The following is a 57,671-nucleotide window of genomic DNA, read 5'->3' on the forward strand; positions in this document are numbered from 1 at the left end:
GCAGGGTGCGGTGTGCTACGGGATCGGTGACAGGGTGATACTGCGGGAGCGCGGAGGGTGCTGGAGTGCGGGGTGCGCTCGGATGCGGGAGATGCTCGGGCTGTGCGGCGGTGCTGAGCTGTCAGCAGGCGGGACAGATGGCGCTGGACATGCGGCCGTGGTCGACGTGCCGCCGACTCACCAAGGCAATTCCAGCTCGAGACATGACGGAAGCGTGGCACGGAGATCGGACGGCAGTCCACCACGATCCGTATTCTGGACAACAATGTCTCGAATAGTGAGAAGCAGGTGGAGTGGGGGGCCGGTCGGGCGGTCCGATCGGGGGTGGTCGGTGAGCCGGTCGGTCGTGGGGCGGTGAGCCGTTCGGCCGTGGACCGGGCGGTGGCCGGTCCACGGCCGACCCGTGGCCGGCCGATGGCGGGCCGGTGGCCGGTCGGCGGTCGGGCGGTCAGCCGTGGGCGCCGGGCCAGGGGCCGGGAGTGACGGTCTCCGGCTCCTCCTCCACCGTGGTGTCGAAGAGCGTGAACCCGCGCCGCAGATAGTTCTCCATGGCGTACGGCCCGTCCTTGGAGCAGGTGTGCAGCCAGACGCGCTTCGTGGGCTTCAGGCCCGGCCAGCGGTCCGCCAGGTCCCAGGCCCTGCTCACGGCGGACGAGAGCAGCTGCCCGCCGATCCCGCGCCCCCGGAACGCCGCGATCAGCCCGAAGTACACGATCTCGACCGAGCCCTCGTCCTGGGCCTCGATCTCCGCGTATCCGGCGGGCGTCCCCTTCACATACGCCACCCAGGTCTCGGCGCCCGGCCTGCCGAGCACCTCCTCCCACTCCGGGTACGTCATCCCGAGCCGGTCGGTCCACAGGACGTCCCCGCCGACGGCCGTGTACAGAAACCGGCTGAACTCGGGGGAGGGGATCTCCGCGCGCACGATCCTCACGTCGTCGCCGACGGGAGCGGAGGGCCGCAGCTCGGCGGGGGAGGTCTGCTCAAGGGACCACGTGGTGACACTGATGCTCATGCGGCCAGGGAATCACGCGCCCGCCCCCGGACAAAACCCCCTCCGCTCAGGGCCCGGCCCCGTGCGCCGCCCCGGCTCTGCGGGGCTCCGTCCCGGAGTGCGTGCCCTCGACCTCGGCGGCGGGGCAGCCGGTGCAGTCGACACGCGTGCCTCGGGTGCGGGCGCGTCGGATGCGGAGTCGCACCGGAGCCTCGGCCCGAGCCGCCTCCCGCCGACCGGTACGGGACCACGCGCCTCCGATCGGCGGCGGGGCCGGGTCTGCCGTGGAACCTGGCCGGTCAAGTTCGGCCTGTCCGGTGCTTCAGGGCCGGCCGGTCGAATTCGGCCCGTTCGGCGTTCGAGGACCGGGGGTTCGGTGGCGGAGGCCCTGGCGGGTGGCTGCCGCTTCGGGGGCGGTGCGTGGTGGGGCTGTCGTGGCCCCGTGCGGTCAAGTTCAGCCCGTCCGGCGTTTGAGGACCGGGGGTCCGGGGGCGGAGCCCCCGGCAGGTGCCCGCGCCCACGGCGGACGGGGCGCCGGCGGGATCACGGCTCGGGCCGCCCGCAGGGCCCCGCGGGACCGTACGAGGACTCAACCCCCGAACCCTTCCGGAGGAACCCCGCGTACCTCCACTTCCACCCCCTCCGCGAAGCGGTACGGCCGGCTCGCCAGCACATGCGCCAGATGGCGGCGCAGGCGGGATATCTCGGCGCGGACCGTCACCGTGCGCGTCGGGTCGCCGAAGAGTTCCTGCGCCAGCTGCGCCGCGCTGCGGCCCTCCCGGTGCACCGCCAGCGCGTACAGCAGCTCGGCGTGCCGGGGGCTCAGCTCCTGGACCCAGTGGCCCGCCTCGCCGGAGACCGTCGCCGACGCCCGCCGCGGCCGGCTGAGGTCCAGCACGACCCGCGCCGCCGGGCCGGGCGCGCCCGGTTCGGTGACCCGGATCAGCCAGCCGCCCGGCACCGGCTCCACCGCGCACATGCCGAGCGACGGCAGCCAGTACCGCCCGCCCGTCAGCGACTTGGGCAGCTGCAGTCGTCCCGGTGGCGGCATCCCGATGACCGCCGCCGGCCATCCGTTCGCGTCGACGGCCAGTGCCCGCCCCCTCATTCGGCCCAGCAGCGGCGACGCCGCCCCGCGCAGCCGGTCCAGCGCGGCGAAGTGCTGGTTGCGCAGCTCCGCCTCCGCGAGCCGGGTGACCGCGGTGACCAGGGGGAGCGTCGTCGGATGAACCGTGGCGAGCGGGCCGCTGAGATTGACCACCCCGAGCAGCCGGCCGTCCCGCGGATCCGTGAGGGGAGCGCCGGCGCACGTCCACGAGTGGTGCGCCGAGACGAAGTGCTCGGCGGAGTGCACCTGGACGGGCCGGCGGACCGCCAGCGTCGTGCCGATCGCGTTCGTCCCGGCCACCTCCTCGCGCCAGTCCGATCCCAGCACCACCCCCTGTGCGTCCCCCTTGCGCAGTACGGACGCCGTCCCCTCCCGCCACAGGACACGCCCCTCCGGATCCGTGACGATCATGATGTGCTGCGCGGCGTCCGCGATGGACACCAGTCCGTCCCGCAGGAGGGGCATCACCTCGCGCAGCGGGGTCGAACCCCGGCGCCGCTCGATCTCCTCCCGCGGCAGGAATCCGCCCTGCCGCCCCCGGTCGGGATCGAGCCCGCTGCGGAGCAGCCGCTGCCAGGACTCCCCGATGTCCGCCCGCGGTCCGACAGGCGAAAGACGCCCGCTGAGGGTGGCTTGCCGCACTCCTCTCAGAATTCTGCCGGCCTCTGCCGAGTCCATCGCGGCGAGTCGGGCCAGGTCGATCGGAGTGGTGGGCACGCGGAGGTCCTCCTGGACGGCGATACGGCGCAATGGCTGCAACCCTCTGCAACCCTCGCGAATGGGCGTGCGTGTGTACGAAGGTGTACAGCGCGAGGGGTGGTGCCGTGTCGGCGCAGCACCACCCCGACCATGATCATCTCTGTTGTGGGGTCATCGCAATACACGTGTAACGAAGCTCGCCGAAGAGGCCGGCCCAGCCGGTCAACGGCCGCTCACACCACGGCTCTTGCCCTTTCCACCACCGCCCCCAGCGCCAGCGTGCGCGGCAGCGTGCCGAAGGCCGCACCCCACTCCCCGCCCAGCCGCGAGGCACAGAACGCGTCGGCCACCTCCGGCGGCGCCCAACGCACGAGCAAAGATCCCTGCAACACCAGTGCCATCCGCTCCACCAGCCGTCGCGCCCCCGCCTCGACGCCTTCCAGATCGGCGAGTTCGGTCAGCAGGTCCTTGATGGCCCCGTCCAGCCGGTGGTCCGCGCCCCGAGCCCGGCCCACCTCCCGCAGAAACGCGTCCAGCGCCCCCGGCTCCCGCTGGAGCGCCCGCAGCACGTCGAGCGCCTGCACATTGCCCGAGCCCTCCCAGATCGAGTTGAGCGGCGCCTCCCGCAGCAGCCGGGGCATCCCCGACTCCTCCACATAGCCGTTCCCGCCCAGGCATTCGAGCGCCTCGGCCACCATCGGCGTACACCGTTTGGTCACCCAGTACTTGGCGGCGGGCACCGCGAGCCGCAGCAGCGCCCGCTCCTCCTCCGTATCGGCGTCGTACGCGGCCGCCAGCCGTAGCCCGAGGACCGTCGCGGCCTCCGACTCCAGTGCCAGATCGGCCAGTACGTTCCGCATCAGCGGCTTGTCGATCAGCGGCCCGCCGAACGCGGAGCGGTACGCGCAGTGGTGGACCGCCTGCGCCACCGCCTGCCGCATCTGCGCGGCCGATCCGATCACACAGTCCAGCCGGGTCGCAGCGACCATCTCGATGATGGTCCGCACCCCCCGCCCCTCCTCGCCGACCCGGCGCGCCCAGGTCCCGTCGAACTCGACCTCGGCCGACGCGTTCGACCTGTTGCCCAGCTTGTCCTTGAGCCGCTGGAGACGGAACACGTTCCGGGACCCGTCCTCCAGCACACGCGGCACCAGGAAGCAGGTCAGTCCGCCGCCCTGCCCCTCTCCGGACCGGGTGGCGTCCCCGGCGGCCTGCGCCAGCACCAGGAAGCCGTCGGACATCGGCGCGGAGCAGAACCACTTGTGCCCGGTGAGGACGTACTCACCGTCCTCGCCGCTGATGGGTGTCGCCCTTGTCGTATTCGCCCGGATGTCGCTGCCGCCCTGCTTCTCCGTCATGCCCATTCCGAAGAGCGCCCCCGGCTTCAGCGGGGCCGGCAGCAGGTCACGCTCGTAGACCGAGGAGGTCAGCCGGGGCTCCCACTCGGCCGCCAGCGCCGGATCCGTCCGCAGGGCGGGCACGGCGGCGTGCGTCATCGACAGCGGACAGCCGTGTCCGGCCTCCGCCTGCGTCCACACCAGGAACCCGGCCGCGCGCCGCACATGCCCGGCCGGCCGGTCCCAGGCGTTCGTCAGGCCCGCGGTGACCGCGTGCCCGAGCAGCCGGTGCCAGGCCGGATGGAACTCGACCTCGTCGATCCGGTTCCCGTATCGATCGTGTGTGCGAAGCTTCGGGGGGTTCTCGTTGGCGAGCCTCCCCCATTCCTGTGCCTGGGCCGAACCGGCGGTCCGTCCCAGCCGTGTCAGCTCCTCCTGTACGCCGTCGAGGAGCGCGGCCGGGACATGCCGTTCCACCGCCTCCGTAAGGGCCCGGTCCGAGGTGTAGACGTCATACCCCACCAGGGGCGGAGCCTGGTTGGTCACTTTGTGGGTGCTGGCTGCCATGCCGATACGGTAAGGAGGTGCAGGCAGCAAACGAAACACCCGAGCCGCCACCGGGCCGGCTCCACCGGGCCAGGGTCCTTTACCGCAACGTCTCCAAGCGGAGGATGACCTGGCTGCTGCTGAAGGACACCGTCAATTCGTGCATCGAGTACCGCATTCTCGGCCTCGCCGCCGAGGCGGCGTTCTTCACCCTGCTGTCGCTGCCGCCGCTGATGCTCGGCCTCATCGGCCTCCTCGGCTACATCGACGACTGGACCAACACCACCACGGTCGCCTCGATCGAGACGAACATCCTCAACGCCGTCGGCACCGTGCTGTCCGACCGGGGCGTCAACGACATCGCCAGACCCCTCCTCGCGGACGTCACCCACGGCGGACGGCCCGATCTGATCTCCATCGGCTTCGCGATCGCCCTCTGGTCGGGGTCGCGGGCGGTCAACGTCTTCATCGACACGATCACCGTCATGTACGGCCTCGACGGCCAGCGCGGCATCGTCGCGACCCGGCTGCTGGCGTTCCTCCTCTATCTGGTCGCGCTGCTGATCGGCGCGGTCGTCCTGCCGCTGGCGGTGGTCGGACCCGACCGGGTGGTGGCGCTGGTCCCCTGGGGCACGGAAGTCGTCACCATCCTGTACTGGCCGCTCGTCATCCTGCTCTCCATCGCCTTCCTGACCACGCTCTACCACGTGTCGGTCCCCGTACGCTCCCCGTGGGTCGAGGACGTCCCCGGCGCGCTGGTGGCCTTCGTCATGTGGGTCCTCGGCAGTTTCCTGCTCCGGATCTACCTCACCAGCACGGTCGAGGGCCCCACGATCTACGGCTCCCTCGCCGCGCCCATCGCGGTCCTGCTGTGGATCGGCATCTCCGCGTTCGCCGTGCTCGTCGGCGCGGCGGTGAACGCGGCGATCGACCGCGTCTGGCCGTCCGTCGCCACCTCGGCGGCCCGCGCCGCCAATGAACGCCTCCGCGCCGAGCAGGCGGCGGAGATCCTCGCGCGGGCGAGGGCCGCCCACCTCTACTGCTACGAGGACCCTGATGACGACGACGCCGACGACGAATCCGACGGGGGCGAGCCCGGCGCCATGCCCTCCGAGTTCCCCGAGCGCTGGTCGCGCTTCCTTCCCCCGGACGATGTGAAGTCCCGCTTGCACGGGCACCGCGACAACCACAGATCGGCGGGCGGCGGCAGCGCGAACGCGTCCCACAGGCCACGCTCGAAGGACGACTGAGGGGCCCAGGGCCCGTGCCGGGACGGCCGGGTCGCCGAGGCTGCCGACCGGCCGCCCGGTCCTCGGGGCCGTGAGGCCGCCGACGGGCCCTGCGGCCACCGGCCCCCGAGGCCGTCGGCCGACCTCACCGCCCGCCCGCCGTCAGCCTCATGTACACGGCGGTTAGCCTCACCTATATGTACGAGGAACGGGCCTCCCTGCTCGCAGGGGCCGTCGTCTGGACCCGGACGCCCACGGGGGCGGGGGACGCGCGTCCCGTCCTGCCCGACGGCTGCATGGATCTGATGTGGATGGCGGGTCGGCTCGTCGTCGCGGGCCCGGACACCTGCGCCTACCGTCCCGGCGCGTCCGGCCCGACCTCCGTCGTCGGGGTGCGGTTCGCGCCCGGCTCCGCGCCCGCCGTCCTCGGCGTACCGGCGTACGAACTGCGCGACCGACGGGTCGATCTCGCGGACCTGTGGGGCGCGGGCGAGGCGCGGAGGCTCGTCGGCCTGATCGACGAGTCCCCCGATCCCGCCGCCGCGCTGGAGTCGGTCGCGCTGCGCCGGGCGAAGGACGTGCGGCCGGATCCGCAGCTGGGCGAGGTGGTACGCCGACTGGAGGCGGGCGGCACCGTGGGCGCGGCGGCGGACGCGGTGGGGCTCGGGCCGCGGCAGCTTCACCGCCGCTCGCTGGACGCGTTCGGATACGGGCCGAAGACGCTCGCGCGGGTGCTGCGGCTCCAGCGGGCCCTGGCGCTGGTCTGGGCCGGGGCGCCTTACGCGGACGCCGCCCTCACGGCGGGCTGCGCCGACCAGGCCCATCTGGCGAGGGAGATGCGCGATCTGGCCGGTATGACCCTGAGCGACTACCGCGCGTCGGCGAAGAGGGAGACCCCGCTGCCGTCGGGGTCCAGGACGACCGCGTAACGCTGCCCCCACACCGCGTCCCAGGGCTTGAGGTGGCCTCGGTACCCGGCCGCGACGAGTTCCGCGTAGACCGCGTCGACCTCGGCGGGGGAGTCGCAGAGGAAGGCGAGCCCGAGCCGGTCGCCGCCCTTTGGCCTCGTCCAGCCGGGGTCGAAGGAGCGGACCACGTCCTCGGTGTCCCAGAGCAGGCGCGCTCCGCCGGGCAGCGCCGTCTCGACATGCGGGGCGCTGCCGGCGTCGGCCGGGATGTCCAGGCCGAGGCGGCGGTAGAAGGCGAGAGAGGCCGCCATGTCGGCGGTGACGATGCTGATCGCGTCGAGTCGTGGAGTCATGGCCTCAACGTAGACCGGGGCCGTCCCGACGGTCTTGAACGAATCGGACTTCGAACGTCCGGCGAACCCCGCCGGGCCACCGGGCCCGGCGGGTACCGTGGATGACGACGCGTCAGCCCGTGGCCGCCGTCGAGGTCAGCCGGTGGCCGCCGCGGCGGGCGACGGCGGCCCGGCGGACCGGGCCACCCCCGTCGGAGCGAGCAGCCGCTCGGCCAGATGCCCGAAGACCAGCCCGAAGACCGTCCACAACGTCACCTGGATGGCCAGCGTCGCGAGCCGGAACTCCCAGACCACCGAGGCGGGGAACCCCTTGGGGACTTCGTCGAACGACGGCAGGAAGGCGAAGGCCACGCCGACCGCCACGACGAAGCCCGCCCCGGCCGCGACCGTCGCGTTCCAGTTGCCGAGCCTCGGCGCCAGCCGCTTCCCGGCGATCACCGCGGCCACGGCCAGCAGCACCGTCAGCACGATCATCAGGAAGTACAGCGCCGTCCGCTTCCCGATGGTGTCGGGGTCGCCGACGGCCGGAGGGTTCGGCGGGTACTTCAGATACGGCACGACGTACACGGTCAGCAGCGCCCCGAGGGCGACCAGCGCCGCCGTGGCACGCGGGCCGAACCGGCCGATACGGCCGAGCGCGACGCAGTACGCGAGCGCCGCGATCCCGCCGATCGCGACACCGAAGATCAGGACACCGGTGGCGAGACCGGCCGTCGACTGCATGGCCCGGCTGACGAGTTCCTCGCCCGCCTCGCCGCCGTGCGCATGGCTGCCCGCCTCCTCGAAGGCGATGGCCGCGTCCACCGGACCCTCGCCGAGGAAGTACGCGACAGCCAGCGCGAACACACCGGCGACCAGGCCGGCGAGCATGCCCCGGACGAGCAGGGCTCTAACGGATATGGAGTTCATGGAGATCGCTTCCCCTGTGCTTGGGCCGGTGTGCTGGGGCCGGGTGGTGATCAGTGGCAGGGGAAGCCGAGGAGATGACGCCCGTCGTGGACCCATTCGTGAACCGTCTCACCGGAGACGAGGGCGACCGCGCCCTGCTCCGCGCCGACGAAGTAGAGGAGGACCAGCATCAGGATGCCGAAGAAGGCGGCCCAGGGGGCGATCGCCTTCAGTGAGATAGGGGTGAGCGCCGGTGCGGCGGCGGTGGTGGCGGGCACGGCCGACTGAGCCATGGCAGAACCTCCTGAGGGAACAACGCGTCCCGATCGTGGTGCCGAAGACGAAGGTGCCGGGTCTGACTTCCCGTGGAGGTACGGGTACACAGTGGCGCGACCGTGCCGGATTCTCACCGGACTTCCGTCACACCGTCGTCATGTCCACGCGACCGTACCGCGTGCGCGTGCGGCCCGCTATGGCGCGTACACACCCCGTACGCACCGCGACGTGCCGGTATGCGGGGAAGGAGCGGTGTGAACTCCTCGGATGTGATTGGGTCTTGGGGCGTTTCCACGGGAGGGAGTCGACGATGACGGTACGGGTGATGTTGATCTCACCCGCGACGACGGCCGCGCTGCGGGAGGCCCGCTTCGAGGGCGAGGTCTCCCTCGACGACCCCGGCCGCGCCGCCGCGCGGGCCGCGGCGGGCACCCTGCCGCGCGGAGGCCGGCCGCTGACCGGCCCCTCGCTGCGCTGCCGTGAGACGGCCGCCGCCCTGGGGCTGGCGGAGGCCGAGCCCGTGGCCGCGCTCGCGGACTGGGACGTGGGCCGCTGGCGGGGACGCCGGCTCGCCGAGGTCACCGGGGCCGAGCCGGACGCGGTGACCGCCTGGCTCTCCGACCCGTCGGCCGCGCCCCACGGCGGGGAATCGCTCATCGGCCTGTCCGCGCGCGTGGCCGACTGGCTGGAATCGCTCCAGGCGGGCCGGGTCCTGGCCGTCGTGGAACCAGCGGTGATCCGAGCGGCCCTGCTCCACGCCCTCGCCCTGCCCCCGGAGACGTTCTGGCGGCTGGACGTTCCCCCGCTGGCGCTCACGGAACTCACCGGACGCTCCCAGCGCTGGAACCTGCGCTGCGGAAGTCCGCTGGCCGGGGAGGAGCGGGAGTGAGCCCCGCCGCCGCGCGGGCGCGGCCTCGACCGCCGCCCCCACTTCGCCGCGAGAGCGGCAGCGTCTACCGTGGAACGCGCCCGGCGACCGCGCGGATCGCGTTCAGTGATACGCGTCACGCCGTGCCGACCGATGGCCGCCGTACCGCGTAAGGCCAGCTGGAACCTGACCTTGCGAGGAATCGATGCCGAACCGGACAGAGAGCGGTCTCCGCCGACCGGTCGGTATCACGATCCCCCGCCCCCGTCTTCTCCGACCGGCAGGCAGATCCTTGGAGCCGCACTCGGCCGTCGGACGGGTCATGGGAATCGTCCTCGCCGTGTACGGCGTGAGCACGGTCCTCCACCTCTGGGTACTCTCCGCGATGATCCCGCCGGGCGGCCCCGGCGTAGGAGAACGGTTGCTCGCCTGGGACGGCGATCTGTTCGCGTCCATAGTCACGGACGGCTACCCCGAGGGCTTCAGCCGGGAGCCGGACGGCGAACTCCGCGGGAACAACCTCGCCTTCTTCCCCCTCTACCCCCTGCTCACCAGGGGCCTGCACCAACTGACGGGCCTCGACGCCGGTACGGCCGCCATCGTCATCGCCCACCTCTCGCTGCTGGCCGCGCTCCTCGCCCTCCACCTGCTCCTCACCCGGCTCTACGACTTCCGCACCGCGACCATCGCGATCGTTCTTCTCGCCGGGGCGCAGCCCATGGCCCTCACCTTCCTCATGGGATACAGCGAGTCGCTCTTCCTCGCCCTCGCGGCGGGCGCGCTGCTCGCCGCGCACCGGGGGGCCTGGCTCACCGCCGGTTCGGCGGCCTTCCTCGCCGGGCTCACCCGGCCCGCCGCGTTCGCCCTCGCGGTGGCCCTCGCGCTCGCCGCGGCGCTTGCGATGCGGAGCGAGCGCCGCCTCTCCGCCCGCCCGATCCTCGCGGTCGCCCTCGCCTGCGCCGGGACCCCCGCCTATCTGCTGTGGGTCGCGAACCGCGCCGGGCAGCTCAACGCGTGGTTCCTCATCCAGGAGGCGGGCTGGGGCACCCACTGGGACAACGGCGCGTCGTTTCTCGTCTTCCTGCGGGAGACGCTGGCGCGCGGCGACGGCTGGGTGCCGGTGAGCACGGCGGTGCTGCTCGTCGGCGCGATCTGCGCGACCGTCGTCGCCTGGCGACGCGACGCGTGGCCCCCGTTGCTCGTCTACGGAACCGTCATGCTGATCCTGACCCTCGCGCAGAGCAACTACTACCACTCCAAACTGCGGCTCCTGGTGCCGGCGGTGGTGTTCCTGCTGCCGTTCGCCTCCGCCCTCAGCCGGGCCCGAACGCGCACGCTCGTGGCCGTGCTGCTCGCGGCGACGCTCTTCGGCTGCTGGTACGGCGCGCATATGCTGACGAGTTGGCGGTACGCGATCTAGCGCCGTGACGGGGCGCGCCGTACCGCGCGCGCCGTGACGGGGCGTGCCGTACCGCGCCGGTGATGCCCCGGCCGCCGTACGCGGGGATCGCACCCGTACGCGACGCGCCCGTACGCAGCGAAGAGGGCGTCCGCCGGGGCGGACGCCCTCTTACCGTCGCGGCCCGGCCCGTCGCGGCGGACCTCCGCGGTAACAGCATCAGCGGACCCCGCGGACCGGCAGGATCGACAGGGCCGCGAGGGCGAGGACCACCATCGAGGACATGAACAGGGCGGGGTATCCGCCCAAGTGCGTCACCACCAGGGAGGCGAAGTAGGGGGAAGCGGCCAGCGCGACGTAGCCGGAGAGGAGGAAGAGGCCCATGTCCTTGCCGGTGTCCTCCGCGCGGGGGAGCACCACGGTCATCAGCACGCCGTCGGAGGCGAAGTACGAGCCGAAGCCGAAGCCCAGCATCATGACGAAGACGACCATCGCCGGCCAGGTGGGCCAGATGAGCGGTACCGCAAGCCCCACGCACATCACCACCGTCGAGCCGATCACATAGGGCTTGCGTCGGCCGGTGCGGTCCGTGAGCCATCCCGTCAGGGGCCCGGCCAGCAGTGTGGGAGCGGCGATGAGGAGGGCGAGGATCGCGACCGCCCCGGCGACGTCGCCCTGGTACCCGATGTAGTCCTCCACGAGATAGAAGAGGAAGTACAGGGGGCCGCCGTACCCGAGGTGGAACAGGGCCCGCGCGACGAATACCCAAGCGAAGTCCGGATGCCGGCGCGGACTGACCCAGTGCAGGTCTCGGAGGTCGCGCAGGGTGAGGGGGACACGCTCCACGTCCAGCGTGGACTTTTCCCGCGCGACGAACACGAACAGCAGCGAGGCAGCGGCGGCGACGGCGCCGAACAGCAGATAGCCGGTGAGCACGGAGAGGGTGAACTGGCTGGCGAGTGCGATGCCGATGGTGTTGCCCGTCAGCCAGGCGACACCCTGGTAGGCGGAGGCCCTGCCCCGCTTCCCGAGCGGGATACGGTCCGCGATGTAGGGGGTGAGTACGGCCTGGAGCACCCCGAGCACGACATTGGTCGCGCTCCAGACGATGAGCAGCATCGGCACCGAGTTGGCCGCTCCGGATCCCGCCATGCCGAGCAGACCGATCAGCGCCGTCGCGACGATCCAGGGGGCCCGCTTGCCGAACCGTGAGCGGGTTCGGTCGGAGAGCGCCCCGCCGATCGGCGAGACGAGGGCGCCGGCCAGCGCGGAGACGGCGCTGATCAGGCCGAAGACCTGAACTTTGTCGTCCGGTGCCAGCTCGGCGACCTGGACGGCGATCAGCACCCCGCCCGGGGCGCCGAAGCACGCGGAGAGGGTGAACATGGCCAGTGCGTAACTCGGCAGGGCTCCGCGGCCCGGTCTGGGCGGGGCGAGTTGTTCTGTGGTCAGCGTCATGGTGGTGTACGGCTCTCTCTGGGGACGCGGCTGATCCGCGGCGGTCAAGGGGTGAGGAGGCGCTGGGTGTCCTTGACGATCCGGCCGTCCTTGACGACCAGCACCACGCGTGCGGGGTCCTCGAAGAGGCCGGGATCGGTCAGGGGATCGCCGTCGACGGCGATGAGGTCTGCCGTCATGCCCGGCTGGACGGTGCCCAGATGGCTGTCCAGACCGAGGATGCGGGCATTGACGGAGGTGGCGGAGGTGATGGCCGCCATGGGCCCGATGAGTTCCGCTTTGAGGGCCAGTTCCCGGCCGTGGCGCCAGGAGCCGCCGCCGAACAGGTCGGATCCGGAGCCGATCGGCACCCCGGCCGCCGCCGCCGTGCGCAGGGCGCGGCCCATCGCGGCCTCCAAGCCGTCGGCGCGGGTGACGGTGTCCTGGTCCAGGCCGATGTCGTCGGCGGTCTCGCCGATGCGCCGGGCCGCGGTCAGCGTCGGTACCAGCGCGGCGCCGTGGCGGGCCATCAGGGCTACGGTCTCCTCGTCGAGGTGGCTCCCGTGCTCCACACAGCGCGCCCCCGCCAGCACCGCCACGCGGACGCCCTCGCTGTTGTGGGCGTGCACGGTGACGTACGTGCCGCGGGCGTCCGCCTCCCGTACGGCGGCCCGGATCTCGTCGTCGGTGAACTGGGTGTCGGTCAGGGCGTCCGAATGGGAGACGACGCCTCCGGTGACGCACATCTTGAGGAAGTCCGCGCCCCTGCGGAACGCCGTTCTTGCCGCCCGCCTGACCTCGTCGGGGCCGTCGCAGATCAGGCTGAGCTGTCCGAGGCCCGGTACGGCCCAGTCGCCACCGCCGCCGAACGTCGAGCCGAAGTGGCCGTGGCCGCCGGTCTGGGCCAGGATCGGCCCGGCCACCAGCACGCGCGGCCCCGGCACCAGGCCGGACGCGATGGCGCGCACCAGGCCCCCGTCGACGCCACCGCAGTCGCGCAGGGTGGTGAATCCCGAGTGGAGCGCCCTTTCGGCGGCGTGGAACGTACCGGCGGCGACCTCGGCGGCCGAGACCTGGCCCTCGGCGACCCCGCCGAGGGAGTGTCCCGCGCCGAGGAGATGCACATGGGCGTCGATGAGCCCCGGAAGGAGGGTCAGGCCGGTCAGGTCCAGGGTCCGTCCGGAGGGCGCGCGGTCCTGGATACGGGTCCCGTCGATGACGACGTGCGCGCCCGCGACCGGGTCGCGCCCGGTTCCGTCGATGAGGGTGGCTCCGGCGAGTGTCAGCACGAGCGCTCCTTGAGGTGGCGGTCCATCCACTCCGCGAGGGCGTCGTCCTGGGCTTCGCGAATGGCGGGAGGCCCGGAAATGGACCCGTCGTGGCTGGCGCCGGGGAGGACGAGCATCTCGGCCGGGCATCCGGCCGTGGTCAGCGCGGTGTAGTACTGGCGGGCCTGTTCGGGCGGGCAGCGGTGATCCTGATCGGCGACGATGAGCAGGGTGGGTGTGGTGCTGCGGTGGGCGTGGGTCAGGGGCGAGCACTCGGCGAGGCGCTCTGGGGAGGACCCCATCGTGGCGGTGACCAGGGGTACGCCCAGGTCCGATGTCCCGTACAGGCTGTGCAGGTTGGTGGCCGGGTTCTCCGCGACGGCGGCCCGGAAGCGGTCGGTGTGGGAGGTGATCCAGCAGGTCATGTAGCCGCCGTAGGACAGACCGCAGACGCCGAGCCGGTCGGGGTCGGCGAGGCCCTCGTCGACGGCGTGGTCCACCGCGGCCATGAAGTCGGGGAAGTCGCTCTCGCCCCAGGCGCCGACGGTGGTGTCGGTGAACTCGGGGCCGTATCCCCGTGAGCCGCGCGGGTTGATCATCAGCACGCCGTAGCCGTGGTCCGCGAGGCGGTGGGCGTCGGCGTTGTACACCTCGCCGTAGGCGGCGTGCGGGCCGCCGTGGATCATCAGAACGGTCGGGTACGGCGCGGTGGCCCCGGCGGCACTCAGGAACCAGCCTTCGATCGCGGTGCCGTCGGCGGAGTTGAAGGCGAGCTGTTCCACCGTGTGCGTCGGCTCGCCGGCCAGGAAGGTGACACGTGTCTCCTCGCCGGTGTCGACGTCCGTCACATACAGATCCGGCCGGTTGGCGGCGGTGGCGCCGGTGTGGAGCAGGCGTCCGGCGCGCAGGGCGATCGGATGGGCCGTGCGCGCTCCAGTGACCAGGGGTGTGGAGCGAGGGGGGCCGTCGAGGGCGAAGCGGTGGATCTCCAGGGTGCCACCGCGGTGCACGGACGCCACGGCGTGTGTCGCGTCCCCGAGCACCACAGGGGTCTCCCCCAGCGGGCTCGGCGTGTCGGTGTGGAAGAAGCCGTACAGGTCGAGGCCGAGGCCCTCGGTCAGCGAGCGGGTCCCCTCGGGGCCGGTGATCCACAGGTCGCCGCCCGACGCCGGGTGCAGCAGGGCCATGGAGCCGTGGAGGACACGGCCGTCCGCCAGCGGTCGGGCCAGGGCCACATCCGGCACCAGGGGGCCGCGGTCGATGATCCGGCCGTCCACGGTCACGGTGCGCACCTGGTCCGAGGGAGCCGGTGAGCCGGGCGGGAAGCTCGCCACATAGGTGATGCCGCCGGGGCCCCAGGCAGGGGCCCGGTTGAGCAGGTCGTCGTCGGTGAGCCGCTGGACCTCTCCCGTCTCCACGTCGACGGTGAAGATGTCGGTGAGGGCGTCGTCGACGAGGCCGATGCCGTCCGCCCAGGGGACGGCGCGGGTGATGCGGTAGGGCGCGGCCGGGTCGCGGGGCGGGTTCGACAGGGCGGTCCAGGCGAGCCGTCGGCCGTCCGGACTCCACACCGGCCCCTGGACCACGGCTGTCTCGGCGACCCTGACGATCTCGCCGGAGTCGGGGTCCAGCAGATGGAGTTGGGGCGTTCCGGCGCGGTCGGACACGAACGCGAGCCGCCGTCCGTCGGGCGACCAGGCGGGATCGGTGTCGCGTGAACCGTGCTTCACCGCCCGGAATCCGGGCTCGCCGACGGCGCTCAGCCGCAGTTCCACCCGGTCGGCGGGGCCTTCCGCCCACTGCGCGGCCCAGGCCACCAGGCGTCCGTCCGGGGAGAGATCGGCGCTGTGCGCGAAGATCTGAGATTCGGGCAAAGGAGCGCCCCTTTCATGTTCCACTGGTACAGAGCGGAGCGTGTACCATCGGTACATGAGCCGTCAAGACTCCCGCAACGATTTGCTCACCAAGGCTGTCGCTCATGTAGGGGAGCGCGGAATGGGGGATATGTCCCTCCGCGGCCTCGCCGAGGCGATCGGGACCAGCCATCGGATGCTCATCTACCACTTCGGGTCTCGCGAACGGCTGCTCGCCGAAGTGCTTCAGCGGCTCCGCGCCGAGGAGCAGCGGGTGTACTTCGCCGATGCGCCCCACACCACCCGCGCGCAGCTGCTGCGGTCGCTGTGGGAGCTGTACTCCTCACCGGCCTCTCGGGGCCGGACCGGGAACTTCTTCTACGTGCTCGGCCTGGCCGCCCAAGAGCCCGATGCCTACCGGGAGTTCCTCGACTCCCTCGCCGACTGGACCCGCATCCTGAGTGAACAGGGCCTACGCGAAGGGCTGGACGAGAAGCGGGCGGCCAACGAGGCGCATCTGCTCGCCTGGTCGCTCCGGGGCCTCATGCTGGACCTCACGACCTCGGGGGACCGGCAGCGGGTCGAGGAAGCCTTCGGTACGTTGCTGGCCTCGCTGGACCTGTGCTGAGCTGACGGAACGCCCCGCGCGGGGCCGGCGCGGAGTGGCCGGGCGGATCGTCGGCGGGGGCGGCCGTGCGTGCTGACGGGGCCCGAGCGCAACGGCATGGATCGGCGGATACGATCGCCGGATGACCACCGGAACCGTACGGAGCCTGAGCCGCGGACTCGATGTGCTGCTCGCGGTGGCCGCCGCCGGATCGCCCGTGACCTCGACGGGGATCGCCGACCGGCTCGGACGCGGCCGGGTCCAGGTGTCCCGGACCCTGCAGAGCCTGGGGGCGGCCGGTCTGCTCAGCAGGGATCCCGGCACGCTCGCCTACGAGCCGAGCTGGCGCCTCCGCAGCCAGGCGACCCGCGCGGTCCGGGCGCGGCTGTTCACCGAGGGGCCGCCGATTCTGCGCGCCGCGGCGGAGGCGACCGGGGCGAGCGCGTTCCTGGCCGAGGTGCGGGGGGACGGCGCGGTGGCCGTCCTGGAGGATGTGCCGTCGGGGCTCTCCTGGGTGGGCCGTTCGTACCCGCTGTACTGCGACGACGCGGGTCAGGCGCTGCTGTGGGACTGTAGCCGGGAGGAGCTGGAGATCGTCTTCGCCGACACCGAGTTCATCGCCTACGGGCCCGCCGCCCCGACCGGCGTGGCCGAGTTCGAGGCCCGGCTGCTGGCGTCCAGGGCGCGCGGATACGCGGTCGTGGACGGGGAGTCGGAGCCGGGGGTGTTCGCCGTGGCCGCGCCGGTCCGGGACTTCTCCGGTGAGATCGTCTGCGCTCTGCACACCGAGGGGCCGTCGGAGCGGCTCGCCCCGCTGGCCGAGCGGCACGGTCGGGTCATCAAGGACCTGGCCGACCGGCTCTCCGGCCTTCTCGGCCGGCGGCCCTGACCTCCGGCGGCCCGGCCTTCAGAGCCCCCGCCTTCAGCGCCCGGCCTCCACGGCCCCGGCCTCCAGCGCCCTGGCCGCCTCTGCTACCGACGCCGCGATCCCGGCTGTGCGGTCGGCCAGGCGGAACCGTGGAACGGCGAGGTTGAGCGCGGCCACGATCGCCCCGGACGGGTCGCGGACGGGTGCCGAGAAGTCCACCACGTCATGCTCGAACTCGCGGTCGGCGACGACCACTCCGGCGAGCCGGTCGGCGCTGTTGTAGGCCGCCAGCGCGGGAATCCCGCGGGCGGCCCTCGGGCCGCCGCCGATGAACTCCACCCCTTCGAGCAGTTCGGCGAGCTGCTGCTCGGTGTGGTCGAGCAGCAGCGCCCGGCCCGGCCCGGTGCACCAGATCGGCGTCCGCGCTCCGGGGGTCGCCGCCACATAGGACGACCAGTGGCTGAGCTGGGCCTCGACCGTGAGCGCCGTGCCCTCCGAACGCACCGACAGCCAGGCGGGTTCGTGCCAGCGTGCCACCAGCCCCCGCAGGAGCGGCCGCGCGCGCACCAGGAGGCGACCGTCGCCGGCCGCCGCCGCGAGCGCGAAGTAACCGGGCCCGACGCGCCAGCCGGGAACCCGCTCGGCCCGCTCGATGAGACCCAGTGCCGCGAGGTCCTTGAGCATGCGGGAGACCGTGGCCTGGTCGAGGCCGATCTGAGCGGCGAGCTGAGCGTTGCCGGGGTAGCCGGCCGAGCCCAGTTCCGCGTCCAGGATCGCGCCGAGGAGAGCCAGGCCCCTGTCGAAGGTCGTCGTCACCACGACAGCCTAGCGCGATCATATTGAACATGAATGCTTGACGATTTTGAACGCATCGATCCATCATGGCCGCATCCACCACATGGCTGTACCCACCACCTGAAGGAGGCCGCATGGCGGCGGTCGCCCCAACCGCACTCCGCCGAGGGCTGCGGGGCCTTCACGCGCCGGATCCTCCCGGCCCGGCCGTGCCGCCGCGCCCCTGTGCGCCCCGGCCCGGCGGTGCTCGCCCCGGTCGTCCCGAACGCCCCGGTGCCGTACACGCCGGTGCCGTACCTGCCGATCCCGTACACGCCGGTCACGCCGGTCACACCGGTCCCGGTCATGTCCGCGCCCAACACGCTCGTCCCCGCCGTGAGCCGCCTGTCCGGGCCTGCGGCCCGCGCTTTCGCCGATCCAGGGCCACCACATCCGTACCGTCCGACCGAGGAGTCACCGCACATGCTTCCTGACCACGCCGAGATCGTCGTCCTGGGAGGTGGTACGGCGGGATGCGCCGTCGCCGGACGGCTCGCCCGACGCCATCGGGTGCTCGTCCTGGAAGCGGGACCCGACTACGGGCCCGACCGCTCCTCGTGGCCGGCCGACCTCCTGGATGCCACCACCCTGCCCACCTCCCACGACTGGGGGTACCGCGGTGACCGCCACACCTTCGACCGCTGCCGGGTGATCGGGGGCTGCTCCACCCACAACGGCTGCACACAGAGCAGTGGTTGGGGCGGCGACTACGACGCCTGGGCCGCCGCCGGCTCGCCCGGATGGGACGCCGCCTCCCTGCGGCCGCTCTTCGACAGAGCGAGTGCCGCACTGCGGCTGAGGACCTACCGCGAAGACGAAGTACAGCCCTTCCAGCGGACGTTCCTCGCCGCCGGCACACGGCTCGGTCTGCCCGTACGCCACGACTTCGACCAGCTCGACGGCGAACTCGGCATCGGCTGCGCACCGGTCAACATCACCCCCGACGGAGTGCGCGTCAACACGGCCTTCGCCTATCTCGATCCGGTACGCGAACTGGGCAACCTGACGGTGGCGGGCGGAGTGAAGGCCGACAAGGTGGTGCTCGAAGGCGGCCGGGCGATCGCGGTGGACGTGCTCACCGCCGACGGCCGGCGGCACCGTATCGGAGCCGACCTCATCGTGCTCAGCGCAGGAGCCTACGGAAGCCCCGAAGTGCTGCTGCGCTCCGGAATCGGCCCGGCGGACCACCTCACCGAGATCGGCGTCGCCGTACGGCACCGACTGCCCGGCGTGGGGGAGAACCTCCACGACCATCCGTCCGTACAGCTGGAGTTCGCCGGAACCGCCGAACTCGCCGCCGATCTGGCCGAGTTCTCCCGTGACCGGCTGCTCCCCGACGAGCAAGCCCTGGCCAAGATCCGCTCGCCCTACGCCGGGGACGCACCGTACGACCTGCACGTCTACCCGTGGACCGAGCGTGACGCCACGCTGGAACACGGCTGGCGCTGCGTCGTGCCGGTCGGACTGCTCAACCCCCGTTCGCGGGGCACGGTGCGACTGACGTCGGCCGCGCCGGACGCACTCGCCGACGTCGACCACGCCTATCTCGCCCACCCGGACGACGTCGCGGCCCTCCGCCACGGCCTGGACTGGGTACGGGAGCTGGACCTGTCCCCCTACCTGGGCACCCCGCTGCTCACCCCGGACGGCGACGCCGACGACTGGATCAGGGCGAACCACCGGCACTACTGGCATCCGGCCGGCAGCTGCCGGATGGGCCCCGCCGACGACCCGTACGCGGTCGTCGACCACACCGGCAAGGTGCACGGCCTGGAGGGCCTCCACATCGCCGACGCCTCCGTCTTCCCCCAGGTGCCCCGCGGCACCCCCGCGCTGCCGACCACGGTCGTCGGCGAGCGTGTGGCCGCCTTCATCGAGGAGACCCTGTGACCCACATCGACATCACGGACCCGCGCACCGGCGAGGTGTACGACCGCGTCCCGATCGCCTCCGCCGAGGAGGTCGACGCGGCCGTACGGACGGCCGCCGCGTCCTTCGAGACCTGGCGGGCCGTCACACCGGCCGAACGCCACGCGCACCTCCTCGCCCTGGCCGACGCCATCGCCTCGCGGGCGGGGGAACTGGCCGCCGTCGAAAGCCGCAACACCGGCAAGGACCTCTCCGAAGTGCTGGAGGAGGAGATCCCCGCCGCCGTGGACGAACTGCGCTTCATGGCCGGGGCCGCGCGGAGCGCGCACGGTCCGCTGAGCGGGGAGTACGTGCCCGGCCACACCTCGGCGGTCGTACGGGAGCCGGTGGGGGTCTGCGCCCTGATCGCACCGTGGAACCACCCCCTGACCTGCGCGGTCGACAAGCTCGCCCCCGCGCTCGCGGCCGGGAACACCGTCGTCCTCAAGCCCGCCGAGACCACCCCCATGAGCGCCCTCGTCCTGGGCGAGATCTGCGCCGAGGTGCTGCCGCCGGGCGTCGTCACCGTCGTGTGCGGCGACCGGGACACCGGCCGCGCTCTCGCCTCCCACCCGCTCCCCGCTCTCGTCTCCCTCACCGGGAGCAGCCGCGCGGGCGCGGAGATCACGGCCACCGCCGGGATCAAGCGGCTCCATCTGGAACTGGGCGGCGACGCGCCCGCGATCGTCCTCGCGGACGCCGACCTGGCCGAGGCGGCGGACGGCATCGTGGAAGCCGCCTTCTACAACGCGGGCCAGGACTGCACCGCTGCCTGCCGGGTTCTGGTGGCCGCCGAGGCGCACGACGAGCTGGTCGGGCTGCTCGCCGAAAGGGCCGCCGGGACGGAGGTCGTCCCGCTGAACAGCCGCGCCCACCTCGACCGGGTCAGTGCCTACCTCACCGGCCTGCCCGGCCACGCGAAGGTCGTCACCGGAGGCGCGGCCCTGCCGGGCCCCGGCTTCTTCTTCGCGCCGACCGTGGTGACCGGGGTGCGCCAGGACGACGCGATCGTGCGGGAGGAGGTCTTCGGCCCGGTCCTCACCGTCCAGCCCTTCGCCGACGAGGACGACGCGATCCGGCTGGCGAACGACGTCCCCTACGGCCTGGCGGCGTCGGTGTGGAGCCGCGACCAGGCGGCCGGGACCCGACTGGCCCGGCGCATCGACGCGGGCACGGTGTGGATCAACTGCCACGGGGTGTACGCCACGGAGATGCCGCACGGCGGATTCAAGCAGTCCGGGTACGGCAAGGACCTGTCCACCTACGCGCTGGACTCCTACACCCGCGTCAAACACCTGATGAGCAGGACCGCGTGAGCGCGGTGTGACGGGGGCGACGGGGGCGGTTCGGTGGGGCGGAGTGCGCGGGGTCCGCTCTCCGCCGGGCCGCCGCCCCGAGGTCCGGGCGGCTGGACCCTCGGCCGTCCACGGTTCCGCCCGCGATCGGCCGAACGAGGCGGCGCGAGGCGAGGCCCCCGACCCGTCCGCAGCGACCGCCCGGCGCTCGTCGGGGCGATCGGCGGCGTATGCGCAAACAGTCAACCGCTGTGCAGGGACGGTCAACGACAATTCCGGCCGATGCGGGCACCGTGGACCTCCTGGCGCCGGACCGAGGAGTGGCCCGGCCGGTATCGGCGAGGAGCAGACCATGGGAATGCGCATCAAGGCCGCCCGTTCGCTGGGCGTCGTCGGCGGGCTCACGGCCGCCGTCCTCCTGACGACACAGGGCACGGCCCACGCGGCGACCTTCACCTCGTACACGGATCCCAGCGGCCGGGGGAAGGCCGTGTGGAATCTGTCGACGACGAATCTGACGGCGTGGGACACCCAGACCGACGGCCGTCGCGTCGTCGCCTGGGCCTGGGACGTGACCAGCGGCCGGGACTACCTCGGAGTCGTCCAGGACGCGAACGGCGACAACGCCGATCCCGGAACGTCGATCAGCCTGGGTCCGATGACCTCCAGCAGGGTTCTGGAGTTCAGGGTCTGCACGCGCAACGGCACCAACGCGGCGACGGACGACCACTGCAAGACGACCTACTTCGACCCCACTCCGTAGAAGCCGCGGAGCGGCGACGGGCGGGGGAGTACGAGAGCCGCGCGGACCGGGGGGCGCTGCGGTCGGCACCCCGGCGGGGGCCCGGCCCGGTGGCGGCGGCTCTCGCCGTGCCGAGGGCCTACGCCGTAGCGAGGGTGGGCCCCCGCCCCCGCGCCGCCGTGGACGCGTGGGCCGGGGCTCCCTCCGGATTACAGGTACAGATCACCGCCGTCAGCCGACGAGGCGGATCAGGGCGGTGCGGTCGGGGAAGATGCCGACGACGTCGGTGCGACGCCTGATGGGACTTGGCCTCCAGCGTGTCCAGGACGTGCGCCATCTGGGCCTGGACGGCGTCGGCGTCGGGCTGTTCGAAGACGGTCCGCAACAGCGTGGCCACCCACGGCTGGGCCGACTTCGGGACCACCCGTGGGACCCGGACGCAGCCGCAGGACCGGACCCTTTGCTGCTCTCCGGCTCACGCGAAGCGCGCACACTACCCACGATCCGCCAATTCGTTCGAATGATGAGGTGTGCTCCGAGCCGCTTGTCAGGATTGATTCTCCGCCAACTTGTATACAGCGAATTACCGCAACCCGGTCAAATTTGCTACCTCTACGCCTTGGCCTCGCGCAAGATTGGATCCGGCCAGGATGTGCACGGTTTCTATTTTTGATCGTCCCATTCTGTGACGTCAATTATATTCTTCCCCGTGGCGAGGTCATCGGTGTCCAGTTCACTCAGCGGAAGGATGTCCGATCTCCAGAAGAAGGACTTCCCGGAGTCGTGTGCCCCGAATGCCTGTTCCTCATTGAGCCAGATTTCTGCACCGATGGAACAAGGGGCGATCCTGATAAAGGCCGCCATCTGGATCTCATCATGGATGTCGAGTTCCACTTCTGCTTCGCCGACGGCGTTGCCCAGTGGAGCAGGGAGGGTCGCGAGAGCTTCGAGCGCTGCTTTTTTCCACGGGTAATCCGAGATCAGGTACACGTAGACCGTGAACTCAGAACCGCTCAGGCGTTCCAGCAGCCTTGAAATTACTAGCTCGCGGAGTTCCAAAGAGGCGGAACTCTTAAGCGCTAGGTACCTCACGCGACACCTCCTTGCTTCATGGATCCATCGGACCGAAGTGACTATCTTCGTCTGTTCAGTGTGGGCCAGAATTCCCTTATGGCCTTCCATCCTCTCCTTTTCGCCCAACCGGCCCCTTGCCGAGCGAAGCTTTTGGCGCCTCGCCAGACGCTGTAGTGTCCACCACCCGGCCCGTTGTAATGCCAGCCATTGCGTTTATCCCATTCAATTCTTCGAGAGTGCCTCTGCCAGTGGATTCCCGGTAGACCACCCGACATCACAAGATGCCGCTTCCCTTTAGCGAATGGGCCCCACCGTGTGGGACTGTATCCCACATATCGGCCATACTTCTCGAGTCCGCGTTTGACCTTACAGGTTACGCAGTATCCTGAGATGCGCCTCTTGAGGCTTTTCCATTTTTTCTTGAACCATCCCCATTGACCGTCAAGATCGTAACAGTTGACAGGATCGGCAGTGCAGTATTCGTATGCGTTGGCATTGCCGCCGTGAATCGGGTCGATGGAGAGAAAGCGACCTGTCTGCGGGTTGTATAGGCGGACTCCCATAAGGGTGAGACCAGTGAGGGTTTCAGTGGAGCGTTGTTTGGCGCCGAGCCAGTTGTAGCGCGTGGCTGCTTGGCTGGCACGTGGGTTTCCGTACTCGTCGGCGTGGAGGGCGACGGGGGGTTGGGCGGGATCAAGAGGTAGTTGGAGGGCGACATCACCATGGATGTTGGTGAGTTGGAGGACGATGTCGCCGGCCGTGTTGGTGGTGGCGGCGAGGTCGCCTGACAGCGAGTCGATGTTACGGGTCAGATCACCACTAGTGGTGTTCTCGGTGACCCAGCGGGGGTTGTCGCTGTCACTGTCGTAGTGGTTGACCTTGGAAGCGGTCTGAGTCCAGGTGGAGCCGCTGCCGGTCTCAGTCGTCCAGGAGCGGAAGCGCAGATTGGCGTCGAGCTGCCAGGTCTGGCGCTTGCCGTTCGCGGTCTGCTGGTGGACGAGGTCGTTGGTGAAGTAGCCGATCGTGCCGTTGCCCGGCAGGGCAGTGGTGCGGCCGAAAGCGTCGTAGGTATGGCCAGTGGTGGTGAGTCGGTCGGCGCTGTCGTACGTGGAGGTGGTGGTTACTCCTCCCGTGGTGGGGCAGTTAGCACCGGAACTTCCGGCCGCGCTGGTGAGGGAGGTGCGGTTGGTGCGTGCATCGAAGGCGTACGTCCGGCGGGTGCAGATCGTATCGGTGGTGTCCTCGACGGCTGTAAGGCGGCCGGTGGCGTCGTAGCGGTAGGTCTGGTCGGACCAGCCCGCGTGACTGCTTACCTGACCGTGGGCGGACTCGGTGACAGAGTCCGTGTACACGATCGTGTTGTCGCTGTCACGGGTGTAGGTCCGGTTCAGAGTGCTGCCGGTGGTGTCGTTGGTTTCCTTGAGGGTGTAGCCGCCGGGCAGCTTCTCTGCGACGACGGAGCCGTCTGCGTCGTAGGTGGCTTCGAAGTCACCTGCTATGGAGTCGGTGGTTTTCGTCGCCAGTCCGCGTGGCTCAGTGGTGTGGTTGTAGGTGTAGGTCACCGTGGACGGAGAGTTGTCGCTGGTCCTGACCGGGCGGTCGAGCAGGTCGTACTCGGTCGTAGTGACACCACTGTCAGCGTCGCTGTAGGAGGTCTTGCGACCGAGCTTGTCGTACGCGTGGGTTATGGTGCCGCCTGTGGCCGAGAGGGTCCTGACCACTCGTCCTGTTACTGTGCTGTACTCGGTGGTGGACGTTGGCACGGCTTGGCCTATGCCCCCGGTAGTGGTCACCGTGGACTGCCGCCCTGCGGTGTCATACGTGGTTGTGGTGGTACGGGTGACGCTATTGGCGGCTTCTGTGACGGTGGCAGGGTTTCCCCACCAGTCGTACTCCGTTGTAGACGTCGGTAGTTGCGCAGGGTTGGATCCTCCGCCCGTAATCGCACCGCCGGGTCCTGTGGAACACACTTGGTCGGCCCATTCCGGGCGCCCGTTGCAGGTTCCTGTGCCGGTCGCAGACCAGTAGGAGGTCACCCTGGTCGCGGCGTCCGTACCGGAGGCACCTGGCAACAGCTGCTTGATTGTCCGGCCTTGGGCGTCGTACTCGGTGGATTCCGTGATCGCTAGGCCGCCAGGATCCTTGACGGTCTGGGTCGGAAGTCCCTTACCCCAGTCATACACGGTCTGCGTCACCCGGGCCTCACCGTGGACACCCGGGTGTTCACGGACCTGTACGCCGGTTGTGATCTTGGTGATCTGGTCCTTCACCTTGGCGGTGCCATCGGTGGGACGCCCTGTGTCGTACTCATTGACCGTCCACGAACGAGCCGCAACCGACGTGCCTGAGGCGACCAGGACGGTCGAGGCGGCAGTGAGGTCGGTGGTCAGGTCGACCCGACGCAGGGGACCAAATTCCTCCAGTTCGCGGGTACCGGTCTCGTTGTAGACGGAGTTGGTGGACAAAAGGTCCGCACGTTCCCTGGTGGAAAGAGAGGCGATACCCAGCTCTCTTTGAGTGGCAACGTCCGCTGTGCCGACTCCCAGGGCCAGAGCGCGGTTCGATGCGGTCAGTTCGCGGATGGCGTTGCCGAAGCGGTCGTACTCGGTGGTGGAAGTATGCCCGCCTGGAGACACCGAGTTCACCGAACGACCGGAAACCCCCATGTAGGTGAGGTCGGCGCGGGTGTAGGAGGACGAGGTCAGCGAGTCTCCGGAGTGCGACGCTGGAGTGGCGTCAGCCGGGAAAACGGCTGTGGAGTCGGTGGGCGCATCACTCTGGCCCCAATCCCTCACCGAGGTCGCACCCATCCCGTACGGGGCATTAGTGCCGGTCAGCGGCACGTCATAGACCACGGATGTTGATGCCGTGCCCTGCTCCACGTCCGCGGTGCCCTGCAGGAGACCAGGGCGAGATGCCTTGAGAAGCATGCCGGGACCTGCGGTAGTGGCGCTGCCTGCCTGCCCGTAGTTGAAAGTCCAGGGCAGTTCGCCGGGCGGGGTCAGTTCGACGACCCGGCCTGCGGAGTCATAGGCGTACTCGGTCTTCAGCTCGGGGGTGATCAGGGGATTCCATGTCTGACGCAGTCGGCCATTGGCGTCGTACCGGTACGTCTGCACGGCCTTCGAGGTCGCTGTCGCGGAACCGGGTTCGGTGGACCACAGCCGGATTTCCTTGACCTGTCCGGTGTAGTCACCTAATGCGAGGGCTGTGGCCGTGGTCGAGGCGGCGTAGACGAATTCCAGCGCGCGGCAACCCTTGGTCGCTGGGGTGGTCGTGCAGGTGGCGGGGGTCGCAGCAGTGGTCGGGGCGATGATCCGTTTGGGGCGGGCCAGCGTTTGGCCGGCCACGGTGACGGTTTCGGACACCACTGTGGTGGTGGAGTTGTTCAGTCCGTTCAGCAGCGTGGAGGAGACTTGCCACGTGGTGGCGGCTGAATCGGGCTTGGTGAACGCGGTGACGGTACCCTCGGTGTCGGTGAGGGTGAAGCTGCCGGTCACACTGCCGGTGAGGGTGAGATCCTCCGAACCGGGTTCAGGGATCCAGCCGTTCTGTGCGGCGTTGGCGGTGAAGTGGAGAGCATCTCCCTCGGCCAGCACCACATCAATCGCTGTGTCAGAAATTCTGCGGATGTGCGTGTAGCCGGACTCCGCCAGTTCGGCAGTGGTGCCAGAGACCCATTCATTGCCAAAGATCGCTGCCTGGCCTTCCTGGCTGCCCCCCTTCCCCGGGGTTCGGGAAGAGGCGGTGCGGGAAGCGGACAGCCCGAATGCCGACACGTCGGTGGAGGACAGGGCATAGTCGCCGGTGAGCAGGTTCACCGAGCCGGGACCGATTTCCTCGGTGGCGGCACCGGTGGCGTTGCGGTCGACGACGACAGTCAGCGGCTGAGTGCTACCGGACGCACTGCCCGGGCCGGTGAAGTCGGCCTTGATCTGCACGGTGCCGTCCGGATCGACGGTACTGGTGGCGTTCCAGACCAGAGCGGCATTCTTGCCGCCTGTCATCGGGACGGGCCAGGCGGTCAGTGGTGTCCCACTCGCGGTGACGTGAGCAACGGGGATGGCCACCCACGGGTCGGCTGCCGAACGACGCCAGGAGAAGGAAACACTGTCGTACGTGGCTGATTCTGCCTCGGCTACCAGGGCCAGGCGGCGGGCCGTGCGCTCGCCATCACTGGGCTGCAGGAATCCACCGGGCCCGGCGTGGAAGGTGTAGTCGACTGGCTCCGACTTGTTGTCGGCCTTGTCGACGGAGCGGACCTGGAGGGTATGGGTTCCGTCCTTGGGCGGGGTGACGCTGATGGCCTTCGCGGCCCCTGCCCCGCCGGTGGGAACCTTGGCCCAGGTGGCACCATCCAGGGACCACTCCAGCCACTGGTGATCCGCGGCCGGCGGTGTGACCGTGAAGGTGCCCGCCTGGCCGGCGCCCTTGACCCACTGTCCTGACGGGTAGTCAGTAGATGTGATGCCCACAGGTGCGGAGGGTGAGCTGGTATCGACGGTGAACGTCTTCCACGCCGACCAGCCGACGTTGTAGTGGGCTCCGTCGTAAGGGGAGGTACGGAACTTGTACGTCTTGCCGTTGGTCAATACACCGGTGGGAACGGAAACCGAGGCGACCTTCCCGGAGGCCACGAACGGCGAGACGATCACCGCCCCGACCTGGGTATTGGTCACTGAGTCGAAGATCTGGAAGGTGCCGTTGACCTTGTCGTTGTTGGGGTCGACAAAGGTGTCCCGCAGCGTGGGCGTGACAGTGTTGACGGTGTAGGCGCCGCCGTAGGAGAAGTACGGCGGCCCCGCCTCCTGCTTGGTACCGGTCCGCGGCCGGTAGTTGTACGTCACCGTCAGCTTCGGCGGATTGGAGGCCGCGTTCGCGGAGTTGACCCGCTTCCACTGCGCGACCACCGTCTCGCTCGTGGCGCGCAGCCCCATGTGCCCGCGTGTGGCCTGCGCCGAGGCCCACTCCTGTACCAGTGTGGTGACGTCCGCATTGATCCACCCGTCCGGCGCGGCAGTACAAGTCGGGTTGCCCCGGGTCTCGGTGGAGGTGGCCTTCTGCGCCGTCCATGCGGGCTGCGCGGTCCACCGGGAAGCCGTTGAGGCGGCTCCAGCGGACCACACCTCCCAGGACTGGTTAGTGCAGGCGGTGTTGGCGGAGTGGAAGTTCCACAGCGACAGCTTCGCGTCCATGACCAATGCGTCCTGGACTGGAGTGGTGTTCCAGGAGATGAAAGACCGCGCGGTGCGCGCACTACCGTTCGGATTCGTCGTCCCGGGGTTGCCGAGGTCCAGCTCGGTGTCGGCGGACCAGTCAACTGTCTCCCCCTGCTGAACGTACGTGTCGAACACATTCGACAGCGTCGAGGTGGAGGGATCCACTGTCACCGGGTACGTCGTCTCCGGGTCGGCGAGAAACGTCGCGTCCGGCGTGATGACGAGGTCCACGCCATCCCCCCGCTGGACGGTCTTCATGTCCACTTTCGCCCGGCGGGTGTGCTCACCCGAGACGGGATCGACAGTCGCGTCCCACATGACGGGCGCCGGCATGACCGCGTGTGTCTTGTTCTTCTTGTCGGAGAACAGCACACTGCCGTCGGCCTGCTGCTTCGCCTTCAGTCCCTTGGCCTTTAGCGGCAGCGTATAGGTGTAACCAGCGACGGTGGGGCGCTGCTTGATCTCGACGAACTGCTCGAACCCGGTACGGGTCGCCTCCACGACCACATCCGCGCCCGGCACCGCGTTAGGGTATTCGGCGCGAGAGCCGCTGAGCACCGGTTGCGGAAGCCCGCCCTTCCACTGAAGCGTGATTTGCTGATCGCCCTCGCCCAGCGTCACCAGATCCGTGGCCTTCACCGTCTGCGCGGCCCTCAGCGAGACAGGCGGATCACCGGTCTTGCCCGTTAGCCGCAGACCGCGAGGGTGGGCCTTCGGTGCCACTGTCCCGTCGGTGGCTTTGACGAGCTTGAGGTCCACATCCCGCCAGTCACCGCTCACCGTGTCCGCGAACCGGATCGGGCCGGCAGCCAGCTCGGTGGTCAGAGAACCGTTCTTGTTCACCCACGTCGTTGACGTCTCCGTACGCTCGGATAACGCCTCCACCCGCTTACCCGACAGGCGAGCAGCAACTCTCGCTGACGAGATGTCAGCAGCTTGCGTTACAGACGCCTTGCCCACGACTGGAGCCCGGGGCGTCGAGGCCATCGCCGCACTCGTGCCGTCCAATAAGGTAACGGCCAGGGCCAGTGTCAGCCCGCCCGCTACGTAGCAACGGCTCTTTCCGGACCAGGGTCTGTCTCGCTCCTCAGGTGCAGGTACGTGAACTGTCATTCGCTGTGCCCTCCCAGCCGCGTGGGCCACACATGATGCTGTGAGAACCTACGAGTGGGGAGATGGAAACGAAAACTGCACCAAGTCAACCTATAGACATTCATTCATCGATTCGATGAATGTGACTCTCCTCACATTGATGCGCCTGGGCTGTGTCGCTGGTTGTCTGCTTACTGCCTTCGGCTCGTTAGCCAAGCTCCGGTGAGGCGACGTGTGGCCTGACGGCAGCAGATTGGGTGCGGCTTCGTCGTATCAATGGGCGTGGACCACTGGTGGCGGTCCCCGGTCGGCACCCGCATCTTCGTGCGCCGCGAGCGGCGTGAGTGGATTCGAACGGTCTGCTGCCGGGGCGCGGCCCGTCTCCGTCGCGGGGGCGTCGGGGCGGCCCCGCACAACGGGGAGAAGTCTCGGCCTCCTCTCGGCCCTCTCGCGCCGGATTCCCCTGATCTGCGGCTTCTCCCCGGCGGAGCAGTGGATCATGACCCTTGGCGACGAGCCGCCGCCCTCAAGTACACCCTTCGATGTAGCTGCGGGTTCGTCTGTGGTCATGACGAGAGCGGCCGGCCGGGTCGAGACGATGAACACATGACCGAGACCGTGGCTTCGACGCCCATCGGAACAAAGGCCGGTCCGTCCGCCCGGATCCCGCTACTCGATGTGCTACGAGGGTTCGCCATTCTCGGCACGCTGGCGACCAATGTCTGGATCTTCGCCAGTCCCGGTTCCGAGTGGGGGATTCTCACCGGAGGCATGGAGAGTGCCTCTTTCTCCACGTTTCCTGGAGCGGTCGAGAGTACGGTGCGCCTGCTGGCGAACGGCAAGTTTCTTTCCCTGCTGACGATTCTGTTCGGTGTGGGCCTTGCCATCCAGTACGCGTCGGCGGCCCGGCGCGGTGAGAAATGGCCTGGCCGCTACCGATGGCGGGCGGTGTTCCTGTTCGCCGAGGGGACGGTGCACTTCCTCCTGGTCTTCGCCTGGGACGTACTGATGGGGTACGCCGTCACCGCGCTGCTCGTGGCATGGCTGCTGACACGTTCCGAAGCCGCGCGAAGTCGCGTGATGTGGTGGGCCGCGGGCCTGCACCTGACGGGGACAGGGCTGCTGACGGCGCTCCTCGTCTCCGCCGGACCGCAGGACGCCGCCCCCCTGGATCGACGGCTGAACGATCTTTACGCGCACGGGAGTTACACGGAACAGATCGGATTCCGGCTGGACAACGCTCTGGCGCTGCGGATGGAACCGGTGCTGACGTTCCCCCTGCTCGTCCTGCTGTTCCTGCTGGGCGTGCGGCTCTTCCGGGCGGGCGCCTTCGGCACCGATGCCACCGGACGCCGCATCCGCGCCCGTCTGCTCGGCGTGGGCACGGTCTTGGGGCTGCCCCTCAGTGTCGCCCTGTCGCTGGCGGGCCCGGAGTTCGTCCTGCTGGACCGCTACGTCGCCGGACCGCTGACGGCGCTCGGCTACATCGGGATCGTCGGCTTTGTGGTGGAACGGATCAAGCGGTCGGGGCCGCTCCTGAACGGTCTCGGTGCCGTCGGTAGAACCGCCCTGTCGGGCTATGTCGTGCAGAACGTGCTCTGCATGCTCCTCTCGTACGGTATCGGCCTGGGACTCGCCCACCGGTTCGGCGAGTCGTGGTGGCCCTGGTGGCCGCTGGGACTGTGGGCACTGGTCTGCGCCTTCCTGATGGCGGGCTCGACGCTGTGGCTGCGGCGGTTCGGAGCGGGTCCGCTCGAATCGGTCCAGAGATGGGCCCTGCGGCGCTGAGGCCGCGTGTGGGCAGGCCCACGATCAACGCGGGCCAGGACTCCACCGCTGCCTGCCGGGTTCTGGTGGCCGCCGAGGCGCACGACGAACTGGTCGGGCTGCTCGCCGAACGCGCCGCTGGTACGGAGGTCGTCCCGCTGAACAGCCGCGCCCACCTCGACCGGGTCAGCGCCTACCTCACCGGCCTGCCCGGCCACGCGAAAGTCGTCAGAATGGCTCACGGGCGGGCGGCCGGGTCAGCCGGGTTTCGCGGGGGCCGCCACGGGCCATCGGGGGCCCGACTCCGGATCCACCGCCCACGCGTACTGGCGGCCCGTGGACTCGACGGTCAGGCCGTAGTCGTACAGGTCCGGCTTCCCCGCGTCGAGCCACTCGTCCCAGGCCCGATCCAACTCCTCGGCGAGTCGGCGTGGGCCGCCCTGATGAGCCGTGGTCGCGCCGTCGCTCCGCGCGGAGAGCGCGGCCCAGGACGAGGCACCGTCGTGGAGCCAGGCGTTCAGTCCGTCGTGATCGGCGGCCACCGTGATCCGCACATCGGGGAGGGCCACACGAAGGCCGAATCGCAGATGCCAGTCATCCCGCAACGGTGCCAGATCCCGCGTCCAGGGGCGCCGGTCGTCGGCGGGGCCGACACCGCGCACCCGGCCGAAGTCGTCGTGGTCCGCGATACTTCCGGTGGCGCCTTCGGTGTCGGTCCTGCGGGCGGGCATGAACTGCGCGAGACCCTGCACCCAGCCACTGGCCGAGCGCCCGTCGCCCGCTACGGTCAGCGCGATGTGCCCGAGCCGCCCCCAGGGGGTGACGATCCGGCCTCCCGGCCGGGTCTGGGCCACCCAGGCCCAGGGAATCCGCTCCACCGCGTAGGTCGCGATCACCCGGTCGTACGGTCCGTCTGGAGGCCAACCCGCAGCGCCGTCGCCGACCTCCACCGTGACGTCGGCCGCCATGGCCCCCAGTCGGTCGCGTGCGGCGGACGCCAGCCCGCCGTCGACTTCCACGCTGGTGACGTGGCGCGGCCCCGCCCGGAACGCCAGCAGCGCCGCATTCCACCCCGTTCCGGTGCCCAACTCCAGAACCCTCTGTCCGGGCTCCAGCCGAAGGGAGTCGAGCATGTCGACCACGACGCCCTGGCTCGACAGGCTCGACGTCGCCCGGCCGCCGATGACCTGGGTCACCGCCGCCGCGTCGGGATCCGCGTAGACCTCGTCCGCCCACTGGGCGGGGTCGGCTTCCCGGTCCACGCGCACGTAGTCGTCGCCGTTCCAGCGCCACAGGCGGTCCGGGGTGAACCGATGCCGAGGGAGCGCGTCGACGGCCTCACGGATCCACGGCGACCGCGCGGGCCAGGAACCACGCTCTTCCATGGCGTCCGCGAGGAGTCGACGCCGTTCGGTGAAAGTGAGCACCGCCGCCGCTATTTCTTCTTGTGCTTGCCGTCGGAGGGTGGCGGCGGCGGTACTTGACCGTCCGTGTTTCCCGGCGGGGGCTTCCCCTTCGCCAGATCCTCCGGTGGCTTCTCGTGGTCGCCCATGCGTCCTCCCCTTCAGCAGTCGCCTTGTGATGCGATGGTGACACACAGTGAGCATGCTGGAGTAGGTGATTCTCGGACACCGAACGATGAGCCAGGGGGTGCGTCCGTTCCGTCGCCGGGGACGGGCGCACCCCGCTTTGCGGTGCGTTCAGGTGGAGGTGGGCCGACTCGCGAAGGCGATGAACTTCGTCCAGGTGGTGGCGGGGACGACTAGGGCGGGGCCCTGCTTGTCCTTGGAGTCGCGGATGCCTATGTGGGTGGTGAGGTCGGCCACCTCGACACATGATCCTCCCTGGCTGTCACTGTGAGACGATTTGAACCAGGAGCTTTCGGCCGTCAGTTCTGCGACCTCTACGCATGCGCCTCCGGAGTCGTTGCTGTGTGAGGATTTGAACCAGGCGGACTCTTCGGCCACATCAGGGGCCATGATGCGCGTATTGATGACTACTCCCATTCTCTTGCTAGCTGTTGCAGAAAACTGGCTGTGCGAGCGGGAGGCAGAGCGCTATCGCGCATGGCATCGAAGCGCCGGATACTCCTCTGAACCTCACGCCATTCGTCCGTGACGCTGATCGTGTTCCACATGTCGGTCTGAACGACTGGGTCCAGCGCATCAGAGAAGTCGAGCAGAATGAAGTTGCTCTCTGACCGGTAGGTGACGACGTCGTGTGTGAGAATCTGGACGGTCACATTGTCGAGTTGGCCCAGCTCTACGATCTCGTCGTACTGCCCACGCATGACCTCGGGACCGCCAACCATGCGACGCACAGCTGATTCGTCCATGATGACCCGCAACTTCAGTGGACTGTCGGAACGGGTGATCAGTTCCTTCCGCTCCATGCGAAGTCGGACGTTCCGCTCTACGTACTCCGAGGTGGTCTCGTCCACGGGCTTGGCCAGCGAGTACAGAGACCGGGTGTATGCCTCCGTCTGAAGCAGTCCGAAGACGAAGCTCGGCTGGAAGGCGCGCATCGCCGTCGAATCCTGCTCCAGCCCTCGAAACGTCGGCATCTTCGACGGCATGAACGCCTTGTACGGCGTCCACGGCTCCTTGCTTAGTGACTCACGGTGGAGCTGGATCAGCGTCTCGCGATCCTCCTTGGTCATGTCCCCGTCGTAGAGATCCATGAGGGCGATGAGATCGCTCACCCGAGGCAGATCGTTCTCGCCGATCTCCACTCGCGCCAGCTTCGTGTACGAGAAGCCGAGTTCGCCCGCCACCTCGCCCAGTGTGAGGTTCTTCTTCTCGCGGAGCTTCCTCAGCTCCTTGCCGAGTTCCCTGCGTCGGAACGTAGCGCCCCTTTTTGCTGCCACTTCGCTGTCCCCTCTCATCGACTGGTCTGTCGGTGCTTGACGTGACCTGTGTGGGGCGCCGACGCGTGTCGTGCCCCTAAGTGTCCCACTCCCTGTCCCCCCTTCGGCAAGTCGTGCCAGTGCTCGGGCATGTGCCAATTTCATGGCGAGAGCGTTTGAGCTTGCACAGTAACTCTCCCATCCATCACCGTAGTTGAGCCAGTGCAAGCCGGACGGCGATGAAGATTCCGGGACCTATCTGACCTCTAGGTCCATACGCGCCCAGTCCGTTGACCGTGAAGGGTCGGGCCCGATGCCGATGATCGACAGCAGACCGGACGAGCACGCATCGCGCGTCATCACCGGGTTCGAGGTGAGCCTCCACCGGGCTGCGAAGCCCGGTGTCCCGCTGGCGGACGGGGATCGGCTGTGGCCGTCTCTGATGCGCCGGGTGGGGCGGGCGCATCTGCATCACTGGGGTCTTGGCTACTGGGCCGAGACAGTTGAATTACTGCTCTCCGAGTTGGTAACGAACGGCCTCGAACATGGTTACGGCAGCACGGTGGACATTCGGCTCTGGCGTACCGAGGCGCACCTGCGCATCGAGGTCGACAGCGGCGGTCCGTACGCCCCACCGGTAGATGACGCCGACCCCCTGGACGAAGGCGGCCGGGGGCTGCATCTGGTCGGCGCGCTCGCGGACGGTTGGGGCGTCACGGCGGACGGGACCTGGTGTGTGCTGGCCATCGACGGGAGCGCGTGATGTTCGCAGATGGCTTCCAGCCGGTCGAACCGGTCGAACCGGTGGGTCCGGTCGGCCCGACCGGTCCCGTCGCCGCGGACATGGGCGAACTCGCCGAGCGCGTACGCGCCTTGATGGGCACCCAAGCCCGTCGGCCGACCGTCGTTCCGCTCGGCGGCGGGCTGTTCGACGCAGTGATCAGCGCGGCCGGGGACGCCGGGCACGCCGTGGCCGCGACGATCGACGCGGCGCATCCGCAGGGCTGCGGACCGGTCATCGCCGACCCCCACCGGCCGTGGCTGTACTGGCTGGTGCCGCCGGGCACGACAGGCCGGTGGGCTCACCATCCGTACGCTCTCTGCGTCGGCGCGCCCGCCGTGATCACGCTGCCGCCGCTGGACCGCCGCGCCCCCGATCCGCGACGCGGAGGCGCGTACTGGCTGCGGCCCTGCCAGAGCCACTACCTCGTCGGCCCGGTCGTACTCCGCCGTGCACTCGACCGGCACCGGCCGTCCCCCGCACCCCACCAGGCGATGGAAACGCTGCTCCTGGGCTCGGCGGCCCCATAGACCGGCCGCCTCCCGGACGAGTGGATGCCCCCGCGCCGCTCGTCGGGAGGCGGCCTTCCCAGGGGGCTTGTCCCCGGCTTCCCGCAGTGACCCTCGTGCGTGTCCGCATCGCACGGGACGGTCTCGGGAACCCCCGGCCGGGGACAGGCCCCCATCCTCACCCCTCTCAACCGCACCACTGTGAAAGGCCCCCCAGTGATCTGCCTCGAACCCCCCGCCTCCGTACCGTGGTTGGCCGCCTGGTCCGGTGAGACTGTCATCGAAACCCCGGTCGTCCGCCGCCCCGGACGGCGCGGTGGAATCGCGTACGCCGATGAACTCGCCTCGGACCGAGGCGAGTTCGACGCACTGCTGTACCGGGGGAGGCGTCCCGCGCCCAGGGGAGGGCGGGGGCGGCCGTTGTTCGCCAGTGTGCACCCCAACCGGCAGCGGCGGGCGATGAGGCAACTGTTGTGCCAGCTGTGCGGCACGCCCGCGTTGTACACACCCGGCCATGGGGTGCTCTGGCTGCTGGACGGCACCCCCGGCGATCACGCGCCGGGCTGGCCGGAGGGCGTCACCACCGCTCATCCGCCCGTCTGCGTGCCCTGTGCCGCGCAGGCCGTCCGGCAGTGTCCGCATCTGGCGGTCAAAGGGTTCACCGCGATCCGGGTGCGCTATCCGCGCTCGTACGGCTATCACGGCCGGCTCTACACCCCGGACCTGACGCGACCGGGCAGCCCCACGCTCCTCGTCGTGGCGGAGACGGTCGAGGTGCCGTACGAAGACCCACGGCTGCCGTGGCTGCTGGCCGCCCAGAGCGTCGTACGGCTCACGGGCTGTACGCCCGTGGAGCTGCGGCCGTAACGCGCAAGGCGCCCGTGCGCGCGGCCTGGGAACCCCTTGCTCAACCGACCCGGCGCAGGGCCTTGTCCCGGCGTTCGGCCACGCTCGAACCGGATTCGCGCCGTGCCATGCGGCGCAGGACGACCGGGGCCACGAGCAGACCGAAGACGGCCCAGGCCCCGAGGACGCCGACGGTCTCCAGATGCCGCCAGGACTCGCCGATCTCGACGCCGACCGCCGCGTCGGGCAGCAGCGCGGAGCGCATGCCGAGTCCGAGCCAGTAGATGGGGGACACCTGTGCGACCACCTGGAGCCAGTCGGGCAGGGAGGCGATCGGGTAGAAGACGCCGGAGATCGCGATCAGGCCGAGAACCGGCAGTTGGACGAGGCCCTGGGCGCGGGCGCTGGAGAACACCGAGCCCAGGACCGCGCCGATGGGCAGCGTCGCCACCATGCCCAGCACCAGCACCCATGCCAGCGTGAGCCAGGCGCTCGCGCTGTCGGCGGCCAGTCCGTCGATGAGGAGCATGCCCGGAATCAGCAGGATCGCGAGGTCGGCGAGGAGGATGCCGGACACCGAGACGACCTTGCCGATCAGATAGCCCCGCATGCCGTTCGGCGTCGCCTTGGCACGCAGCAGGGTCCCGTCCTCGCGTTCGGCGGTGAGGATCTGGCTCATGGTGAGCATGCCGAGCGCGACGTTCATTCCCAGAATGCTCGGCAGGGCCAGTGTGCCGAGCAGGAGTCCGCTGGACCCGAACTCCCGCTCCCGTAGGAAGTACATGGCGCCGAGCATCAGCACGGGCCAGAACAGATGGGAGATCAGATCGCCGCTGTTGGTGAACGACTGCCGCAGCTCGATGAGCCCGCGTGTCCAGCCCACCCGTACCGTCGTGGTCGTCGTGCTCACCGGGCCGCCGCCTGTTCCGTCTGTTCCGTCTGTTCCATCAGGGTGGAGGCGCGCGGCTCGGCGGGGGAGCGGCCGGCTTCCTCGGTTTGGCGTACCAGTGCCATGTACGTGTCCTCCAGTGAGGCCCGGCGGACCTCCAGTTCGCTGATCTCCGTGCCGTACCGGCCGAAGAGCGCGCGTACGAACTCCGTCGATTCGGCCGTCGACTCGGTGAACCGCTGCCCGTTGCGCGACCAGCGCACCTCGTCCGCGCCGGCGATGCCGCGCGCCAGTTCCTCCGGCGAACCGTCCGCGATGATCCGGCCCCCGGCCAGGATCACGATGCGATCGGCGAGCTTCTCGGCTTCGTCCAGGTCGTGGGTGGTGAGCAGAATCGTGGTCTCGTGATCGTCGGCGAGACGGCGTACGAGACCGTGGAACTCCTGCCGGGCCTCCGGGTCGAAGCCCGCGGTGGGCTCGTCCAGGAACAGGGCCTCGGGGCGGCCGACGATGCCGATCGCCACGTCCAGCCTGCGCCTCTGACCGCCGGAGAGCGTCTTGATCTTGTTGTCCGCGTGGGCGGTCAGACCGACCGCTTCGATGAGTTCGCCGGTGTCCCACGGCCGGGGGAACGCGCCGGTGGAGTACGGGGCGTAGTGCGCGCCGAGGTGGGCGAGCAGTTCACGGACCCGCCACTTGCCGTGGTCGCGCCAGGACTGGAGGACGACGCCCAGGCGGGCGCGCCATCGTTCGTCGCCGTGCGCCGGGTCCGTGCCGAGCACTTCGACTCGGCCCGCCGACCTTATGCGGAAGCCCTCCAGGATTTCGATCGTGGTGGATTTGCCCGCTCCGTTCGGTCCCAGCAGAGCCAGCACCTCTCCATGGCGGGCCTGGAACGTCACATCGTGCAGGACGTCGTGGGAGCCGTAACGCATCCGCAGTCCCTCGACATCGAGCACGACTTCCTCGCTCGTCGTCATCACTCCGCCTTCATCGGCTTCATACGGTTCACATGTCATTGTTTCGTGGATGGTGAAAGCTACGTTGCCTTTCTTGGATGGTCAATGGGTGGATTTCTTATTCTCGCTATTTTCGCAGGTTATTTGGGGTGGAAATTGCAATAGGGTTGCGGGTGAATGCAAGAGGGCGTTTGAGGGAGTGTTGCAATGAGGTGATGGTGAACGCATACTGGGGCCGGACGGCGGCCATAGGCGATGGACGTCGGCGGACAGTGAGGGGTGAGCGCGCGCATGCCGGGAGGCAGACTGACGCGGGCGGATCGTCAGCGCATCGGTTCAGGACTCACCGACGGGCTCGGATACGCCGAGATCGCCCGGCAGTTGGGCAGGCCGACGTCGACCGTCAGCCGTGAGGTGGCCCGTAACGGCGGCCCCGGCGGTTACCGCGCGGACCACGCCCAGCGGGCCACCGGGCAGCGCGCCCGGCGGAGCGCACGGCCGGCCGCGCATGCCCACCTCCGGCCGGCCGCTGTCGGCGCCGACGGGCGTGAATCCGCAGTGGTACGCGGCTTCGCCGAGCGGCTCGCGGCGGTGATGGTCGAGAACGGGCTGCCCCGGATGGCGGCACGTGTGCTCGCCCGGCTGATCACCACCGAATCCGGCAGCCTCACCGCCGCCGAACTGGTGGCCCGGCTGCGGGTCAGCCCCGCCTCGGTGTCCAAGGCCGTCGGATATCTGGAGGGGCTCGAGGTCATCAGGCGTGAGCGACGCGACCCGCGCGGGAGGCGTGACACCTATGTCATCGACGACGACGTCTGGCTCCGGGCGTGGTTGACGAGCGCTCGTACCCATGGGAACTGGGCGGACACCGCCGAGGAGGGGGCCGGGATCTTCGGCGCGGGCACTGCGGCCGGAGCCCGGCTGGAGCGGATGCACCGGTTCTTCGCGGACCTCAGCGCGGACATGGCCGGCGGCTCCGCCTCGCTGGCGGCCGAGGACGCGCTGACGCTGGTCGCCGCGCTCGCGCACGCCGGCACACCGCTCGCCGTGGGCCCACTGGCCGTCGCGCTGGGCTGGCCCGTGGATCGGGTCCACGACGCGCTGCGCGACGCCGAACGGCACCCCGAGATCACCGATCCGGTCGCCCTCCGGCGTACCGCGTCCGGCGCGTACACCGTCACCGCCCGGCCGGGCCGGCTCACCACGGCACAGCGGGCAGCCCTCGGCGGAGACGGCTCTCTGTCGTAGGGGTGGAGAAGGCGGGGCGGGACGGCGGGCCCCGACCCGGAACCGGCGCGATGGCAGGTCATGTCGGAGCCGGTACGACGGACACCGCCCCCTGAGCGGGTGTGGCGGCACCGCCTCATGCCGGGCCGCTCCAGCGACATGGCCCCGCCGCGGAGCCGTGCCGTCCGGGGCGTTCCGCGCGGCAAAGCGCCCCTTCCGGCATCAATCCCGCGCCCGATGACGCCCCAGGTCAACGGAGTAGCGGGAAGGGCAGCGCCCGGCGCGCCCCGTCGTGAATGATGTCCCCGGCATGAAATGGACCGGGCAGCAACGGCACTCACAGACAGGCGCGTCGCGGGCTCGGTGGAGCGTGCGAGGGGCCCATGCCGGTGTGTTCGCCGTGACGAGCAGTGGGCTGGCCGGGGCAGGGCACCACATGGCGTCGGGCGAACCCGTCGTCTGGCGGCTCATCGCGCTCGCGGTGGGGATCGCCTTCGTCGGGGCACTGCCCTGGGCGTGCCGTCCGAGGCCGCTCGGCGTCGTGGTGGGCGGGACGCTCGTCTCGCAGTTCGTCCTGCACCAGGTCCTCTCGGCATCCGCTACGAGTACGGTCACGGGGGCGGTCGGGCACACCGGGGAGCACGGGACCCGGCTGAGCACGGTCGTGATGATCGGCGCGCATACCCTCGCGGCTCTCGGCGTCGCCGTACTCCAGCATCGGACGACCGGTCGGCCGGACGCCCTCCCCTCTCTCGTGGGACAGATCGCCGCCACCGTCCGTAGCGCGGTGGCACGTTGGCTCGGAGCCTGGCGGACAGCTCCCCGGCCCGGCTGCGGGCCGCCGCGTGCTCGGTCGGGGCCGCCCGAGGGGAAGCGTCCGTACACCGTTCTCGCGCATGTCGTCGTACGCCGTGGTCCTCCCGGTCCCGGGCACGTTCCGTTACCGCCCATGTCCCCCCACACGTACCCAAGGAGAACCATGAGGAAGTCCCAACTGCCCCCGGTCGCGCGGAGAGCCGCCCTCTCGGCCGTCGCGGCTCTCGGCGCGGTCCTCGCCGTTGCCGCGCCCGCCGCCGCGCACGCCGGCGTGACCGCTTCGGACGCCCGCGCGCTGGCCAAGAACGTGACCCTGACCTTCACTTCGGAGGCGGAGTCCGAGACCGCGGGCATAGCCAAGCTCCAGGTCGTGCTGCCGGAGGGGATATCGCCGGGCGCGGTGGCCCAGAAGAAGCTCCCGAAGGGCTGGACGTTCGCCCAGTCCCAGGGCGGTTACATCGTCAGCGGCAAACCGCTTCCGATCGGGACGGACGCCGTCCACAGCATCGTCGTGAAGCAGCTCCCGGACGCGAAGAAGCTCGTCTTCAAGACCGTCGAGACCTACGGCGACGGCAAGATCGCGCGCTGGATCGAGGTGTCGGAGGGCGGCAAGAAGCCGGAGAACCCCGCCCCGGTCCTCGAGTTGAAGCCGAAGGCCGCGGGCGCGACCCTGGAACCGCCCGGTCCGGTCCAGCCCGAGAGCCCGGCTCCGGGCACGAGCCAGACGCCCGCGCCCGCTTCCACCCCGACGCCGTCGACGGTGCCTTCGGCCGGGCCGTCGTCCGCGCCGACGCCGGGCGACGCGTCACCGACCGAGGTCGTGAGCACCGCGAAAGAGAAGGACGGCGGCTCCGGCACCATCGTCATCGTGGTCGTCGCGGTGGTGGCCGTCGTGGGCGGCGCGGCGTTCTGGCTGATCAAGCGCCGCTCGGGGGCGAGTTCCTGAACCCGTCCGAGGGAGCCGGGACACCCGGCTCCCTCGGAGGGACCTGCCCGACCGACGCGTCCGGCCGGTGCGCCTTCGGCCGAGTTCCGCGGGCGAGGGCGTCCCGAGACCGCCTTCACGCGCCGGGTTGGGCCGGGTTGGTCGGGTTGGTCGGGCCGGGTTGGTCGGGTTGGTCGGGTCGGGTTGGTCGGGTTGGTCGGGTCGGGTCGGCCGTCGCGGGAGACGGAGGTCGCGGGGGATTCATCCCTCCGTCGTACGCCCGTAGACCTTCGGCCGACACCCCCTCGATCCGCCGCTCCCCAGACTGGGGCCTCGTAGCCGGACCGAGGCGACCTGGAGGAGCACAGTGCGGAGCGAGGGGATCAGCCGGGCGCGGTTCCTGGCGGGGGCGGGAGCCGTCGGGGCCGCCGCGGTATGGGGGACGGCGGACCAGGCGGCGGCGGCCGGGAACGGGCGTCGGCGCAGGGTGAAGCACCGGGGCGTGTGCTACACGCTGGGCGCGGGCGAGACTCCGGGCACCGCGTGGAGCGCCGCGAGGACACGCCGGGACCTACGCGCCATCGAACACGATCTGCACGCCGACTCGATCAAGGTCACCGGAGACGGCGTCGAACGGCTGACGACCACGGCGGCGCAGGCGGCGGAACGCGGGCTGCACATCTGGATGGAGCCCACACTCGCCGATCTGCCCGAGCGGGACATCCTCGACCACATGGCCGAGTGCGGCCGGTTCGCCGAGCGCCTGCGGCGGCAGGGAGCCGACGTCGATCTCAGCGTCGGCTGCGAGTTCTGGCTCTTCGTGCCCGGCATCGTGCCCGGCGCGAATGTCCTGGAGCGGATCGAGAACCTGACGAACGGGACCTACGATCCGGAGCATATGCAGCGTGAACTGAACAGGTTCATCGCGCTGGCCGCGCGGGTCGGCCGGTCCGTCTTCAAAGGGAAGCTCAGTTACGCGTCGGCCCAGGGCGACATCGTCGACTGGAGCCTCTTCGACATCGTGGGCCTCGACTACTACTCGTACTTCCCGCGCCGCCGCGACTACGTCCGCGAACTCGGGGAGTATCTGTGCTGGGGGAAGCCCCTCGCCATCACCGAGTTCGGCACCTGCACCTTCGAGGGTGCGCCGGAGCAGGGCGGCATGGGCTGGTCCATCGTCGACTACTCCAAGGACCCGCCCGAGATCACGGGCAACCCGGTCCGCAGCGAACGCACCCAGGCCGACTATCTGACCGAGCTGTTGAGCGTCTTCGAGTCGATGGGCCTGTACGCGGCGATGGCGTTCGAGTTCGTCACCCCCGACCAGCCCCACCGGTCCGAACCCCGTTACGACCTCGACCTCGCGAGCTACAGCATCGTGAAGGCGATCAAGGACGACCTCGGTGATCCGGCGTCCGCATGGCACTGGGAGCCGAAGGAGGCGTTCCACGCGCTGGCCCGACGGTACGGGCGCGCGTAGCCGCGCGAGCCGTCGGCGCTCGACCTCCCAGAGCCGGGCCCGGCGGTAGGCGCGCGGATGGAAGCCGGGCGCCGACGCCGGGAACCCACCGGGGGTACGCCCCGACCTGCGGTCGCGTTCCTGGAGATGGCCGACAGTCGCCTCGCAGGCGATCGGCTCCCGTGCCCGCCCGCGTCCTCCCGCCCGCCCAGGCCCGCCCGTCCGCGTCCTCCCGCCCGTCCGTGCCCTCCCGCCCGCGCCATCCCGTCCCGGTGGCCCGGCACTCAGTGGCCCGCGACCTCCGGCGGCCCGCGCCAGTCCGTCCGCGTACCTCCGGTGCGGGTAGCCGCTCGCGGTTCGCCGTGCCTGCCCGCGCCCCGCGCCCACCCGCCGCGGCCGTCCGCGCCCTCCCACCCCGGCCGCCCACCGGACCCTCACCGGCCGTCCGCCGGACCCCGCACAGGCACCTCACGCCAACGGCGGAGCCTGCATCGGCGGCAGGGGCTGTTCCGTCCAGATCACCTTGCCGTCCGGGGTGTACCTCGTACCCCACCGCTTCGCGAACTGCGCCACCAGGAACAGACCGCGGCCGCCCTCGTCCGTGCTCGCCGCCTGCCGCAGATGCGGGGAGGTGCTGCTGCGGTCCCAGACCTCGCAGATCAGGCTGCGGTCGCGGATGAGCCGTACCCGGATCGGGCCGACCGCGTACCGGATCGCGTTGGTGACCAGCTCGCTCAGGATCAGCTCGGTCGTGAACGCCTCGTCCTCCAGGCCCCATTCCGTCAGCGTGCGGGCCACCGCCGCCCGTACCTCCCCGACGGCCTCGGGATCGGACGGCACGGTCCAGTCGGCGACCCGAGACGGGCCGAGTACACGCGTACGGCCCACCAGCAGCGCGATGTCGTCGCGCGGGTTCTCCGGCAGCAGGGCCCGCAGCACCGCCTCACAGGTCGCCTCGGGGGAGCGGTCGGGGTGGCCGGAGAGCGTCTCCCTCAGCAGGGCCAGACCGTCGTCGATGTCCCGGTCCCGGTCCTCGACCAGACCATCCGTGTAGAGCACCAGACTGGTGCCCTCGGCCAGCCTCAGCTCCAGCGTCTCGAAGGGCATCCCGCCCAGACCCAGCGGCGGTCCTCCGGGGACGTCCGCGAAGGCCGCCGTGCCGTCCGGGGCGAGCAGCAGCGGCTGGAGATGTCCGGCGCGGGCCATCGTGCAGATGCCGGTCGCCGGATCGTAGATCGCGTACAGACAGGTCGCGCCGGTCACCCCGCCGCCCCCGCCGTCCCCCGAGTCCTCCTGGTCGAGCCGGGCCACCAGCTCGTCCAGATGCCACAGCAGTTCGTCGGGCGGCAGGTCCAGCGTGGAGAAGTTGTGGACCGCCGTACGCAGCCGTCCCATGGTGGCGGCGGCGTGCAGACCGTGGCCCACCACATCGCCCACGACCAGCGCCACCCGTGCCCCCGGCAGCGGGATGATGTCGAACCAGTCGCCGCCGACACCGCCCAGCCCCCCGAGCCCCGCCTGAGCGGGGCGGTAACGGTAGGCCACATCGATCGCGTCCTGCTCCGGAAGGCCACGCGGCAGCAGACTGCGCTGGAGCGTGACGGCCATGGTGTGCTCGCGCGAGTAGCGGCGGGCGTTGTCGATGCTGACCGCCGCGCGGGCCACCAACTCCTCGGCGAGGGAACGATCCTCCTCCTCGAACGGGTCAGGCTGCTCCGAGCGCCAGAACATCGTCACGCCCAGAATCGCGCCACGCGCCCGCAGCGGCACCGCGATCATCGAGTGGAAACCGGTCTCGACGAGCTTCCGCGCCCGCGTCGGGGCCTGTTGCTCCCAGCCCGAGTACGCGCCGAGGTCCTGATCCAGGATCGCCTCGCCCATCCCGAGCCCCGCCCCCATCGGAGTGTCGGGCAGAAAGCGGACCGTCGTGCCCAGCCGGAAGAGCGCCGTGTCCTCGTCCAGCCCGCTGACGGCCATCCGGCGCATGTCGGCGCCCGCGCCCGTCGCCGTCGGCTCCTCGCCGCGCAGCACCGACTCCACCAGATCCACCGTGGCGTAGTCGGCGAACCGGCCGATGGCGAACTCCGTCAGCTCCTCGCAGGTGCGGACCACGTCCAGCGTCGTCCCGATCTCCGTGCCGGCGTCGTAGAGCAGCTTCAGCCGCCGCTGCGCCACATCCACCCGGCCGCTGAGCGCCTGGAGTTCCGTGGTGTCCCGGATCGTGGCCACCGTGCCGGGCGGGCCGCCGTCCTGGTCGGTCGCGCGCTGGTTGACGGCGAGGAGCCGTCTGCCGACCCGGTACACCTCGTCGCTGGCGATCCGGCCCGACGACAACAGCTGCGCGGTCAGCGGATCGAGGCCCAGTTCATCGACCCCGAGCCCCTCCACGTGCATCGGCAGATCGAGCAGTCGGCGGGCCTCGTCGTTGGCGAGCAGCAGCCGCCCGTCCCCGCCGACGATCAGCACCCCCTCCCGTACGGCGTGCAGGACCGCGTCATGGTGCTCGTACATCCGGGTCATCTCTTCCGGCCCGAGGCCGTGGGTCTGCCGGCGCAGCCTCCGGGTGACCAGGGCGGTGCCCACGGTGGCGAGCACCAGCACGCCCGCCGCGACGCTCAGCAGCAGCGGGAACTGCTCCTCGACGACACCGCTGACGTGCGCCAGCGTGATACCGGCGGAGACCAGGCCGATGATCCTGCCCTGGGAGTCGCGGACCGGCACCGTGGCCTGGGCGAGGAGGCCGATCGGGCCGACGATCTCCTCCTCGACGACCTTGCCTTTCAGCGCTTCCGCCAGATTGCCGATGTACTGCCTCCCGATCCGGTCGGGTTCGGGATGCGTGTAGCGGACGCCCTTGGTGCTGAGCACGACGATGAAGTCGACGGGCGCGGCCTTGCGGGCGGCCTCGGCGTGCGGCTGGAGTACGGCGCTCGGGTCGGGGCTCTTGAGCGCCGCCTCCATGCCGGGTGAGTTGGCGAAGGTCTGCGCCACGGCGACCGACCGGCGGTACGCCTCGCGCTGACTGTCCGAACGGGACTGCAGGACGAGCGCTGTCATACCCGCGGCGACGAGCAGCACCACGATCGCCACCTGGAGGAGAAAGACCTGGCCCGCGACACTGCGCATCTTCAGCATCGAGCGCGGGCGACCGTTGCGTGCGGCCATGTCCTTTTTCTACACCTCCCGCAAACCCTGGGCTGTCCGCGCCCGGTGGAGCGCGCGGGTCGCACGCGCGGCGCCTTCCCTGCCGTTCACCGCCATTCGTCGCCGTCCGCCGTCCGTCGCCGTCCGCCGTTGTCCGTCGCCGATCGTCGTCCGTCGCCGTTTGTCGATGCGGCAGATTCCGCGCGTGCTTCCGTCCGCTCTGCCTTCCCATCGGGAGAGGGCCCGACGCCCGTGAAATCCGGCCAGACCGCTCAGCGAGGGCTCAGACCGGGTGCGGCGTCCTCGCGGTCCGTCACCCCCGGCTCCCCGACCCCCGCTTCCGGCTCTCCGGCCGTCACCTCCGGTTCCCGTACGCTCACGCCGGGCCCCGGTTCCCGTACGCTCACGCCGGGCCCCGGTTCCCGTACGTTCACGCCGGGCCCCGACTCCCGTACGTTCACGCCCGGCCCGCGGTCCAGCAGCTGGAACTCCTCGCTCAGCATCCGGGCTTCCTGATCCGCTGTTCGGGTGTCCAGGCTCAGCACCTGGGTGAGAGCTTCGGCGACGGCCGCCTCCGGGGCCGGCAGCGGGCCCGGCGAACGCCAGGCGACGAACCCGTCCGGGCGCACCAGCAGCGCGCCCCCCGCCTCCAGGCCGTGCGCCTCGGCCCAGTAGGCGGACCCCTCCTCGGGGACCAGGTCGGCGTCCGAGCCCCGGCCGATCCCGTACACCTCCAGCGGTACGGAGAGCCGGGCCGCCGCATGCCGGGCCGCGTCCCGCCATACGGACCCCGCGCCGCAGAGCAGGACCGCCGAGCGCTCGTACAGATCGAGCGTCGAGATCCGCTCGCCCGCCCACGTCACCCACAGATGGGGGGCACGGGTGCCGGGCTCGGCCGTCAGCCGCATCCGCTCGGGGGCCACGGGACGGTCCGGGTTCGCGCCGACGACCGCGCCGCTCCGGTAGCCGTACCCCATCGCCACCGCCAGGATCCCGCCCTGCCGGCCGCCGGGCGCGGACGGGGCCGCGTAGCCGGGGTGGCTGTGCTCCGCCGAGCGGGCGGACGCCCGCTCCGCGGACGCCCGCGCCACCGGCAGCCGCTCCTCGCCATAGCTCTCCAGCAGACCGGGACCCGCCCAGCCCTTGAGCACCGCCGCCAGCTTCCACGCCAGGTTGTGGGCGTCCTGGATACCGGTGTTGGACCCGAACGCGCCGGTGGGGGACATCTCGTGCGCCGAGTCCCCGGCGAGGAACACCCGGCCGGACGAGTAGCGGTCCGCGACCCGCTCCGCCGCGTGCCACGGCGCCTTCCCCGTGATCTCCACATCCAGATCCGGGACGCCGACGGCGCGGCGGATGTGCTCACGGCAGCGCTCGTCCGTGAAGTCGTCGAGCGGCTCGCCGTGCTCCGGATGCCAGGGGGCGTGGAACACCCAGCGCTCCCGGTTGTCCACCGGCAGCAGCGCGCCGTCCGCGCCCGGCCGGGTGAGATAGCAGACGATGAACCGCCGGTCCCCGACGACATCGGCCAGCCGGCGGGACGTGAACGTCAGGCTCACATTGTGGAACAGCTCGCCATGGCCGCTCTGGCCGATGCCGAGCCGCTCCCTGACCGGGCTGCGCGGACCGTCCGCGGCGACCAGATAGTCCGCCCGTACGGGGAAACGTTCCCCGGTCACCCGGTTCTCGACGAGCGCGCCGACCCCGGCCGGGTCCTGCTCGAAGGAGAGCAGCTCGTGCGAGAACCGGAGATCGGCCCCGTACTCACGCGAACGCGCGTGAAGCACCGGCTCGATGTCGTTCTGGCTGCACAGGCACCAGCCGCTGGGGCTCAGGCGGGCATGACCTCCGCCCGGATCGATCTGTCTGAACAGCCACTCCTCGTCCTTCCCGGTCAGTGAACCCGCTTGGAGGATCCCGTGGTTGCCGGCCAGTACGGACGCCGCCTCCCGGATCTCCCGCTCCACCCCGGCCACCCGGAACAACTCCATCGTGCGGAGGTTCATCCCCCGGCCACGCGGATGCTCGGATGTGCCGGAGTGCTTCTCCACCAGCAGGTGCGGGATGCCGTGGCGGCTCAGGAACAGCGAGGTGGACAGGCCCACCAGGGACCCGCCCACGACGAGGACGGGTACGCGGAGTGTCGAGGTCTCGGCTTGCGGGGCGGTGGCCGCGGCGGCGGCGTTCTTCCTGGGCTCTTGCATGGGATCTCTGTGCCCGGTCCCGGACCGTTCCCCCGCCCATTCACCCGCATGGTGTCCATCTCTCGCGCCACTCGTGGCAGCGGATCACGATCGGATCACGGGAGCGCTCCGGATCATGAGGGGCGTTCGTGCGCATCCACGTGGCACCGACCACGCCCCGCGGAGCGCAATCACCTTGATCAACGACTGACGACTGGGCCGCGTCCCCGGCTAAGGCGCGGTCGCGAAGGAGTGTGAACACGGATGACAACCTTGTCGGAACGCATTTCGCAGTCCGCCTTCGACGGGTCCAGACTGCGGGTCGTTCTGCTGCTGGACCTCTACGACGGAGCCCAGAAGCAGTTCCTGGAGGCGTACGAGCACATGCGCAACAGCGTGGCCTCGGTACCCGGACACATCAGCGACCAGCTCTGCCAGTCGATCGAGAACCCCTCGCAGTGGCTCATCACCAGCGAATGGGAGAGCGCACCGCCCTTCCTCGCCTGGGTCAACAGCGAGGAACACGTGGAGACCGTCCAGCCGCTGCACAGTTGCGTACGGGACACCCGCTCGCTGCGGTTCAGCGTGCTCCGCGAGACCGGACAGGGGTTCAGCGCCGCGCCGGAGCAGCGGATCAGGACGGGGCTGCTGCCCACGCCGCACGTCGGCGACGGCGTCGTACGCCACGCCCTCACCTTCACCGTGAAGCCGGGCAGCGAGCCGACCGTCGCCAAGATCCTCGCGGGATACACCTCGCCCGCCGCCCGCGTCGACGACCACACCCGGCTGCGGCGCACCTCGCTCTTCATGCACGGCAACCGGGTCGTCCGCGCGATCGAGGTGCACGGAGACCTGATGGCCGCCCTGCGCCACGTGGCCCGCCAGCCCGAGGTACGGGCCGTGGAGGAGGCCATCAACCCCTATCTGGAGCAGGACCGGGACCTCGACGACCCCGGCTCCGCCCGGCTCTTCTTCACCCGTGCCGCGCTCCCCGCGGTGCACCATGTGTCCGCCGAAGGGCCCCAGCCCGGTGACGTCAACCGTCACGCGCTCTACTACCAGGCCAAGGACGGCTGCGGTCTCGCCGTGGCCCGGCTGCTGTCCCAGCAGGACGAAGAGGCCGCGGCCCATCCCAGTGACCCGATCGTCAGCAGCACCGTCTTCCAGCGGGACGACATCGTCGTCCGGCTCATCGACGTCAACGGCCCGCTGGACGACCACCCCGTTCTCGCGCTCGGCGTCCAGGGCCCGCGCAAGCTCGCGACCCTCGCCCGCCTGCTCGTCGACGGCGACGACCTGCCGGACGTCCCGGAGGTCAGGGAGGGCGACCCCGGGATCGCCCGCTTCGTCACCCGCGCCGACATGCAACTCGTCACCGACCGGTACGCACCCAACGAATCCTGACCCGCACGCCAGCCAGGTCCCGGCAACTGCCCGCGCGGGACCCGCACTTGGAGGAAAGCCAGCATGACCACGCACCGCCCACGCATCGTGGACCTCAGCGAGACCCAGCCCAACACCCGGCGCGGAGGCGATCTGCGCGCCCTGCTCACCCCGACGGCGGTGGGCGCCACCACCGGTTTCATGGGACTCGCCATCGTGCAGCCCGGCGAACGCATCGGGGAGCACTACCACCCGTACTCCGAGGAGTTCGTGTACGTGGTGAGCGGGCTCCTGGAGGTCGACCTGGACGGTGAGACGCAGAAGATGCGCCCCGACCAGGGACTGCTGATCCCCAAGAACATGCGCCACCGGTTCCGCAACGTCTCCAACGTCGAGGCCCGGATGGTCTTCCATCTCGGGCCGCTCGCGCCCCGCCCCGAACTGGGTCACGTCGACACCGAGGAGACGCCGGGGGCCGGAGCGCAGGGCAGCCCGCCGGAACGGACTGGGGCCGTGTCGTGAGGCGGCGGGTGGCGGTCACCGGGGTCGGCATCGTCGCCCCCGGAGGCGTCGGCGCCCCGGCGTTCTGGGATCTGCTGGAGAACGGCCGTACGGCCACACGGGGCATCACCCTCTTCGACCCGGCCGGCTTCCGCTCCCGGATCGCCGCCGAGGTCGACTTCGAGCCCGAGCGGCACGGCCTCGACAAGGAACAGGTGGCCCGCTCCGACCGGTACATCCAGTTCGCGCTGGTCGCCGCCCGGGAGGCGATGGCGGATTCAGGGCTCGACGCCGGGAAGGAGGACCCCTGGCGCATCGGGGTCTCCCTCGGCACCGCCGTCGGAGGCACCACACGACTGGAGCACGACTATGTCGCCGTCTCCTCGTCGGGCAACCGCTGGGCCGTGGACCACCGCCCCGCCGGACGCCATCTGCACCGCGCCTTCTCGCCCAGCACGCTCGCCTCGGCCGTCGCGGAGGAGGTGGGCGCGCGCGGCCCGGTGCAGACCGTGTCCACGGGCTGCACCTCCGGGCTCGACGCCGTCGGATACGCCTTCCACGCCATCGAGGAGGGCCGGGCCGACGTCTGTGTCGCGGGAGCGTCCGACTCGCCCATCTCGCCGATCACCGTGGCCTGTTTCGACGCCATCAAGGCGACCTCGCCCAACAACGACGACCCGGCGCACGCGTCCCGCCCGTTCGACGCCGACCGTGACGGGTTCGTCATGGGCGAGGGCGGAGCCGTGCTCGTACTCGAAGAGCTCGAACACGCGCGCGCCCGTGGTGCGAACGTGTACTGCGAGATCGGCGGATACGCGACCTTCGGCAACGCCTACCACATGACCGGGCTCACCCCCGAGGGGCTGGAGATGGCCCGTGCCATCGACACCGCGCTCGGGCACGCGCGTACCGAGAGCACGGCCATCGACTACGTCAACGCGCACGGCTCGGGCACGAAACAGAACGACCGCCACGAGACGGCGGCCGTGAAGAGGTCCCTGGGCGACCACGCGTTCAAGACGCCCATGAGTTCCATCAAATCCATGGTGGGGCACTCGCTGGGCGCGATCGGCGCGATCGAACTCGTGGCCTGCGTACTGGCGATGCACCACCAGGTGGTGCCGCCGACGGCCAACTACGAGACCCCCGACCCCGAGTGCGACCTGGACTATGTGCCGCGTACCGCCCGCTCCCGGAAGCTGAGCAATGTGCTCTCCGTCGGCAGCGGGTTCGGCGGTTTCCAGTCCGCGGTCGTCATGACCAGGCCCAGCGGGAGGGCACGATGAGCAACTCCCCGAAGAATCCGTCCGCCGAGTCGTCCGCCGAGTCGTCCGCCGAGTCGGCCGTCGACCCGTCCGCCGGTTCCTCCGCCGATTTCTCCGCCGAACCGGCCGTCGCGCGGTCCGCGGGCCGGTCCGCGGACCGCGCGGTCGATCTGTCCGTCGATTGGTCCGTCGACCGGTTCGGCGCCCGGTCCGACGGTCGGTCCGACGCTCGGTCCGGCAAGAAGAAGCCGGTCGACGGGTCCGCGGGAAAGGCCGCGGCCGAAGCGTCCGCGAAGGGTGCCGGGAAGGCTACCGGGAAGTCCGCGGGCAAAGCGTCCGGAAAGGGTGCTGGGAAGACCGCCGGGAAGGCCGCGGGCAAACTCGCGGGTAAGTCCGCGGCCGGGCAGGGCGGCCGGTCCGGCGAGCAGCCCTTCGCCGAGCCCGCGGACCGGCCCGTCGGCCGGCGCGGCGGCAGATCCGGCGATCCGGCTGCCAGACGTACGGTCATCACGGGCATCGGAGTCGTCGCCCCCAACGGGATCGGCGCCGACGCCTTCTGGAAGTCGACGCAGGAAGGCATCAGCGTCCTCGACCGGATCAGCCGCGACGGCTGTGAGCAACTGCCGCTGCGCGTCGGCGGGGAAGTGCGCGACCTCGACCCCGGCGCGGTCGTCGAGCAGCGCTACCTCGTACAGACCGACCGCTTCACCCACTTCGCGATGGCGGCCGCCGACCTCGCCCTCGCCGACGCCCGGCTCGGCCGGGCCGACTACGAGGACTCGCCCTTCGCCGTCGGAGTGGTGACCGCCGCGGGATCGGGCGGCGGCGAGTTCGGCCAGCGCGAGCTCCAGCAGCTGTGGGGCCGGGGCTCGCGCTTCGTCGGCCCGTACCAGTCCATCGCCTGGTTCTACGCGGCCAGTACGGGCCAGATATCGATCCGCGGCGGCTTCAAGGGGCCGTGCGGTGTGGTGTGCAGCGACGAGGCCGGTGGTCTCGACGCCTTCGCGCACGCCGCCGGGGCGATCGCGCGCGGCACCGACGCGGTCGTCGTCGGCTCCGCGGAAGCGCCGCTCGCGCCCTACTCGGTCGTCTGCCAGCTGGGTTACGAGGACCTGAGCACCTGCGACGACCCGGCCCGCGCCTACCGGCCCTTCACCTCGGACGCCTGCGGCTTCGTCCCCGCCGAGGGCGGCGCGATGCTCGTCGCCGAGGAGGAGTCCGCGGCGGTGCGGCGCGGGGTGCGGCCACGGGCGTACGTGGCGGGGCACGCCGCCACGTTCACCGGTCCCTCCCGGTGGCCCGAGTCGCGGGAAGGGCTGGCCGTGGCGATCCGCGCCGCGCTGAAGGACGCCCGCTGCGCGCCGGAGGAGATCGACGTGGTCTTCGCCGACGCCCTCGGAACGCCGGAGGCCGACCGGGCCGAGGCGCTGGCCCTCGCCGACGCCCTCGGCCCGCACGGCGGACGGGTGCCGGTCACAGCCCCCAAGACCGGTATCGGACGGGCGTACTGCGGCGGTCCGGTTCTCGATGTGGCCGCGGCGGTCATGGCCATGGAACACGGCCTCGTACCTCCGACGCCGAACGTGTTCGACGTCTGCCACGACATCGACGTCGTCACCGGTCAGGCCCGCCGGGTACCGCTGCGCACGGCACTGGTGCTGAGCAGGGGGCTCATGGGGTCGAACGCGGCGCTGGTGCTGCGTAGCGGGGCCCCCGTCTGACGCGGGGCCCCGCAGGGCCCGGCCCTCATCCGCCGCCGGTGGCCGGCCCCACCGGCGGCCCCGGCACCGACAGGCCGGGCCCACCCGACCTTCACGACTAAGGAGCACGTCCCATGGACACCCTGACCTCCTACGAACTGGGCGACCTGATGCGGAAGAACGCCGGCATCGCGGTCGACCCGATCGCCCTGGCAGACCACCCGGACACCCCCTTCGAGGAGTACGGCCTGGACTCCCTGGGCCTTCTCGGCATCGTCGCCACGCTGGAGAACCAGTACGGCCGGCCGATGCCGCAGGACGCGGAGCGGTGCAAGACCCCCCGCGAGTTCATCGACCTCGTCAACAACACCCTCACCAAGAGCGGAGCCTGAAGTGCCCGGACACACCGAGAACGAGATCACCGTCGCCGCACCCCTGGACCTCGTCTGGGAGATCACCAACGATCTGGAGAACTGGCCCCAGCTCTTCAGTGAGTACGCGTCGGTGGAGATCCTGGACCGCAAGGGCGACACGACGACCTTCCGGCTGACCATGCACCCCGACGAGAACGGGACGGTGTGGAGCTGGGTCTCGGAGCGCACCCCGGACCGTGAGAACCGCAAGGTGCGCGCCCGCCGCGTCGAGACCGGCCCCTTCCAGCACATGGACATCCACTGGGAGTACTCCGAAGTGCCCGGCGGCACGAGGATGCACTGGCGGCAGGACTTCGCGATGAAGCCGGACGCGCCGGTCGACGACGACTGGATGACCGAGAACATCAACCGGAACTCGAAGGTCCAGATGGCTCTGATCCGGGACAAGATCGAGGCACGCGCCAAGGTCTCCGGACGAGCGGGGAGTCCGCGATGAGCCCTTCGGCCGTCTCGCCCCACCGGGCGCTGATCGTGGCGAGGATGGCGCCGGGTTCGGCCGACGGGATCGCGGAGCTATTCGCCAAGTCCGACGACGGCGAGCTGCCCCACCTCGTGGGCGTCACTCGGCGCAGCCTGTTCCAGTTCGGTGATGTGTATCTGCATCTGATCGAGTCGGACCGGCCGCCCGGTCCGGCGATCGCCCAGGTGACGGAGCATCCCGACTTCCGGGACCTCAGCGACCGGCTGACCGCGTTCATCAGTCCGTACGACCCCGCCACCTGGCGGAGCCCCAAGGACGCGATGGCCCGTCAGTTCTACTGCTGGGAACGCGACTGACGCCGGACCCGGACCCGGACCCGCACACGCGGACGCCCCGAAGTTCTCCTCGTGGAGGCTTCGGGGCGTCGGCCGGTCCGGACGCGTATGCCGCTCATCCGGGAACCACGGACTCGAACGCGTGGAGATACGCGTTCACCGGACGGATCTCGCCGACGGGAAGCCCCGCCCTCGTCATCCGGTCCACCATGCTCTCCCTGGTGTGCTTCGCTCCGCCCACGTTCAGCAGCAGGAGCAGATCCATGGCGGTGGTGAACTTCATCGACGGGGTGTCGTCCACGAGGTTCTCGATCACGACGACCCGCGCGCCGGGGCGGGCCGCCGCGACGATGTTCCGCAGCGTGCTGAGGGTGCTGTGGTCGTCCCACTCCAGAATGTTCTTGACGATGTACAGATCCGCGCTCACCGGGATCTCACGGCGGCAGTCGCCGGGCACGATGCCGGTCCGCGAGGCCAGCGGCCCGCCGTCCCGCAGCCGTGGATCGGCCTTCGCCACCACATCCGGCAGATCGAGCAGCGTGCCCCGCAGGTCGGGGTGCTTCTCCAGCAGGCTGGCCAGCACATGCCCCTGGCCGCCGCCGATGTCGGCGACCGACGAGACGTCCTTGAGGTCGAGCAGTTCGGCGACGTCCAGCGCGGACTGCTTGCTGGAGGTGGTCATGGCCCGGTTGAACACCTGCGCGGAGTCGTGCGCGTCCTGGTGCAGATACTCGAAGAAGCCCTTGCCGTACAGCTCCTGGAAGACGTTGTCCCCGGAGCGCACGGCGTCGTCGAGACGCGGCCACGCGGCCCAGGTCCACGGTTCCGTGCACCACAGGGCGATGTAGCGCAGGCTCTGCGGATCGTCCTCGCGCAGCATCCGCGACATATCGGTGTGGGCGAAGGTGCCGTCCGGGCGTTCCTTGAAGATGCCGTAGCAGGAGAGCGCGCGCAGCAGCCGGCGCAGCGGCCGCGGCTCGGCGGTGACGGCCGCGGCGAGCGACTCGACGGTGGCGGGCGCGTCACCGAGGGCGTCGGCCACGCCGAGGCGTGCGGCCGCCCGGACGGCGGCGGCGCACGCCGCCCCGAAGACGAGTTCGCGCAGGCGCATCGCCGGGGGAGGGGCGGTGTCGACCGAGACGGTCTGGACGGGTCGGGTGCTCAGAGTCGTCATCGGCACATTCCCGCCGGTTCGGAGGCCCCGCACACATTGCCGGTGAAGGTGTTGCCCTTGCCGGGGCCGCGGTGGACCAGGTCGGCCTTGCGGTTGCCGGTCACCTGGTTGTGCTCGATGACGTTGTCGTCGTTGGTCGCGCCGACGAAGCTCTTCGCCAGCACGATGCCGCCGGACATGGGCGCGCTGCCCACGTTCTCCGAGATCCTGTTGTTCCGGATGACCGTGGCGTCGGAGCCGGTGAGGACGATTCCGGAGCCCTGGATCGCGGGCAGCCTGGGAGTGGCCGGGCAGAGCTTGTTGTTCTTGTGGATGTCATTGTTCCGGATGGTCATCGCCCCGGCCGCGGGCTTCGACTCGTCGCTGACGACGAAGATCCCCGCGCAGTTTCCGGAGATGTCGTTCTCGCGGGCGGTGAGATTCCGGACGCGCTTGATGTTGATGCCGACGCGGTTGCGTACCAGCTCGTTGTTGGCGACGACCGTCCCGAGGGTGTCGGTGGCCCCGCCCTCCTCGCCGACGGTGTTGGCGAGGAAGACGCCGGCGTCGCGGTTGTCCCGGGAGGCGTTGTCGCGGATCGAGGCACGCGTGGACTTCTCCAGGGAGATCCCCCAGGTGCCGTTCTTCTCGGCGGTCACCTGGCGGACGGAGAGCCGGTCGGTACGGGACGCCCAGAGACCGGCGGCGGCGAACCCGGTCACCTTCAGGGAGCGGATGGAGACCCCGCGCGCGTTCGCGCCCTCGGTGCCGGTCACACAGATGCCGTTGCCCTTCTGCGCACAGGCGTTGACGGCCCGGACGGCCCGCTTCCGGCCGGCGATGGGCGTGGGCGAGGGCGTGACGGCGATCGGGGCGGGCATCAGCACGGTCCCGGGACCCGCGCCGCGCAGCGTCAGACCCTCCTTGGTGATCTGGACGCTCTCCCGGTAGACGCCCGGCCTGATGAGCACCGTGTCACCCGGCCGCGCGGCGTCGACGGCCACCTGGATCGACCCACCGGGGTACACGATGTGTCTGGCCCCGCCATGGGGGACGGAGACGGCCGCGGCGGGGGCGGCGGCAGCGAGCCCGGAGGCCATGACGGACGCGACGCCGACGAGGCATCCGATCCGTCGTCGCGCGTGCGGCGATCTGTGGTTTTTTTGGTAATTCGTCATGGGCCGAAGCTATGGGCGATCCATGGACCTTGCCACACGGAGAAAGCAGATGGATACAGGGTGTGGTGCGACCGGGTTCATTTCCGTCCGACCCCGTGGTGTCGTCTCCCACGCCCGCGTGGGACGGCTTGCGTCGGCTTGCTGGGGCAGTCCCACCCGACTGGTCTACGAAGCGCCCGCGCCGGGCCGCGCCGGGCCGCGCCGGGCCGTGCCGGGCCGTGCCGGGCCGGGCCGTGCCGGGCCGGGCCGTGCCGGGCCGGGCCGTGCCGTGCCGACCCGCGCCGACCCGCGCCGACCCGCGCCGGGCCCGCGTCGGCCTTCGTGGTCGGCCACCGTCCACCCGCCCGGCCCGGTCCGGCCCCACCCGCCCGGTCTGCGGGGAGCCGGTACCCCGCCGTGTGGGGCCTGCATGGGGCTGTCCGGTCGGTCCGCGTCGGCTCACGGGGCCCGGTCCGCGTTGGTGCACCCGGCCCGAATTCGCCCGCCCGGCGGGACCGCGTCCACCCATCCGCCTGGTTCCGCGGAGAGCCCGTGCCGGGCCCACGGCGACCCGCGTCGGGCTCGCGGCGACCCACGTCAGCCCCGCGGCGACCTGCCCGGTCGGCCTTGGGCGCGGTCGGCCCGTATCCGCCTCGCGGAACCCCGTATCCGCACCGCGGCCCCCGCACTCGTTGGCTCTCACTCCGAGCTAACCTGGCCGTATGGGCTGTTCCGGGCCCTCGGCCGAGCTGGGTGAGCTGCTGGCCGGCATTCACCGGCTGGTACGGCGTACGCTGCGCGGCGGACTGCCGGGACCGCCCCTGCGCGACGCACAGGTCGAACTGCTGAAGCTCGTCCGCGACAGCCCCGGCATCCGGGTCTCGGCGGCGGCGCGGGAGCTGCGTCTCGCGGGCAACTCCGTGTCCACGCTGGTCCGGCAACTCGTCTCCATGGGGCTGCTGGTCCGAGAACCCGACCCCCGTGACGGTCGCGCGGCGCTGCTGACCGTGACCCCGGAGGCGGCCCGCCGCCTCCGCGAGTGTGAGGACCGCCGGGCCGCTCTCCTCCAAGACCGGCTCGCGCTCCTGACCGAAGCGGACCGGGCAGCCCTCGCGGCGGCCGTGCCCGCGCTCCGCAGGCTGGCCGAGAATCTGCGCCAGGAGGCGCCACAGCCATGATCACCACCGCTCCCGCCGCCATCGACTGCACGGGGCTGGTCTACAGCTTCGGCGACACCCGCGCGGTCGACGGCGTCGACTTCACCGTCGAGCCCGGCGAGGTCTTCGGACTCCTCGGCCCCAACGGCGCGGGCAAGACCACGGCGATCCGGGCCATCACCACCCTGCTCCCGGTGCCCGCCGGGATGATCCAGGTCTTCGGCCACGACGTCGCCCGCGAGCCGATGCCGGTGCGGCGGCTCCTCGGCTACGTCCCCCAGCAACTCTCCGCCGACGCGGCCCTGACCGGGCGGGAGAACGTCATCCTCTTCGCCAGGGTGTACGACGTCCCGCGCCGCGAACGCGCGACGCGCGTCGGCCAGGCGCTCGACGCGGTCGGCCTCACCGACGCCGCCGACCGGATGGTCGCGACGTACTCCGGCGGCATGGTCCGGCGCCTGGAACTGGCGCAGGCGCTCGTCAGCGCCCCCCGGCTGCTGATCCTGGACGAGCCGACGATCGGGCTCGACCCCATCGCCCGTACGAGCGTGTGGGAGCGGCTCACGGAGGTGCGGCGGGCCACCGGCATGACCGTACTGGTGACCACGCACTACATGGACGAGGCCGACCAGCACTGCGACCGCCTGGCGATGATGCACCTCGGCCGGATCCGCGCGCTCGGCACCCCCGTACAGCTCACCTCCGAACTGGCCCGACCCGGCGAGGAGGAGCCCACCCTGGAGGACGTGTTCCGGCACCACGCCGGGAGCGGCCTCGACGACGATCAAGCGGGAGGGGAGTTCCGCGATGTGCGCAGCACCCGCCGCACGGCGTCCCGACTCGGCTGACACGGTTCCCCGGAACACGGACACCCGGAACGCGGCCACCGGGACGGCCGGTCGCCCCCGGACGGCCGGTCACGGTCCGGGAGCCGGTCAGGGGCAGGGGCTCGTCAAGGGACCCCGCGGTACCGGGACCGGTGACCGTCCGGTCGTGCCGTACACCCCGCCCCG

General features: G+C 70.6%; 46 protein-coding genes and 2 pseudogenes (1 of these 48 only partly in view). 26 read left to right on the forward strand and 22 right to left on the reverse strand.

Going from position 1 to position 57,671, the window contains the following annotated elements:
- Positions 1-448: 448 nt before the first annotated feature.
- The 3 genes from ACWEFL_RS18050 to ACWEFL_RS18060 all read right to left on the reverse strand — a co-directional run bounded on the left by ACWEFL_RS18050 (position 449) and on the right by ACWEFL_RS18060 (position 4,705).
- Positions 449-1,015: a GNAT family N-acetyltransferase gene (locus tag ACWEFL_RS18050; RefSeq protein ID WP_451713269.1), complete on the reverse strand. Its 567-nt coding sequence runs from the start codon at positions 1,013-1,015 to the stop codon at positions 449-451.
- Positions 1,016-1,583: 568 nt separating this feature from the next.
- The gene (locus tag ACWEFL_RS18055; RefSeq protein ID WP_451713272.1) at positions 1,584-2,819 is read right to left on the reverse strand and encodes a GAF domain-containing protein; all 1,236 of its coding nucleotides are present in this window, start codon (positions 2,817-2,819) and stop codon (positions 1,584-1,586) included.
- A 215-nt stretch (positions 2,820-3,034) separates the two neighbouring features.
- A complete protein-coding gene (locus tag ACWEFL_RS18060; RefSeq protein WP_451713274.1) occupies positions 3,035-4,705 on the reverse strand; it encodes an acyl-CoA dehydrogenase family protein in 1,671 nt (556 codons plus the stop codon).
- A gap of 17 nt (positions 4,706-4,722) precedes the next feature.
- Between ACWEFL_RS18060 and ACWEFL_RS18065 the strand changes: the two genes are divergently transcribed.
- Both ACWEFL_RS18065 and ACWEFL_RS18070 read left to right on the forward strand, forming a co-directional pair.
- A complete protein-coding gene (locus ACWEFL_RS18065) occupies positions 4,723-5,934 on the forward strand; it encodes a YihY/virulence factor BrkB family protein (RefSeq protein WP_451713276.1) in 1,212 nt (403 codons plus the stop codon).
- Positions 5,935-6,083: 149 nt separating this feature from the next.
- Positions 6,084-6,842: a helix-turn-helix domain-containing protein gene (locus ACWEFL_RS18070; RefSeq protein ID WP_451713278.1), complete on the forward strand. Its 759-nt coding sequence runs from the start codon at positions 6,084-6,086 to the stop codon at positions 6,840-6,842.
- Here ACWEFL_RS18070 and ACWEFL_RS18075 read toward each other — a convergent pair.
- From ACWEFL_RS18075 to ACWEFL_RS18085, 3 genes are all read right to left on the reverse strand, one after another.
- Positions 6,782-7,174, reverse strand: coding sequence for a VOC family protein (locus tag ACWEFL_RS18075; protein ID WP_451713281.1), 393 nt, complete (start codon positions 7,172-7,174; stop codon positions 6,782-6,784). The two genes, ACWEFL_RS18070 and ACWEFL_RS18075, sit on opposite strands and share 61 nt — an antisense overlap.
- Before the next feature lie 135 nt (positions 7,175-7,309).
- Positions 7,310-8,083: a CbtA family protein gene (locus ACWEFL_RS18080; RefSeq protein ID WP_451713284.1), complete on the reverse strand. Its 774-nt coding sequence runs from the start codon at positions 8,081-8,083 to the stop codon at positions 7,310-7,312.
- A gap of 50 nt (positions 8,084-8,133) precedes the next feature.
- Positions 8,134-8,355, reverse strand: coding sequence for a CbtB domain-containing protein (locus ACWEFL_RS18085; RefSeq protein WP_451713286.1), 222 nt, complete (start codon positions 8,353-8,355; stop codon positions 8,134-8,136).
- Positions 8,356-8,648: 293 nt separating this feature from the next.
- Here ACWEFL_RS18085 and ACWEFL_RS18090 point away from each other — a divergent pair, with 293 nt between their 5' ends.
- Both ACWEFL_RS18090 and ACWEFL_RS18095 read left to right on the forward strand, forming a co-directional pair.
- Positions 8,649-9,227, forward strand: a complete 579-nt coding sequence (locus tag ACWEFL_RS18090; protein WP_451713288.1) for a histidine phosphatase family protein — start codon at positions 8,649-8,651, stop codon at positions 9,225-9,227.
- A gap of 301 nt (positions 9,228-9,528) precedes the next feature.
- Positions 9,529-10,626, forward strand: a complete 1,098-nt coding sequence (locus ACWEFL_RS18095) for a hypothetical protein (RefSeq protein ID WP_451713290.1) — start codon at positions 9,529-9,531, stop codon at positions 10,624-10,626.
- 198 nt (positions 10,627-10,824) lie between these two features.
- On the opposite strand, the gene ACWEFL_RS18100 is transcribed toward ACWEFL_RS18095, so the two are convergent.
- Genes ACWEFL_RS18100 through ACWEFL_RS18110 form a run of 3 tightly spaced genes read right to left on the reverse strand, consistent with a single transcriptional unit; the run spans position 10,825 to position 15,184 of the window.
- A complete protein-coding gene (locus ACWEFL_RS18100; protein WP_451713293.1) occupies positions 10,825-12,063 on the reverse strand; it encodes an MFS transporter in 1,239 nt (412 codons plus the stop codon).
- Between the two features lie 44 nt (positions 12,064-12,107).
- The gene (locus tag ACWEFL_RS18105; RefSeq protein ID WP_451713295.1) at positions 12,108-13,331 is read right to left on the reverse strand and encodes a metal-dependent hydrolase family protein; all 1,224 of its coding nucleotides are present in this window, start codon (positions 13,329-13,331) and stop codon (positions 12,108-12,110) included.
- A complete protein-coding gene (locus ACWEFL_RS18110; RefSeq protein ID WP_451713297.1) occupies positions 13,325-15,184 on the reverse strand; it encodes a S9 family peptidase in 1,860 nt (619 codons plus the stop codon). Before ACWEFL_RS18110 ends, ACWEFL_RS18105 begins: the two co-directional genes overlap by 7 nt.
- Before the next feature lie 55 nt (positions 15,185-15,239).
- Between ACWEFL_RS18110 and ACWEFL_RS18115 the strand changes: the two genes are divergently transcribed.
- Positions 15,240-15,791 (forward strand): TetR/AcrR family transcriptional regulator, encoded by a 552-nt coding sequence (locus ACWEFL_RS18115; RefSeq protein WP_451713300.1) that lies wholly within the window; start codon positions 15,240-15,242, stop codon positions 15,789-15,791.
- 121 nt (positions 15,792-15,912) lie between these two features.
- Positions 15,913-16,659: an IclR family transcriptional regulator gene (locus ACWEFL_RS18120; protein ID WP_451713303.1), complete on the forward strand. Its 747-nt coding sequence runs from the start codon at positions 15,913-15,915 to the stop codon at positions 16,657-16,659.
- Positions 16,660-16,692: 33 nt separating this feature from the next.
- Here the strand turns inward: ACWEFL_RS18120 and ACWEFL_RS18125 are convergent, their stop codons facing one another.
- Entirely contained in the window at positions 16,693-17,454 is a 762-nt protein-coding gene (locus ACWEFL_RS18125; protein ID WP_451713306.1) for an IclR family transcriptional regulator, read from the reverse strand.
- 441 nt (positions 17,455-17,895) lie between these two features.
- Here ACWEFL_RS18125 and ACWEFL_RS18130 point away from each other — a divergent pair, with 441 nt between their 5' ends.
- From ACWEFL_RS18130 to ACWEFL_RS18140, 3 genes are all read left to right on the forward strand, one after another.
- Positions 17,896-19,362, forward strand: coding sequence for a GMC family oxidoreductase (locus tag ACWEFL_RS18130; protein ID WP_451713309.1), 1,467 nt, complete (start codon positions 17,896-17,898; stop codon positions 19,360-19,362).
- On the forward strand, positions 19,359-20,696 hold the full coding sequence (locus ACWEFL_RS18135) for an aldehyde dehydrogenase family protein (protein WP_451713312.1): 1,338 nt from the start codon (positions 19,359-19,361) through the stop codon (positions 20,694-20,696). Before ACWEFL_RS18130 ends, ACWEFL_RS18135 begins: the two co-directional genes overlap by 4 nt.
- 331 nt (positions 20,697-21,027) lie before the next feature.
- Positions 21,028-21,438, forward strand: a complete 411-nt coding sequence (locus ACWEFL_RS18140; RefSeq protein ID WP_451713314.1) for a hypothetical protein — start codon at positions 21,028-21,030, stop codon at positions 21,436-21,438.
- A gap of 213 nt (positions 21,439-21,651) precedes the next feature.
- Here the strand turns inward: ACWEFL_RS18140 and ACWEFL_RS18145 are convergent.
- From ACWEFL_RS18145 to ACWEFL_RS18155, 3 genes and pseudogenes are all read right to left on the reverse strand, one after another.
- Positions 21,652-21,880: pseudogene (locus ACWEFL_RS18145) on the reverse strand (IS256 family transposase); the annotation flags it as partial.
- A gap of 200 nt (positions 21,881-22,080) precedes the next feature.
- A complete protein-coding gene (locus ACWEFL_RS18150; RefSeq protein WP_451713316.1) occupies positions 22,081-22,509 on the reverse strand; it encodes a hypothetical protein in 429 nt (142 codons plus the stop codon).
- A gap of 41 nt (positions 22,510-22,550) precedes the next feature.
- A complete protein-coding gene (locus tag ACWEFL_RS18155; RefSeq protein ID WP_451713447.1) occupies positions 22,551-28,733 on the reverse strand; it encodes a DNRLRE domain-containing protein in 6,183 nt (2,060 codons plus the stop codon).
- A gap of 675 nt (positions 28,734-29,408) precedes the next feature.
- Between ACWEFL_RS18155 and ACWEFL_RS18160 the strand changes: the two genes are divergently transcribed.
- Entirely contained in the window at positions 29,409-30,590 is a 1,182-nt protein-coding gene (locus ACWEFL_RS18160) for a DUF418 domain-containing protein (RefSeq protein WP_451713317.1), read from the forward strand.
- A gap of 236 nt (positions 30,591-30,826) precedes the next feature.
- On the opposite strand, the gene ACWEFL_RS18165 is transcribed toward ACWEFL_RS18160, so the two are convergent.
- From ACWEFL_RS18165 to ACWEFL_RS18175, 3 genes are all read right to left on the reverse strand, one after another.
- Positions 30,827-31,996 (reverse strand): methyltransferase domain-containing protein, encoded by a 1,170-nt coding sequence (locus ACWEFL_RS18165; protein WP_451713320.1) that lies wholly within the window; start codon positions 31,994-31,996, stop codon positions 30,827-30,829.
- Between the two features lie 273 nt (positions 31,997-32,269).
- Positions 32,270-32,575 (reverse strand): DUF397 domain-containing protein, encoded by a 306-nt coding sequence (locus tag ACWEFL_RS18170; RefSeq protein ID WP_451713323.1) that lies wholly within the window; start codon positions 32,573-32,575, stop codon positions 32,270-32,272.
- Complete coding sequence (locus ACWEFL_RS18175) at positions 32,566-33,453, reverse strand: helix-turn-helix domain-containing protein (protein ID WP_451713326.1); 888 nt, start codon at positions 33,451-33,453, stop codon at positions 32,566-32,568. Before ACWEFL_RS18175 ends, ACWEFL_RS18170 begins: the two co-directional genes overlap by 10 nt.
- A 274-nt stretch (positions 33,454-33,727) precedes the next feature.
- Between ACWEFL_RS18175 and ACWEFL_RS18180 the strand changes: the two genes are divergently transcribed.
- The 3 genes from ACWEFL_RS18180 (at position 33,728) to ACWEFL_RS18190 (ending at position 35,571) form a co-directional block, all read left to right on the forward strand.
- Positions 33,728-34,177 carry an ATP-binding protein gene (locus ACWEFL_RS18180; protein ID WP_451713329.1) on the forward strand — a complete coding sequence of 150 codons (450 nt, stop codon included), beginning with the start codon at positions 33,728-33,730 and terminating at the stop codon, positions 34,175-34,177.
- Positions 34,177-34,725, forward strand: coding sequence for a hypothetical protein (locus ACWEFL_RS18185; protein WP_451713331.1), 549 nt, complete (start codon positions 34,177-34,179; stop codon positions 34,723-34,725). The genes ACWEFL_RS18180 and ACWEFL_RS18185 overlap by 1 nt, the downstream gene beginning before the upstream one ends.
- A gap of 180 nt (positions 34,726-34,905) precedes the next feature.
- Positions 34,906-35,571: a hypothetical protein gene (locus ACWEFL_RS18190; protein ID WP_451713334.1), complete on the forward strand. Its 666-nt coding sequence runs from the start codon at positions 34,906-34,908 to the stop codon at positions 35,569-35,571.
- A gap of 40 nt (positions 35,572-35,611) precedes the next feature.
- On the opposite strand, the gene ACWEFL_RS18195 is transcribed toward ACWEFL_RS18190, so the two are convergent.
- Positions 35,612-36,460 carry an ABC transporter permease gene (locus ACWEFL_RS18195; RefSeq protein ID WP_451713337.1) on the reverse strand — a complete coding sequence of 283 codons (849 nt, stop codon included), beginning with the start codon at positions 36,458-36,460 and terminating at the stop codon, positions 35,612-35,614.
- Complete coding sequence (locus tag ACWEFL_RS18200; RefSeq protein ID WP_451713339.1) at positions 36,457-37,419, reverse strand: ABC transporter ATP-binding protein; 963 nt, start codon at positions 37,417-37,419, stop codon at positions 36,457-36,459. Before ACWEFL_RS18200 ends, ACWEFL_RS18195 begins: the two co-directional genes overlap by 4 nt.
- Positions 37,420-37,689: 270 nt before the next feature.
- Here ACWEFL_RS18200 and ACWEFL_RS18205 point away from each other — a divergent pair, with 270 nt between their 5' ends.
- The 3 genes from ACWEFL_RS18205 (at position 37,690) to ACWEFL_RS18215 (ending at position 41,846) form a co-directional block, all read left to right on the forward strand.
- Positions 37,690-38,646, forward strand: a complete 957-nt coding sequence (locus ACWEFL_RS18205) for a MarR family transcriptional regulator (RefSeq protein ID WP_451713341.1) — start codon at positions 37,690-37,692, stop codon at positions 38,644-38,646.
- A 370-nt stretch (positions 38,647-39,016) separates the two neighbouring features.
- A complete protein-coding gene (locus ACWEFL_RS18210) occupies positions 39,017-40,387 on the forward strand; it encodes a DUF1775 domain-containing protein (RefSeq protein ID WP_451713344.1) in 1,371 nt (456 codons plus the stop codon).
- 346 nt (positions 40,388-40,733) lie between these two features.
- Positions 40,734-41,846 (forward strand): abortive phage infection protein, encoded by a 1,113-nt coding sequence (locus ACWEFL_RS18215; RefSeq protein WP_451713346.1) that lies wholly within the window; start codon positions 40,734-40,736, stop codon positions 41,844-41,846.
- Positions 41,847-42,293: 447 nt separating this feature from the next.
- On the opposite strand, the gene ACWEFL_RS18220 is transcribed toward ACWEFL_RS18215, so the two are convergent.
- Together ACWEFL_RS18220 and ACWEFL_RS18225 are read right to left on the reverse strand one after the other, a co-directional pair.
- A complete protein-coding gene (locus ACWEFL_RS18220) occupies positions 42,294-44,990 on the reverse strand; it encodes a SpoIIE family protein phosphatase (protein WP_451713348.1) in 2,697 nt (898 codons plus the stop codon).
- Positions 44,991-45,502: 512 nt separating this feature from the next.
- A pseudogene (locus ACWEFL_RS18225) lies at positions 45,503-47,173 on the reverse strand (FAD-dependent oxidoreductase); the annotation flags it as partial.
- Between the two features lie 243 nt (positions 47,174-47,416).
- Between ACWEFL_RS18225 and ACWEFL_RS18230 the strand changes: the two are divergent.
- The 7 genes from ACWEFL_RS18230 to ACWEFL_RS18260 all read left to right on the forward strand — a co-directional run bounded on the left by ACWEFL_RS18230 (position 47,417) and on the right by ACWEFL_RS18260 (position 53,212).
- Positions 47,417-48,556 carry a SchA/CurD-like domain-containing protein gene (locus tag ACWEFL_RS18230; RefSeq protein WP_451713350.1) on the forward strand — a complete coding sequence of 380 codons (1,140 nt, stop codon included), beginning with the start codon at positions 47,417-47,419 and terminating at the stop codon, positions 48,554-48,556.
- Between the two features lie 63 nt (positions 48,557-48,619).
- Complete coding sequence (locus ACWEFL_RS18235) at positions 48,620-49,057, forward strand: cupin domain-containing protein (RefSeq protein WP_451713353.1); 438 nt, start codon at positions 48,620-48,622, stop codon at positions 49,055-49,057.
- Positions 49,054-50,322, forward strand: a complete 1,269-nt coding sequence (locus ACWEFL_RS18240; protein ID WP_451713355.1) for a beta-ketoacyl-[acyl-carrier-protein] synthase family protein — start codon at positions 49,054-49,056, stop codon at positions 50,320-50,322. The genes ACWEFL_RS18235 and ACWEFL_RS18240 overlap by 4 nt, the downstream gene beginning before the upstream one ends.
- A gap of 485 nt (positions 50,323-50,807) precedes the next feature.
- On the forward strand, positions 50,808-52,022 hold the full coding sequence (locus tag ACWEFL_RS18245) for a beta-ketoacyl synthase N-terminal-like domain-containing protein (RefSeq protein WP_451713449.1): 1,215 nt from the start codon (positions 50,808-50,810) through the stop codon (positions 52,020-52,022).
- A 113-nt stretch (positions 52,023-52,135) separates the two neighbouring features.
- The gene (locus ACWEFL_RS18250; protein WP_451713358.1) at positions 52,136-52,393 is read left to right on the forward strand and encodes an acyl carrier protein; all 258 of its coding nucleotides are present in this window, start codon (positions 52,136-52,138) and stop codon (positions 52,391-52,393) included.
- 1 nt (position 52,394) lies between these two features.
- Positions 52,395-52,871 (forward strand): SRPBCC family protein, encoded by a 477-nt coding sequence (locus ACWEFL_RS18255; RefSeq protein ID WP_451713361.1) that lies wholly within the window; start codon positions 52,395-52,397, stop codon positions 52,869-52,871.
- Complete coding sequence (locus tag ACWEFL_RS18260) at positions 52,868-53,212, forward strand: TcmI family type II polyketide cyclase (RefSeq protein ID WP_451713364.1); 345 nt, start codon at positions 52,868-52,870, stop codon at positions 53,210-53,212. The genes ACWEFL_RS18255 and ACWEFL_RS18260 overlap by 4 nt, the downstream gene beginning before the upstream one ends.
- 94 nt (positions 53,213-53,306) lie before the next feature.
- Here the strand turns inward: ACWEFL_RS18260 and ACWEFL_RS18265 are convergent, their stop codons facing one another.
- Positions 53,307-54,365, reverse strand: coding sequence for a methyltransferase (locus ACWEFL_RS18265; protein WP_451713366.1), 1,059 nt, complete (start codon positions 54,363-54,365; stop codon positions 53,307-53,309).
- Positions 54,362-55,522 carry a right-handed parallel beta-helix repeat-containing protein gene (locus ACWEFL_RS18270; RefSeq protein ID WP_451713369.1) on the reverse strand — a complete coding sequence of 387 codons (1,161 nt, stop codon included), beginning with the start codon at positions 55,520-55,522 and terminating at the stop codon, positions 54,362-54,364. Before ACWEFL_RS18270 ends, ACWEFL_RS18265 begins: the two co-directional genes overlap by 4 nt.
- A gap of 701 nt (positions 55,523-56,223) precedes the next feature.
- Here ACWEFL_RS18270 and ACWEFL_RS18275 point away from each other — a divergent pair.
- The 3 genes from ACWEFL_RS18275 to ACWEFL_RS18285 form a co-directional block, all read left to right on the forward strand.
- The gene (locus ACWEFL_RS18275) at positions 56,224-56,679 is read left to right on the forward strand and encodes a MarR family winged helix-turn-helix transcriptional regulator (protein ID WP_451713371.1); all 456 of its coding nucleotides are present in this window, start codon (positions 56,224-56,226) and stop codon (positions 56,677-56,679) included.
- Positions 56,676-57,506 carry an ABC transporter ATP-binding protein gene (locus tag ACWEFL_RS18280; protein ID WP_451713374.1) on the forward strand — a complete coding sequence of 277 codons (831 nt, stop codon included), beginning with the start codon at positions 56,676-56,678 and terminating at the stop codon, positions 57,504-57,506. The genes ACWEFL_RS18275 and ACWEFL_RS18280 overlap by 4 nt, the downstream gene beginning before the upstream one ends.
- A gap of 145 nt (positions 57,507-57,651) precedes the next feature.
- Positions 57,652-57,671 carry the beginning of an ABC transporter permease gene (locus tag ACWEFL_RS18285; protein WP_451713377.1) on the forward strand. The gene runs 775 nt beyond the window's last position, so only the first 20 of its 795 coding nucleotides appear in the window; it begins with the start codon at positions 57,652-57,654; the stop codon falls past the right edge of the window.

It is taken from the genome of Streptomyces sp. NPDC004838 (assembly GCF_053600955.1).

What these genes read in the sequence shown, in the direction of transcription:
- ACWEFL_RS18050 (WP_451713269.1), bottom strand. Translation starts at nt 1,015, where the DNA reads ATGAGCATCAGTGTCACCACGTGGTCCCTTGAGCAGACCTCCCCCGCC.
- ACWEFL_RS18060 (WP_451713274.1), bottom strand. Translation starts at nt 4,705, where the DNA reads ATGGCAGCCAGCACCCACAAAGTGACCAACCAGGCTCCGCCCCTGGTG.
- ACWEFL_RS18070 (WP_451713278.1), top strand. Translation starts at nt 6,084, where the DNA reads ATGTACACGGCGGTTAGCCTCACCTATATGTACGAGGAACGGGCCTCC.
- ACWEFL_RS18075 (WP_451713281.1), bottom strand. Translation starts at nt 7,174, where the DNA reads ATGACTCCACGACTCGACGCGATCAGCATCGTCACCGCCGACATGGCG.
- ACWEFL_RS18080 (WP_451713284.1), bottom strand. Translation starts at nt 8,083, where the DNA reads ATGAACTCCATATCCGTTAGAGCCCTGCTCGTCCGGGGCATGCTCGCC.
- ACWEFL_RS18085 (WP_451713286.1), bottom strand. Translation starts at nt 8,355, where the DNA reads ATGGCTCAGTCGGCCGTGCCCGCCACCACCGCCGCCGCACCGGCGCTC.
- ACWEFL_RS18090 (WP_451713288.1), top strand. Translation starts at nt 8,649, where the DNA reads ATGACGGTACGGGTGATGTTGATCTCACCCGCGACGACGGCCGCGCTG.
- ACWEFL_RS18095 (WP_451713290.1), top strand. Translation starts at nt 9,529, where the DNA reads ATGGGAATCGTCCTCGCCGTGTACGGCGTGAGCACGGTCCTCCACCTC.
- ACWEFL_RS18100 (WP_451713293.1), bottom strand. Translation starts at nt 12,063, where the DNA reads ATGACGCTGACCACAGAACAACTCGCCCCGCCCAGACCGGGCCGCGGA.
- ACWEFL_RS18115 (WP_451713300.1), top strand. Translation starts at nt 15,240, where the DNA reads ATGAGCCGTCAAGACTCCCGCAACGATTTGCTCACCAAGGCTGTCGCT.
- ACWEFL_RS18120 (WP_451713303.1), top strand. Translation starts at nt 15,913, where the DNA reads ATGACCACCGGAACCGTACGGAGCCTGAGCCGCGGACTCGATGTGCTG.
- ACWEFL_RS18130 (WP_451713309.1), top strand. Translation starts at nt 17,896, where the DNA reads ATGCTTCCTGACCACGCCGAGATCGTCGTCCTGGGAGGTGGTACGGCG.
- ACWEFL_RS18140 (WP_451713314.1), top strand. Translation starts at nt 21,028, where the DNA reads ATGGGAATGCGCATCAAGGCCGCCCGTTCGCTGGGCGTCGTCGGCGGG.
- ACWEFL_RS18160 (WP_451713317.1), top strand. Translation starts at nt 29,409, where the DNA reads ATGACCGAGACCGTGGCTTCGACGCCCATCGGAACAAAGGCCGGTCCG.
- ACWEFL_RS18170 (WP_451713323.1), bottom strand. Translation starts at nt 32,575, where the DNA reads ATGGGAGTAGTCATCAATACGCGCATCATGGCCCCTGATGTGGCCGAA.
- ACWEFL_RS18175 (WP_451713326.1), bottom strand. Translation starts at nt 33,453, where the DNA reads ATGAGAGGGGACAGCGAAGTGGCAGCAAAAAGGGGCGCTACGTTCCGA.
- ACWEFL_RS18180 (WP_451713329.1), top strand. Translation starts at nt 33,728, where the DNA reads ATGCCGATGATCGACAGCAGACCGGACGAGCACGCATCGCGCGTCATC.
- ACWEFL_RS18185 (WP_451713331.1), top strand. Translation starts at nt 34,177, where the DNA reads ATGTTCGCAGATGGCTTCCAGCCGGTCGAACCGGTCGAACCGGTGGGT.
- ACWEFL_RS18200 (WP_451713339.1), bottom strand. Translation starts at nt 37,419, where the DNA reads ATGACGACGAGCGAGGAAGTCGTGCTCGATGTCGAGGGACTGCGGATG.
- ACWEFL_RS18205 (WP_451713341.1), top strand. Translation starts at nt 37,690, where the DNA reads ATGCCGGGAGGCAGACTGACGCGGGCGGATCGTCAGCGCATCGGTTCA.
- ACWEFL_RS18220 (WP_451713348.1), bottom strand. Translation starts at nt 44,990, where the DNA reads ATGGCCGCACGCAACGGTCGCCCGCGCTCGATGCTGAAGATGCGCAGT.
- ACWEFL_RS18230 (WP_451713350.1), top strand. Translation starts at nt 47,417, where the DNA reads ATGACAACCTTGTCGGAACGCATTTCGCAGTCCGCCTTCGACGGGTCC.
- ACWEFL_RS18235 (WP_451713353.1), top strand. Translation starts at nt 48,620, where the DNA reads ATGACCACGCACCGCCCACGCATCGTGGACCTCAGCGAGACCCAGCCC.
- ACWEFL_RS18250 (WP_451713358.1), top strand. Translation starts at nt 52,136, where the DNA reads ATGGACACCCTGACCTCCTACGAACTGGGCGACCTGATGCGGAAGAAC.
- ACWEFL_RS18260 (WP_451713364.1), top strand. Translation starts at nt 52,868, where the DNA reads ATGAGCCCTTCGGCCGTCTCGCCCCACCGGGCGCTGATCGTGGCGAGG.
- ACWEFL_RS18265 (WP_451713366.1), bottom strand. Translation starts at nt 54,365, where the DNA reads ATGACGACTCTGAGCACCCGACCCGTCCAGACCGTCTCGGTCGACACC.
- ACWEFL_RS18270 (WP_451713369.1), bottom strand. Translation starts at nt 55,522, where the DNA reads ATGACGAATTACCAAAAAAACCACAGATCGCCGCACGCGCGACGACGG.
- ACWEFL_RS18275 (WP_451713371.1), top strand. Translation starts at nt 56,224, where the DNA reads ATGGGCTGTTCCGGGCCCTCGGCCGAGCTGGGTGAGCTGCTGGCCGGC.
- ACWEFL_RS18280 (WP_451713374.1), top strand. Translation starts at nt 56,676, where the DNA reads ATGATCACCACCGCTCCCGCCGCCATCGACTGCACGGGGCTGGTCTAC.